Source organism: Pseudonocardia kongjuensis, assembly GCF_039526905.1.
Classification (GTDB): Bacteria; Actinomycetota; Actinomycetes; order Mycobacteriales; family Pseudonocardiaceae; genus Pseudonocardia; species Pseudonocardia kongjuensis.
Map to the genome: position 1 here is coordinate 18,052 of NZ_BAAAJK010000010.1, position 47,987 is coordinate 66,038.

41 protein-coding genes are annotated in these 47,987 nt (G+C 75.9%); 27 read left to right on the forward strand and 14 right to left on the reverse strand.

Annotated features, from left to right (window positions below; genetic code table 11):
* Positions 1–109 precede the first annotated feature (109 nt).
* The 4 genes from ABD160_RS14110 (at position 110) to ABD160_RS14125 (ending at position 5,376) form a co-directional block, all read left to right on the forward strand.
* On the forward strand, positions 110–937 hold the full coding sequence (locus tag ABD160_RS14110) for a TIGR02569 family protein (RefSeq protein ID WP_344022386.1): 828 nt from the start codon (positions 110–112) through the stop codon (positions 935–937).
* A 5-nt stretch (positions 938–942) separates the two neighbouring features.
* Positions 943–1,752: an NAD-dependent epimerase/dehydratase family protein gene (locus ABD160_RS14115; RefSeq protein ID WP_344022388.1), complete on the forward strand. Its 810-nt coding sequence runs from the start codon at positions 943–945 to the stop codon at positions 1,750–1,752.
* A 138-nt stretch (positions 1,753–1,890) separates the two neighbouring features.
* Entirely contained in the window at positions 1,891–3,258 is a 1,368-nt protein-coding gene (locus tag ABD160_RS14120; protein ID WP_344022390.1) for a nitrate/nitrite transporter, read from the forward strand.
* A 3-nt stretch (positions 3,259–3,261) separates the two neighbouring features.
* Positions 3,262–5,376 (forward strand): molybdopterin oxidoreductase family protein, encoded by a 2,115-nt coding sequence (locus ABD160_RS14125; protein WP_344022392.1) that lies wholly within the window; start codon positions 3,262–3,264, stop codon positions 5,374–5,376.
* A gap of 5 nt (positions 5,377–5,381) precedes the next feature.
* On the opposite strand, the gene ABD160_RS14130 is transcribed toward ABD160_RS14125, so the two are convergent.
* The 4 genes from ABD160_RS14130 to ABD160_RS14145 form a co-directional block, all read right to left on the reverse strand.
* Positions 5,382–5,819, reverse strand: coding sequence for a DUF222 domain-containing protein (locus ABD160_RS14130; protein ID WP_344022804.1), 438 nt, complete (start codon positions 5,817–5,819; stop codon positions 5,382–5,384).
* A gap of 81 nt (positions 5,820–5,900) precedes the next feature.
* Positions 5,901–6,962: an acyltransferase family protein gene (locus ABD160_RS14135; protein ID WP_344022395.1), complete on the reverse strand. Its 1,062-nt coding sequence runs from the start codon at positions 6,960–6,962 to the stop codon at positions 5,901–5,903.
* Positions 6,963–7,111: 149 nt separating this feature from the next.
* On the reverse strand, positions 7,112–7,777 hold the full coding sequence (locus tag ABD160_RS14140) for a response regulator transcription factor (protein ID WP_344022397.1): 666 nt from the start codon (positions 7,775–7,777) through the stop codon (positions 7,112–7,114).
* The gene (locus ABD160_RS14145) at positions 7,774–10,146 is read right to left on the reverse strand and encodes a histidine kinase (protein WP_344022399.1); all 2,373 of its coding nucleotides are present in this window, start codon (positions 10,144–10,146) and stop codon (positions 7,774–7,776) included. The genes ABD160_RS14140 and ABD160_RS14145 overlap by 4 nt, the downstream gene beginning before the upstream one ends.
* Before the next feature lie 190 nt (positions 10,147–10,336).
* Between ABD160_RS14145 and ABD160_RS14150 the strand changes: the two genes are divergently transcribed.
* The 8 genes from ABD160_RS14150 to ABD160_RS14185 all read left to right on the forward strand — a co-directional run bounded on the left by ABD160_RS14150 (position 10,337) and on the right by ABD160_RS14185 (position 18,775).
* Positions 10,337–10,951 carry a hypothetical protein gene (locus ABD160_RS14150; RefSeq protein WP_344022401.1) on the forward strand — a complete coding sequence of 205 codons (615 nt, stop codon included), beginning with the start codon at positions 10,337–10,339 and terminating at the stop codon, positions 10,949–10,951.
* A 151-nt stretch (positions 10,952–11,102) separates the two neighbouring features.
* Positions 11,103–11,480, forward strand: coding sequence for a hypothetical protein (locus tag ABD160_RS14155; protein WP_344022403.1), 378 nt, complete (start codon positions 11,103–11,105; stop codon positions 11,478–11,480).
* A gap of 164 nt (positions 11,481–11,644) precedes the next feature.
* Complete coding sequence (locus ABD160_RS14160) at positions 11,645–13,078, forward strand: FAD-dependent oxidoreductase (RefSeq protein ID WP_344022405.1); 1,434 nt, start codon at positions 11,645–11,647, stop codon at positions 13,076–13,078.
* Between the two features lie 14 nt (positions 13,079–13,092).
* Positions 13,093–15,636 (forward strand): nitrite reductase large subunit NirB, encoded by a 2,544-nt coding sequence (gene nirB / locus ABD160_RS14165; protein ID WP_344022407.1) that lies wholly within the window; start codon positions 13,093–13,095, stop codon positions 15,634–15,636.
* A complete protein-coding gene (gene nirD, locus ABD160_RS14170; protein ID WP_344022410.1) occupies positions 15,633–16,007 on the forward strand; it encodes a nitrite reductase small subunit NirD in 375 nt (124 codons plus the stop codon). Before nirB ends, nirD begins: the two co-directional genes overlap by 4 nt.
* Before the next feature lie 101 nt (positions 16,008–16,108).
* Entirely contained in the window at positions 16,109–17,299 is a 1,191-nt protein-coding gene (locus tag ABD160_RS14175; protein ID WP_344022412.1) for a uroporphyrinogen-III synthase, read from the forward strand.
* Complete coding sequence (locus tag ABD160_RS14180) at positions 17,296–18,006, forward strand: sirohydrochlorin chelatase (RefSeq protein ID WP_344022414.1); 711 nt, start codon at positions 17,296–17,298, stop codon at positions 18,004–18,006. The genes ABD160_RS14175 and ABD160_RS14180 overlap by 4 nt, the downstream gene beginning before the upstream one ends.
* 10 nt (positions 18,007–18,016) lie before the next feature.
* Complete coding sequence (locus tag ABD160_RS14185) at positions 18,017–18,775, forward strand: putative protein N(5)-glutamine methyltransferase (RefSeq protein WP_344022416.1); 759 nt, start codon at positions 18,017–18,019, stop codon at positions 18,773–18,775.
* Between the two features lie 79 nt (positions 18,776–18,854).
* Here ABD160_RS14185 and ABD160_RS14190 read toward each other — a convergent pair whose 3' ends face one another.
* Positions 18,855–19,136 (reverse strand): MGMT family protein, encoded by a 282-nt coding sequence (locus ABD160_RS14190; protein WP_344022418.1) that lies wholly within the window; start codon positions 19,134–19,136, stop codon positions 18,855–18,857.
* Positions 19,137–19,254: 118 nt separating this feature from the next.
* On the opposite strand from ABD160_RS14190, the gene ABD160_RS14195 reads away from it, so the two are divergent.
* Positions 19,255–22,857: an ATP-dependent helicase gene (locus ABD160_RS14195; RefSeq protein ID WP_344022420.1), complete on the forward strand. Its 3,603-nt coding sequence runs from the start codon at positions 19,255–19,257 to the stop codon at positions 22,855–22,857.
* Positions 22,858–22,966: 109 nt separating this feature from the next.
* On the opposite strand, the gene ABD160_RS14200 is transcribed toward ABD160_RS14195, so the two are convergent.
* Positions 22,967–23,629, reverse strand: a complete 663-nt coding sequence (locus ABD160_RS14200) for a phosphatase PAP2 family protein (protein ID WP_344022422.1) — start codon at positions 23,627–23,629, stop codon at positions 22,967–22,969.
* An 85-nt stretch (positions 23,630–23,714) separates the two neighbouring features.
* Complete coding sequence (locus ABD160_RS14205; protein ID WP_344022424.1) at positions 23,715–24,554, reverse strand: LLM class F420-dependent oxidoreductase; 840 nt, start codon at positions 24,552–24,554, stop codon at positions 23,715–23,717.
* Between the two features lie 80 nt (positions 24,555–24,634).
* Here ABD160_RS14205 and serS point away from each other — a divergent pair, with 80 nt between their 5' ends.
* Positions 24,635–25,885 carry a serine--tRNA ligase gene (serS, locus tag ABD160_RS14210; RefSeq protein WP_344022426.1) on the forward strand — a complete coding sequence of 417 codons (1,251 nt, stop codon included), beginning with the start codon at positions 24,635–24,637 and terminating at the stop codon, positions 25,883–25,885.
* Positions 25,886–25,944: 59 nt separating this feature from the next.
* Complete coding sequence (locus ABD160_RS14215) at positions 25,945–29,328, forward strand: ATP-dependent helicase (RefSeq protein ID WP_344022428.1); 3,384 nt, start codon at positions 25,945–25,947, stop codon at positions 29,326–29,328.
* A gap of 101 nt (positions 29,329–29,429) precedes the next feature.
* On the opposite strand, the gene ABD160_RS14220 is transcribed toward ABD160_RS14215, so the two are convergent.
* The 6 genes from ABD160_RS14220 to ABD160_RS14245 form a co-directional block, all read right to left on the reverse strand.
* Positions 29,430–31,073 carry a solute symporter family protein gene (locus ABD160_RS14220; RefSeq protein ID WP_344022806.1) on the reverse strand — a complete coding sequence of 548 codons (1,644 nt, stop codon included), beginning with the start codon at positions 31,071–31,073 and terminating at the stop codon, positions 29,430–29,432.
* 5 nt (positions 31,074–31,078) lie between these two features.
* Positions 31,079–31,432, reverse strand: a complete 354-nt coding sequence (locus ABD160_RS14225) for a DUF485 domain-containing protein (RefSeq protein ID WP_344022430.1) — start codon at positions 31,430–31,432, stop codon at positions 31,079–31,081.
* Between the two features lie 189 nt (positions 31,433–31,621).
* On the reverse strand, positions 31,622–33,289 hold the full coding sequence (locus ABD160_RS14230) for a sodium/solute symporter (protein WP_344022432.1): 1,668 nt from the start codon (positions 33,287–33,289) through the stop codon (positions 31,622–31,624).
* Entirely contained in the window at positions 33,286–34,005 is a 720-nt protein-coding gene (locus ABD160_RS14235; RefSeq protein WP_344022434.1) for a hypothetical protein, read from the reverse strand. Before ABD160_RS14235 ends, ABD160_RS14230 begins: the two co-directional genes overlap by 4 nt.
* Positions 34,002–34,847 (reverse strand): LytR/AlgR family response regulator transcription factor, encoded by an 846-nt coding sequence (locus tag ABD160_RS14240; RefSeq protein WP_344022436.1) that lies wholly within the window; start codon positions 34,845–34,847, stop codon positions 34,002–34,004. Before ABD160_RS14240 ends, ABD160_RS14235 begins: the two co-directional genes overlap by 4 nt.
* Entirely contained in the window at positions 34,844–35,917 is a 1,074-nt protein-coding gene (locus ABD160_RS14245) for a sensor histidine kinase (RefSeq protein ID WP_425563620.1), read from the reverse strand. Before ABD160_RS14245 ends, ABD160_RS14240 begins: the two co-directional genes overlap by 4 nt.
* Before the next feature lie 185 nt (positions 35,918–36,102).
* Here ABD160_RS14245 and ABD160_RS14250 point away from each other — a divergent pair, with 185 nt between their 5' ends.
* The 10 genes from ABD160_RS14250 (at position 36,103) to nudC (ending at position 46,680) form a co-directional block, all read left to right on the forward strand.
* On the forward strand, positions 36,103–37,098 hold the full coding sequence (locus ABD160_RS14250) for a potassium channel family protein (RefSeq protein ID WP_344022808.1): 996 nt from the start codon (positions 36,103–36,105) through the stop codon (positions 37,096–37,098).
* Positions 37,099–37,146: 48 nt separating this feature from the next.
* Entirely contained in the window at positions 37,147–37,854 is a 708-nt protein-coding gene (locus ABD160_RS14255; protein ID WP_344022440.1) for a transketolase, read from the forward strand.
* Positions 37,854–38,855, forward strand: a complete 1,002-nt coding sequence (locus ABD160_RS14260; RefSeq protein ID WP_344022443.1) for a transketolase family protein — start codon at positions 37,854–37,856, stop codon at positions 38,853–38,855. The genes ABD160_RS14255 and ABD160_RS14260 overlap by 1 nt, the downstream gene beginning before the upstream one ends.
* Before the next feature lie 9 nt (positions 38,856–38,864).
* On the forward strand, positions 38,865–39,728 hold the full coding sequence (locus ABD160_RS14265) for an exodeoxyribonuclease III (protein ID WP_344022446.1): 864 nt from the start codon (positions 38,865–38,867) through the stop codon (positions 39,726–39,728).
* Positions 39,729–39,831: 103 nt separating this feature from the next.
* Entirely contained in the window at positions 39,832–40,689 is an 858-nt protein-coding gene (locus tag ABD160_RS14270; protein ID WP_344022449.1) for a DUF4142 domain-containing protein, read from the forward strand.
* Positions 40,686–41,426: a class F sortase gene (locus tag ABD160_RS14275; RefSeq protein WP_344022452.1), complete on the forward strand. Its 741-nt coding sequence runs from the start codon at positions 40,686–40,688 to the stop codon at positions 41,424–41,426. The genes ABD160_RS14270 and ABD160_RS14275 overlap by 4 nt, the downstream gene beginning before the upstream one ends.
* 49 nt (positions 41,427–41,475) lie before the next feature.
* Positions 41,476–42,756, forward strand: a complete 1,281-nt coding sequence (locus ABD160_RS14280) for an aldehyde dehydrogenase family protein (protein WP_344022454.1) — start codon at positions 41,476–41,478, stop codon at positions 42,754–42,756.
* 39 nt (positions 42,757–42,795) lie between these two features.
* Positions 42,796–44,118 (forward strand): M16 family metallopeptidase, encoded by a 1,323-nt coding sequence (locus tag ABD160_RS14285; RefSeq protein ID WP_344022457.1) that lies wholly within the window; start codon positions 42,796–42,798, stop codon positions 44,116–44,118.
* A 130-nt stretch (positions 44,119–44,248) separates the two neighbouring features.
* On the forward strand, positions 44,249–45,634 hold the full coding sequence (locus ABD160_RS14290) for a M16 family metallopeptidase (RefSeq protein WP_344022459.1): 1,386 nt from the start codon (positions 44,249–44,251) through the stop codon (positions 45,632–45,634).
* Entirely contained in the window at positions 45,631–46,680 is a 1,050-nt protein-coding gene (nudC, locus tag ABD160_RS14295) for an NAD(+) diphosphatase (protein ID WP_344022461.1), read from the forward strand. Before ABD160_RS14290 ends, nudC begins: the two co-directional genes overlap by 4 nt.
* Positions 46,681–46,773: 93 nt before the next feature.
* Here nudC and ABD160_RS14300 read toward each other — a convergent pair whose 3' ends face one another.
* Positions 46,774–47,013, reverse strand: coding sequence for a mycoredoxin (locus tag ABD160_RS14300; protein WP_344022463.1), 240 nt, complete (start codon positions 47,011–47,013; stop codon positions 46,774–46,776).
* Between the two features lie 104 nt (positions 47,014–47,117).
* On the opposite strand from ABD160_RS14300, the gene ABD160_RS14305 reads away from it, so the two are divergent.
* Both ABD160_RS14305 and ABD160_RS14310 read left to right on the forward strand, forming a co-directional pair.
* Positions 47,118–47,558, forward strand: a complete 441-nt coding sequence (locus tag ABD160_RS14305) for a hypothetical protein (RefSeq protein WP_344022465.1) — start codon at positions 47,118–47,120, stop codon at positions 47,556–47,558.
* Positions 47,548–47,895, forward strand: coding sequence for a transcriptional regulator (locus ABD160_RS14310; protein ID WP_344022467.1), 348 nt, complete (start codon positions 47,548–47,550; stop codon positions 47,893–47,895). Before ABD160_RS14305 ends, ABD160_RS14310 begins: the two co-directional genes overlap by 11 nt.
* Positions 47,896–47,987: the final 92 nt, after the last annotated feature.

The window sequence follows — 47,987 nt, forward strand, 5'->3', positions numbered from 1 at the left end:
GCGGCCGGACCGGTCCGGCCGCGCCCGTCCACCGAACGTGGTGACGCGTTGCGGCTGTTCGGGCGTGGCGCGGTCCGGAGTATCCGGTGGCGCGGGTACCGTCGCGACCGTGACCGCTGCCCGCCCGCTCGCCACCGCGCCGGCCGCGAGCGCCCTGCCCGAGCACGTGCGCGTCGCCTTCGGCGTGCGTGACACCGCCCCACGTCCCGTCGTGTGGGCCGGCCAGCGGGCCTGGCAGTGCGGCGACACGCTGCTCCGCCCGGTCGCCGACCACGTCGTCGCCGCCTGGTCGGCGACCGTCCTGGAGAACCTCGAGGTCGAGGGCGTCCGGCTGGCCCGCCCGGTGCGGTCCAGCGACGGCCGCTGGGTGGTCGGCGGCTGGGCCGCGTCGCGCTACGTCCCCGGCGCGCCGGAGCCCCGGCACGACGAGGTCGTCGCCGCGTCCCTGCGGCTGCACGCCGCGACGTCCACGGTGCTGCGGCCCCGGCTGCTCGACGACCGCGACGACCTGCTGTCCCGATCGGCCGCTGCCGCGTTCGGCGAGCGCAGGCTGGACCTGCACCCGGAGACCGGTGGCCGGCTGTTCGCCGAGCTCGCCGCGCACCGGCGCACGATCCGGCTCACCCCGCAGGTCGTGCACGGCGAGCTGTTCGGCGCGATGCTGTTCGACCCGACCGGCCGCCCCGCCGTGCTCGATCTGGTTCCGTTCTGGCGCCCGGCCGAGTGGGCCGCCGCCGTCGTCGTGGTCGACGCCGTCGCCTGGGGCGGGGCCGACGAGGACCTGATCGAGCGCTGGTCGGAGCTGCAGGAGTGGCCGCAGTCGCTGCTGCGGGCCGTGCTCTACCGGCTCGCCCTGCACGCCCAGCACCCGGACGCCACCGCCGAGTCGCTGTCCGGGATCGAGCGGGTCGCCGGGCTGATCAGCCGCAGGCTCTGAGCCGGGTGACGACGGTGTCGCTCGTGCTGACCGGTGCCGCCGGCAACATGGGGACGCTGCTGCGGCCCCGGCTCGCCCGCGACGGCCGGGTGCTGCGCCTGCTCGACAGCGCGCCGCTCACCGCCGGACCGGGGGAGCAGGTGCACGCCGGATCGGTCACCGATCCCGTGGTGGTCGCTGCCGCCGTCGACGGGACCGACGCCGTCGTCCATCTGGCCGGCATCAGCGGCGAGGCCGGCTGGGACGAGATCGTCGAGGCGAACCTGACCGGCACCCGCACGGTGCTCGACGCCGCGGTCGCCGCCGGCGTCCGGACCGTCGTCCTGGCGTCCAGCAACCATGCCGCCGGGTTCCGCACCCGCGACGACGGCGTCCCGCTGCCCGCGACCACCGGGCACGCCCCGGACACGTTCTACGGCTGGTCCAAGGCCGCCGTCGAGGCGCTGGGCAGGCTGTACCACGAGCGCTACGGCCTGACCGTCGTCAGCCTGCGGATCGGGACGTGCTTCGACGAGCCGCGCAACGCCCGCGCGCTCGCCACCTGGCTGTCGCCGGACGACGCGGCCCGGCTGGTCGAGGCCGCCGTCGATCCCGGCACCCGCGGCCACCACGTGGTGTGGGGCGTGTCGGCGAACACCCGCCGCTGGTGGTCGCTGGAGGAGGGCGCGGCGATCGGCTTCCACCCGCGCGACGACGCCGAGGTGTTCGCCGCCGCGATCCTGGCCGGCGGCCCGGAGCCGGATCCGGCCGCGCCCGAGCACCACCGCGTCGGGGGCGGGTTCTGCGAGCTCCCGCTCGGCGTCCGGATGCGCTGACCTACCGCACTTCTCACAGGCGTGACAACGTGCATGTGAGATAAGCGTTTCCGGCGTGTCACAGGGGGCCACCCGTCGGAAACTGGGGCTCCTTAGCGTCGTCGACGACGTGAACGCCGGCGATCAGGAGTGCCATCCGTGACGACCTCAGCTTCCCCCGGCCGCCGTTTCGGCGGACGCTGGATCGAGCACTGGGACCCCGAGGACGAGGGGTTCTGGGAACGCACCGGTAAGAAGATCGCCTCCCGCAACCTCTGGCAGTCGATCTTCTCCGAGCACATCGGGTTCTCGGTGTGGACGATGTGGTCGGTCCTGGTGCTCTTCATGGGGCCGGAGTACGGCATCGACGCGGCCCAGAAGTTCTTCCTGGTCGCGGTGCCGACCCTGGTCGGGGCGATCCTGCGGCTGCCCTACACGTTCGCGGTGGCCCGTTTCGGCGGCCGGAACTGGACGATCTTCTCCGCGGCCCTGCTGATCGTGCCGCTGCTGCTGGCGCTGATCGTGATCGAGCCGGGCGTCTCGTACACGACGCTGCTGCTGGTCGCCGCGGTCGCCGGTGTCGGCGGCGGGAACTTCGCCTCGTCGATGGCGAACATCAACGCGTTCTACCCGGAGCGGAGCAAGGGCTGGGCGCTGGGCCTGAACGCGGGCGGCGGCAACCTGGGCGTGCCGGTGGTGCAGCTGCTCGGGCTGCTGGTCATCGCGACCATCGGGGCCGGGCAGCCCCGGGTGCTGATCGCGATCTACATCCCGCTGGTGATCGTGTCCGCGGTGCTGGCGTGGCTGCGGATGGACAACATCGCCGCCATGTCGAACGACACCGGCGCCTTCGCCGAGGCCTGCCGGGACCGGCAGACCTGGATCATGTCGTTCCTCTACATCGGCACCTTCGGCTCGTTCATCGGCTACTCGTTCGCCTTCGGCCTGGTGCTGCAGAACCAGTTCGACCGCACCCCGCTGCAGGCGGCGGCGGTCACCTTCATCGGGCCGCTGATCGGCTCGCTGATCCGCCCGATCGGCGGCCGGCTGGCCGACCGGTACGGCGGCGCCAACGTGACACTGTGGAACTTCGCCGGGATGGCGGTCGCCACGCTGATCATCATCGCCGCGTCCGGTGCGCAGTCCCTCGCGGTGTTCACGCTCGGCTTCATCCTGCTGTTCACGCTGTCCGGCATCGGGAACGGATCCACCTACAAGATGATCCCGGCGATCTTCACCGGGCGCGCCCGGGTCGCGATCGCCGCGGGTGGCGACCGGGAGACCGAGCTCGGCACCGCGCGCAGGCTGTCCGGTGCGGTGATCGGCATCGCCGGGGCGGTCGGTGCGCTCGGCGGCCTGTTCATCAACCTGGCGTTCCGGCAGTCGTTCCTGACCGTCGAGTCGGGTACGCCCGCGTTCTGGAGCTTCCTCGCGTTCTACGTGGTGTGCATCGGCGTCACCTGGGCGGTGTACCTGCGACCGAAGCAGGCGTCCGTGCCGGGCGGCGCCGAGCTCGCCCGGGTCTGACCGGTGGGTCCCGGCGAGAACCGGACCGCCACCCACTGCCCGTACTGCGCGCTGCAGTGCGGGCAGTGGGTCGGGCCGTCCGGCGAGGTCGACGCCCGCGACTTCCCGACCAACGCGGGCGGGATGTGCCAGAAGGGCTGGACCTCCTCTGCTCTGCTCACCCACCCGCAGCGGCTGACGAGGCCGCTGGTCAGGGACTCGCGGACGGCCGGTTTCCGGGAGACCGGCTGGGACGACGCGCTCGGCGGGATCGCCGGGCGGCTGGCCGCGCTGCGCGCCGAGCACGGGCCCGACTCGGTCGCCGTGTTCGGCGCCGGCGGCCTCACCAACGAGAAGGCGTACCTGCTCGGCAAGTTCGCCCGGGTCGCGCTGGGCACCTCCCAGATCGACTACAACGGCCGGTTCTGCATGTCGTCGGCGGCCGCCGCGGGCAACCGCGCGTTCGGGATCGACCGCGGACTGCCGTTCCCGGTGACCGATCTCGACGACGCCGAGCTCGTCGTGCTGGCCGGTGCGAACGTCGCCGAGACGATGCCGCCGCTGATGTCGCACCTGGGCACGGCACGGCTGGTCGTGATCGATCCCCGGCGCACGCCGACCGCCGAGCGGGCGATCGCGTCCGGCGGCCTGCACCTGGCGCCGCGCCCGGGCACCGACCTGGTGCTGGCGCTCGGGATGCTGCACGCCGCCGTCGTCGACGGGCACCTGGATCTCGGCTACGTCGACGACCGGACCAGCGGGTTCGACGACGTCTGGCGGATCGCGTCGCAGTGGTGGCCGGAGCGGGCCGAGCGGGTCTGCGGGGTCGCGGCCGCCGACATGCGCACCGTCGTCCGGTGGCTGGCGACGACGTCGCGCCGCTACGTGCTGACCGCCCGCGGTGCCGAGCAGCACGCGCACGGCGTCGACACGGTCACCGCATGGATCAACCTGTCGCTCGCGCTCGGCCTGCCCGGCCGGCCCGGATCCGGGTTCGGGACGATCACCGGCCAGGGCAACGGCCAGGGTGGCCGCGAGCACGGCCAGAAGTCCGACCAGCTGCCCGGCTACCGGCGGATCGACGATCCGGCCGCCCGCGCGCACGTCGCGTCGGTGTGGGGTGTCGATCCGGCCTCGCTGCCCGGGCCGGGCCGCAGCGCCGTCGAGCTGCTGGACTCGCTCGGACGGCCCGGCGGACCGAAGGCGCTGCTGGTGTTCGGTTCGAACGTGCTGGTGTCCGCGCCGGACGCCCGCGCCGTCGCCGACCGGCTGGACGCGCTGGACCTGCTGGTCGTCGCCGACGTCGTGCCCGGGGAGACGGCGATGCGCGCCGACGTGCTCCTCCCGGTGGCCCAGTGGGCCGAGGAGGAGGGCACCATGACCAACCTGGAGGGCCGGGTGCTGCGCCGCCGGCGGGCACTCGCCCCGCCGCCGGACGTCCGCACCGACCTGGAGGTGATCTCCGGGCTGGCCGCCGCGCTGGACGCGCCGGGGGCGTTCCCGGCGGACCCGGAGACGGTGTTCGACGAGCTGCGGCGCGCGTCGTCCGGCGGGATCGCCGACTACGCGGGTGTCTCGTACGCGCGGCTGGACGCGGGGGAGGCGCTGCACTGGCCGTGCCCCGCCGAGGACCATCCCGGGACGCCGCGGCTGTTCGCGGACCGGTTCGCGCACGCCGACGGCCGGGCCCGGATGGTGCCGGTCGAGCACCTCGAGCCGGACGAGGCCGTCGACACCGGATACCCGCTGCGGGCCACCACCGGGCGGGTGCTCGTGCACTACCAGTCCGGGGCGCAGACCCGGCGGGTCGACGAGCTCGCCGCGATCGATCCGGAGGTGTTCGTCGAGGTGCACCCGGACACCGCCGCCCGGCACGGGCTCGCCGACGGCGACCTCGCCGACGTGACCTCCCGGCGCGGCACCACGACGGCCCGGGTGCGCTGCGTGCCGACGCTGCGGCCGGACACCGTGTTCCTGCCGTTCCACTACGGCGGGGCGGGCGCGGCGAACAACGTCACGAACCCGGCGCTGGACCCGGTGAGCCGGATGCCGGAGTTCAAGGTCGCCGCGGTGCGGCTGGAGCCGGCGCGGCTCACCGTGGACGGGGGAACGCCGGTCGAGGCCGCCGCCCGGGCCTGAGCGGCTCATCGGCCGCCGATCCCGGCGGTCAGATCGTCGACATCGACCGGGCGACCGTCGCCGCCGAACACCACCGGCAGGACGGCGGCATCACAGGCGAGCATCCGCAGCGCTGCCGGACCCGGCTGCCCACCGAACTCCAGGGTCGCCGCCCGGGCGCGCCGTTCGAGGTCGTCGAGCTGCACGGTCACCACGAGCTGCGGGCGGCGCCCGCCGGACTCGGGCAGCACCCGGCCCGGGGCATGGGCGAGGGCGAACCCGCAGAGCTCGGCCAGGGCTTCGGCGGCGCGTTCCGGGTTGTCCCGCGTGTCGTCGGCGTCGGCGGGCCCGGACCGGGGACCGAGGGCGGCGGCGATCGCGGTAGCCGCGCCCGGTGTGGACGCCGCGCCGTTGTGCGTGGGCGTGTGCGGCGGCGATCTGTTCGTACATGTGTTCGAGTCCAGCGTCTCGAGTCCATGTTCGACAGTCCGTTGTCACAGCTCAGTGACCGTTCGCCGGTTTGCGATCGCGAACGTGGGACCGGGTCAGCCGATCCGTGGATGCACCGCCCAGCGTCCCGGCAGGTCGTAGAACCACCCGGCGCGGACGGCGACCAGGCCCCGGTACAGCGCGAGCGACAGCGCCACCGCCACCGCCGTGACCAGCGCGACGATCCCGTACTGCGCGGCGGCCGGCGGGTCGATGCCGGCCAGCAGCGCGGTGAGCAGGGCGACCAGCGGCACGTTCGCCAGGTAGATCGGCAGCGTCCGCCTGCCCAGCGCGGCGACGCCCCGCCCGATCCGCCACCGGGCGAGCTGCGCGGACGCCAGTACGCCGCCGGTGACGGCGACCAGGTTCAGCGCGAACGCGACGCCCGGGACGTCGTGCAGGCCGAGCAGTACCGAGGCCCCGGCGACCGCGACGGCCAGCACCGCCGCCGTCACCACCCACAGCGGCGACGACCGGGCGGCGACCCGCTCGACGAACCGGCGGCCGTGCCAGCCGAGCACGAAGAAGAACGCGTAGCGGGCGGTGAGCTCCCAGGCGTGCCAGCCGAACTCGACGATCCCGGCGCCGACCAGTGTGCTCAGCACGCCGGTCGCGGCGAGCAGCACCCAGCCCGGGACGCGGCGCAGCAGCCGGGCCGCGACCGAGTAGAGCGCCAGCGCGTAGAGGAACCACATCGACGGGTCCGGGTACAGCAGGACCAGCGGTAGTTCGGCGGCGCCGAGCACGGCGAAGTCGGGTGCGCTGCCCGCGGGCAGCGGGGTGACCACGGCGAACTGCACGAGCGTCCAGAGCAGGTAGAGCCAGCCGAACAGGGCGACCCGCCGGTGCAGCAGGGTCCGCCAGCCGCGTTCCAGGACCGGCGCCAGGAACAGGCCCGAGGCGAGCAGGAACAGCGGCATCCGCATCGAGGTCAGGGCGAGGTTCAGGGTGGCGAGCGGGCCGGGCACCAGGCCGTGCGGCTCCAGGAACATGACCGCGTGGTGCAGCACCACCAGGACGATGCTGATGCCCTTCGCGACGTCGACGCAGCCGAGCCGTCCGCCGGCGGACTGCCGGGTCGTCGTGGCCCTGTGCCTGCCGGTTCGCGTGCGAGTCAATCGACCCTCCGGGCGCCGTCGCGGGTGTGTACGTCACCCCGCGTGGCGGTTCGGGGCAGTGGAACGATGTCGCTGCGCAACTGCATAGCCCGTTCGGGGCAGCACGGCCAGGCCCCCGTGGTTCATCTCACGCTCTGCGAACGGGGTCGTCAGGCCGGCCCACCCGGTACGACGACGCCGGTCTCGTAGGCGTGCACCACCAGTCCGACCCGGGTCGTCGTGTCCAGCTTGGTCAGCAGACGGCTCACGTAGGACTTCACGGTGGCGACGCCGATGTGCAGGTCGCGGGCGATGTCGGCGTTGGACCGGCCGCGGGCGACCAGCACGAGCACGTCCCGCTCCCGGGCGGTGAGCGCCGGGCCGGTGCTCTGCGGCACCGGTGGCGGGGCGGCCGCGAACGCCTCGACCAGCCGGCGGGTGATCGCCGGGGAGAGCAGCGCGTCGCCGTCGGCGGCGACCCGGACGGCGCGCAGCAGCTCCTCCGGCGAGGTGTCCTTCACCAGGAACCCGACGGCGCCGGCCCGGAGCGCGCCGAACACGTACTCGTCGAGCCCGAACGTGGTGAGGATGACGACGCGGACCCCGCCGAGCGCGGGATCCGCGGTGATCGTGCGGGTGGCGCCGATCCCGTCGCCGCCCGGCATCCGGACGTCCATCAGGACGACGTCGGGGCGGGTCGCCCGCACCGCCCGCACGGCGTCGTCACCCCGGCCGGCCTCGCCGACGACGGTGAAGCCGTCGGTCCCGGTGAGCAGCGCGACGAAGCCGGCGCGGACCAGGTCCTGGTCGTCGGCCACGACCACCCGCAGCGTCATCCCGGCCCCGTACCGGTCCGCAGCGGGAGGGTGGCGTGCACCCGGAAGCCGCCGTCCGGCCGTCGTCCGGCCCGCAGGTCGCCCCCGAAGATCGTGACCCGCTCGCGCATGCCCAGCAGGCCCAGCCCGCCGTCGCCGCGGGGCGCCGCCGGGGCACCGCGGTCGTTGTCCACCCGCAGCGTCAGCAGCCGGCCCGTACATCCGATCCGGACGTGCACCGCCGCACCCGGTGCATGCACCGTCGCGTTCGTGACGGCCTCCTGGACCAGCCGGTACAGGGTGTGCCGGATGCTGCCGGGGAGCCCGTCGACGTCGGTGCCGGCGTCGACGTCGAGACGTCCCCGGGTCGCCCGGTCGAGCAGCGCGGCGAGCTCGGCCCGCCCCGGCGCCGGGCCGGGCGCGGCGGGTTCGCCGCCGGGGGCGAGCACGGAGAGCAGGTCGCGCAGGTCGTCCGACGCGGACCGGCCCACCTGTTCGATCACCGCCAGGGCCGGTGCGGCCTGCGCCGGCTGCGATCCGGCGAGGAACCGTGCGACACCGGACCGGACGGTGATCACCGACAGGGAGTGCCCGACGACGTCGTGCAGCTCGCGGGCGATCCGCAGCCGCTCGGCCAGCGCGGCCCGCTCGGCGTCGTCGTCCCGCTGACGTTCGGCGGCCAGCGCGGCCCGCCCGGCCAGCCGGGACGCGTGCCTGCGGCGCCGCGCGAGACGGCCGAGCGCCCACGCGGTGGTCAGCGCGAGGACGCTCACGAGCGCCAGTGGATGGTCGAAGTACGGGGCGCGCAGCAGCGCCAGGACGCCGAGCAGGGCGTACACCCCGAACAGGGCGGCCGTCGCGGGGAGCGTGCCGCGCCAGGCGCCGGCCGAGTAGAGCGCCACCGCCAGGCACAGCGGGAGCTCCGCGGCGTTCCCGCCGAGCAGGACGACGGCGGCGGTCGCCGACGCCGTCACGGCCAGCGCCGGGACCGGGCAGGTCCGGCGGCCGGCGAGTGCCAGCGCACCGGCCGCGGTGAGCCCGAGCAGCAGCGGGCCCGGCTCGCGGTAGACGTAGGCGTCGGTCGATCCGGCGAGCGCGCCGCTCACCGCGAGGACGGCCGCGATCACGCCGATCCCCAGATCGACCAGGCGGTCGCGGGGGCCGGGACGGTCGTCGGCGGTGTCCGGCCCGGCGGTGTCCGGCCCGGCGGTGTCCGGCACGGCGGTGTCCGGCACGGCGGTGTCCGGCACGCTGGTGGTCGGCACGCTGGTGTCCGGCACGCTGGTGGTCGGCACGCTGGTGTCCGGCACGGCGGGGCCGGCCGGTGGCGCGGGCCGGGCGCGCAGTGCGCCGAGCATCCGGCGCAGGTCCTCCAGCGCGGTGCGGCCCAGTCGCTCGATGTCGCCGAGCACGGCGGCCGGGGCGCCGGGGCCGGTCGTGCCGCTCCGGGCGTCCGCGGCCAGTCCGGTGATCGTGGTGAGCGTCCGGCTCACGACCTCGTGCAGCTCGCGGGCGATCCGCAGCCGTTCCGCGGTGACCGCCCGGTCGGCGGCCTCGGCCCGGGTCCGCTCGGCGGTGGTGATCCTGAGCTGCGCTTTGCTCTGCTCACCTGTCCAGCGACGGACCAGCGCGCCGACCCCCCAGGCCCCCGCGACGACGAGATGTTCGGGCAGCGACGCGCCGTCGTACCAGGGCGGGTTCTGCACCGCCCAGACGACCGCGCCCGCGGCGTAGACGGCCGCCAGGCACGGCACCGAGACCACCGGTGGCCGATGGACCGCGACGGTGAACAGGGCGACCAGCATGCAGACCGCGATGAGATCCGGTTCCCAGCCCAGCCACTCGGCGGTGGTGCTCGCGGCCGCCGTGACGGCGAGGACGGCGACCGGGGCCCGGCGCCGGAACGCCAGGGCGGCTCCCGCGACGAGTGCGGCGGCGACCAGCCGCGCGTCCGGGGGTGGTTCCACGTGGCCGAGTGACGGGTCCTCGGTCAGCGCGCTCGCCACGCTGACCGCGGTCAGGGCCAGCGCGAGCGCCGCGTCCAGCGCGGTCGTCCGGGAGCGGCCCGGGTCCGCCCCGGCGGGGGCCGGCGGGGCGCCCGGTCCACCGGGCGGCGGCGCGGCGGCGGGGTCACCCGGCGGTCCGGCACCGGGCGGTCCGGCACCGGCACCGGCACCGGCACCGGCACCGGTGGCCGGCGGGATGGCGCGACCGGACGGCGGTTCGGTGTGGCTGCCGCGGGGCGGTTCGGTGTGGCTGCCGCGGGGCGGTTCGGTGTGGCTGCCGCGGGGCGGCCTGGCGTCACTGCCGCGGGGCGGCCTGGCGTCACTGCCGCGGGGCGGCCCGGCGGCACGGTGCGGCGCCGCCACGGGGGACCGGTCCGCGTCCACGGCGAGCAGGGTACGGCGGATCGGCCGCCACCGGACCCGCCCACGGGGGGACCCCGCGAGCCCGTCCCGGGACGGAATCACCGGGCCGGGACGTCCCGGTGACGGTTGCCGCGATGGGCCCCGCCGGCCGCAGCGGCCGGTCCGCGGCGCGGCGCAGGCTGGCGCCGTCACCGAACACCGGGAGGAAACGATGACCGCTGTGAACCCGGGCCGGGCGCAGGCACCGGATCCCGCACCGTCCGGGCGCCGTCCGTCGTGGCCGGACACCGCCGTCGCCGCCGGGGGGCTGGTGACCGCGGTCGGGGCCGCGGCCTACGTCTCCGCCCACGTCCTGCTGGCCGGGATGAGCGGCCGGGAGGCGGTGGGCAGCCCGCTGTGCGTGACGGCGAACCTCGTCATGACGGCCGGTCTGGTCACCCTGGTGCTCGGGCTGCCGTCGTTCGGCGCGCGATCGGGACTGCCGCGGGTCGCGGTGGCCGTCGCGGTGGCGGCGTGCGTGTTCGCTGCCGCCAACGCGTGGTCGATGGGCACCGAGCTGGCGGGGCTCACCGGGCTCGTGACCGACGCCCAGTGGGAGGCGATGGACAACCCGATGGTGCTGCTGAGCCGGGTGCCGAAGATGGTGCTCGGGCTGGTCGGCTTCGGCGCACTGGCGGTGGCCGGCTGGCGGCGGCGCGCGTTCTCCCGCGGCGCGTGCGTGCTGCTGGCGCTGGGGGCCGTGGTCGGCCTGCTGCCGCCGCACCAGCCGGGGGCGCTGGTGGCCGGCGTGGCACTGGGCTGGGCCGCCCTGACCGTCCGGCGCTGAGCATCCGGCGGGCCGGGCACCCACCCGACGGTCGCCGACCGTCCGGCGGCGGGCGCGCGCGGCGGGCCGGGCACCCCGCCGACGGTCCGGCGGTGGGCGCCCGGTGGAAACGGGCTGCCCGTCGAGCACTGTCAGGGTTACCCTGACAACTATGACCATCAGCCTGGAGCACGTGCTCACCACCGACGTCGGCCCCGCCGCCCGGGCGGTCACCGCCGTCGCGGTCGCCGAGCTCGACCGGCACGCCGACGCCGTCGCCGGTGTCCCGCCGCTCCCCGGCACCCCCGAGTGGGAGGCGGAGCAGGGCACCGACCTCCCGGCCCGCCGGGAGACCGCCTGGCAGCTCGCCGCGTTCCGGATCGCGCTCGCGGCCGGCCTCGATCCGCTGCCGAACCTGCTGGGGCTGCGGGTGGCCGGGGTCAGCTGGGCGACGATCGGCCGGGCGGCCGGGATCACCCGGCAGTCGGCGCACGAGCGCTGGGCCGGCCGGATGGCCGCCGTCCACCAGGGGCAGTGGACCGGGATGTGACGCACCGCCGAGCCCGCCCGGCCGCGGCCATCCGCCGCACCGTCGGGCGGGCCCCGGCGCGGCCATCCGCCTCACGGTCCCCACCTGCGGAGAATGAGGACCTCGTAACTCCCGTGTCATCCCGGGCCGCCTGCGTGTAACCCCGCGTTCCTACCGTCGGGGCCATGAGCAGGCGCGTGGTGGTGGTCGGGCACGGGATGGTCGGTGCCCGGTTCGCCGAGGAGGTCCGCCGGCGCGACCCGGACGGCGAGCGGGTGTCGCTGACCGTCCTCGGCGCCGAGGCCCACCCCGCCTACAACCGGGTGCTGCTGTCCACCGTGCTGGCCGGCGGACTGACCGCGCCGATGGTGGCGCTCCCGGCCGCCGAGGGGGTGACCGTGCACCCCGGCGTCGCCGCGACCGCGCTGGACCGGTCGGCGCGCGTCGTGCACGACACCGCGGGCGCCGAGCACCCCTACGACGAGCTGGTCCTGGCCACCGGCTGCCGGGCCTGGCTTCCCCCGGTCGACGGCCTGGCCGGTGCCGACGGCGCCCCGGCGCCCGGGGTCAGCCTGTTCCGTGATCTCGACGACTGCGCGCGGATCCTCGACGTGGCCGAGCCGGGGGCGCGGATCGCCGTCGTCGGCGGCGGGCTGCTCGGCGTGGAGGCGGCCCGCGGGCTCGCCGGCCGTGGCGTCGCCGTCACCCTGGTGCATCCGCGCACCCACCTGATGGAACGCCAGCTCGACGCCGGCGCCGGCGAGGTGCTCGCCGGGGCGCTGCGCGGGCTCGGCGTCGACGTGCGCTGCGGGGTCGGCGCCAAGGCGTGGGCCCCGGAGACCGGCCTGGACTGCGACGACGGCACCCGGATCGCCGCGGACGCGGTCGTCGTCGCCGCCGGGGTGCGGGCCGAGACCGGGCTCGCCGCCGGCGCCGGGCTCGCCGTCGACCGGGGGATCCTGGTGAACGACCGGCTCGCCACCGACGACGGCCGGGTGCACGCCATCGGCGACTGCGCCCAGCATCCCGCGGCCGCCGCCGGGCTGGTGCAGTCCGGCTGGGAGCAGGCCGCGGTGCTCGCCGACCTGCTCACCGGCGCCGATCCGGCCGCCCGCTACCGCGGCACCCGTCCGGTCACCCGGCTGAAGGCGGCCGGGATCGATCTCGCCGCGCTCGGTGACGTCGCCGACGGCGACGAGCAGCTGCACGTCTCCGATCCGCGCCGCGGCCGGTACGGGCTGCTGGCGCTGCGCGACGACCGGGTGGTCGGCGCGATCATGATGGGCCTCCCGGACGCCGCCGCGGCGGTGATCGGGCTCTTCGATTCCGGCGCGCCCGCCCCGTCCGACCGGCTCGCGCTGCTGCTCGGGCGCGCGCTGCCCGGTGAGCCGGCCGCCGCGGGGGACCCGGGCCGGCTGCCGGGCACCGCCGTCGTCTGCCGTTGCAACACCGTCACCAAGAACGCGCTGGTCGCCGCGTGGCGCGAGGGCGCCCGCGAGCTGGACGCGCTGTCCCGCCGGACCCGTGCCGCGACCGGCTGCGGCAGCTGCCGGGACGCCGTCTGCGGGATCCGCGACTGGCTCGAACACGCCGATCCGTCGCGGGAGAGCGCGGCATGAAGGGGGAACGCACCGTGAGTCGTCTGGTGGTCGTCGGGAACGGCATGGTCGGGCATCGGCTCGTCGCCGCGATGCGCGACCGGGACACCGCGGGGGACTGGGAGATCACCGTCCTCGGCGAGGAGTCCCGCCGCGCCTACGACCGGGTCGCGCTGTCGTCCTACGTGGACGGGAGCTCCGAGGAGGATCTCCGGCTCGACGACGACGCCCTGCGCGGTGATCCGCTCGTCACCTACCACCTGGGTGACGCCGTCGCGACCCTCGACCGGGACGCCCGCCGGGTCACCACCGCCTCCGGCCGGGTCCTCGGCTACGACGCGCTGGTGCTGGCCACCGGCTCGTACCCGTTCGTCCCGCCGGTGCCCGGCCGGGACCTGCCCGGCTGCTTCGTCTACCGCACCCTCGACGACCTGGACGCGATCACCGAGGCCGCCGCGGCCGCCTCGGCGGATCCGGAGCGGAAGGGCCGGCCGTCGGCGATCGTCGTCGGCGGTGGGCTGCTCGGGCTGGAGGCGGCCCGCGCGATGCGGCTGCTCGGGCTGTCCCCGCAGGTCGTGGAGATCGCGCCGCGGCTGATGCCGGTGCAGGTCGACGAGGGCGGGGGAGCGCTGCTGCGCTCGCTGGTCGAGTCGCAGGGCATCGCGGTCCGCACCGGGGTGTCGCTGACCGGGATCGCCGCCGACCGCGGCCGGCTGGTCGGGACGCTGTCCGACGGCGTCGAGCTGGACGCCGACCTGGTCGTCTTCTCCGCCGGGATCCGGGCGTCCGACCAGCTGGCCCGCGACTGCGACCTGCCGGTCGGGGAGCGCGGCGGGGTGCTGGTCGACGACCGCTGCCGCACCGGCGACGACGCCGTGTGGGCGATCGGCGAGTGTGCCGCCCTGGACGGCCGGACCTACGGCCTGGTCGCGCCCGGGTACGCGATGGCCGAGGTGGTCGCCGACCGGCTGCTCGGCGGCGGCGCCCGGATGACGCCCGAGGAGCTGGACATGTCCACCCAGCTCAAGCTGCTGGGCGTCGACGTGGCCAGCTTCGGCGACGCGCACGCCGAGACCGACGGCGCGCTGGAGATCGTCGTCAACGACCCGGTCGCCGGGACGTACTCGAAGCTGGTGGTGTCCGACGACGCGTCCACCCTGCTCGGCGGGGTGCTGGTCGGCGACGCGTCCCGCTACGGCTCGCTGCGCCCGCTGGTCGGCTCGGCGCTGCCGGACGACCCGGTCACGCTGATCTCCAAGGGCGGGGCCGAGCCGGACGCGTCCGCGCTGCCGGACTCGGCGCAGATCTGCTCCTGCAACGCCGTGACCAAGGGCGCGCTGTGCGCGGCGATCGACGACGGCGCGCACGACGTGCCGGCGCTCAAGGCGTGCACCCGGGCCGGCACCACCTGCGGGTCCTGCGTGCCGACGCTCAAGAAGATCCTGGAGCAGCAGGGCGTCGAGGTGTCGAAGGCGCTGTGCGAGCACTTCGACCGGTCGCGGGCCGAGCTGTTCCAGATCGTCGCCGGGGCCGGGATCACCTCGTTCTCCGAGCTGATCGCGACGCACGGCCGCGGCGCCGGCTGCGACATCTGCAAGCCGGTCGTCGCGTCGATCCTGGCGACCCTCTACAACGAGCACGTCCTCGACGGCGAGCGGGCCACCCTGCAGGACACCAACGACCACTTCCTGGCGAACATGCAGCGCAACGGGACCTACTCGGTGGTACCGCGGATCGCCGGCGGCGAGGTGACCCCGGAGGGGCTGATCGTGATCGGTGAGGTGGCCCGCGACTTCGGGCTCTACACCAAGATCACCGGCGGGCAGCGGATCGACATGTTCGGCGCCCGGGTCGACGACCTGCCGGCCATCTGGCGTCGGCTGGTCGACGCCGGGTTCGAGTCCGGGCACGCCTACGGCAAGTCGCTGCGGACGGTGAAGTCCTGCGTCGGCACCACCTGGTGCCGCTACGGCGTGCAGGACTCGGTCGGGATGGCCGTCGAGCTGGAGCTGCGCTACCGCGGGCTGCGGTCCCCGCACAAGATCAAGTCCGGGGTCTCGGGCTGTGCCCGGGAGTGCGCCGAGGCGCGCTCCAAGGACTTCGGGGTGATCGCCACCGAGACCGGCTGGAACCTCTACGTCGGCGGCAACGGCGGGTTCACCCCGCGGCACGCCGAGCTGCTCGTCTCCGACGTCGACTCGGCGACCCTGATCCGGACCATCGACCGGTTCCTGATGTTCTACGTCCGCACCGCGGACCGGTTGCAGCGCACCGCACCGTGGATCGAGTCGATGGAGGGCGGGCTCGACCACCTGCGGTCGGTGATCGTCGACGACTCGCTGGGCATCTGCGCGGAGCTCGACGCCGCGATGGCCCGGCACGTCGACTCCTACGCCGACGAGTGGGCCGGTGTGCTCGACGACCCGGAGAAGCTGGCCCGCTTCGTGTCCTTCGTCAACGCGCCCGATGCGCCCGACCCGACCATCCGGTTCGTGCAGGAGCGGGGCCAGAACGTGCCCGCTCCCGGGCGGCCGGACGAACCCGTCCTGATCGGCCTCCCGGAGGTGTCCCCGCGATGACTGCCGTGCACGCGTCCCCGGTCCCCGCAGGTGTCGACGACGAGCCGTCCGGCTGGATCGAGGTCTGCGCCGTGCACCGGCTGCTCCCCGGCCGCGGGGTCGCGGCGCTGGTCGGCGACGTCCAGGTGGCGTTGTTCCGGCTCGCCGACGGCGCGCTGTACGCGGTCGGCAACGTCGACCCGTTCAGCGGGGCCGGGGTGATGTCCCGGGGCATCACCGGCGACCGGGCGGGCGAGCCGACCGTCGCCTCACCGATCCTGAAGCAGGTCTTCGCGCTGCGCGACGGCCGCTGCCTGGACGACGACACTGTGAGTCTGCCCGCCTTCGCCGCGCGCGTCGTGGGCGGCTCGGTACAGGTCGGGATACGGTGAGACTCCCGACCCGAGCAGCCGCGACCACCACCACCCGCGACATTCCCGGGGTCCCCGCCGCACGTCGGCCGTTGGCGACCGGCCGGAGGAACGGAGGACCGGTGACCCGATCCGCCGCACGAGACACCGCACCCGCGCCCGACGCGGGGCCGGTGCCGCCGCTCGCCGGGTTCACCGTCGGGATCACCGCGGCCCGGCGGGCCGAGGAACTCGCCACGATGCTGGAACGGCGCGGGGCGACCATCCAGCACGGCCCGGCGCTGCGGATCGTCGCGCTCGCCGACGACGACCGGCTGGAGCACCGCACCCGGGAGCTGGTCGCCGCGCCGCCGGACATCACGGTGGCGACCACCGGGATCGGCTACCGCGGCTGGATCGAGGCGGCCGACGGCTGGGGCATCGGCGAGGACCTGCTCGCCGCGCTCGGCCGCTCCGAGATGCTGGCCCGTGGCCCGAAGGCGCGCGGCGCGATCCGGGCGTCCGGGCTGGTCGACGCCTGGTCGCCGGAGTCCGAGTCGACCGCCGAGGTCCTGGAGCACCTGCTCGAACGCGGTGTGGAGGGCTGCCGGATCGCCGTCCAGCTGCACGGCGAGCCGCTGCCCGACGTCGTCGACGCCCTGGAGATGGCCGGCGCCGACGTGGTGACCGTCCCGGTGTACCGGTGGGCACCGCCGCTGGACATCGGCCCGCTGGACCGGCTGATCGACAGCACCCTCTCCGGCGCGATCGACGTGCTGGCCTTCACCAGCGCACCGGCCGCCGCCGGGATCCTGGCCCGGGCCGGGGAACGCGGCCTGCGCGAGGAGCTGCTGACCGCACTGCGCGGCCCGGTGCTGGCGCTGTGCGTCGGCCCGGTCACGGCGGCGCCGCTGGAGGCGCTCGACGTGCCCACCGCGCAGCCGCAGCGGTCCCGGCTCGGCGCGATGGTGCGGACCTGCGAGTCGGTCGCACCCGGCCGGGCCCGCACGCTGCCGGTCGCCGGGCACCTGCTGGAGCTGCGCGGGCACGCGGTCCTGGTGGACGGGCGGCTGTGCCCGCTGCCGCCGACCCCGATGGCGCTGCTGCGGCTGCTCGCCCGCCGGCCGGGCCGGGTGGTGTCGCGTGCCGACCTGCTCGCCGCCCAGCCCGGCGGGGCCGGTGACGAGCACGCCGTGGAGAACGCGATCGCCCGGCTGCGCGCCGCGCTCGGCGTCCCCGGTCTGGTGCAGACCGTGGTCCGCCGCGGCTACCGGCTGGCGCTCGAGCCCGGGCACGGCGGGCACTGCGCGGACGTCCCGGGGGTCGAGCGGTGAACGGGCCGCCGCTGCTGCTGGTCGCGCACGGTTCGCGGTCCGACGCCGCCGACGCGGTGATCCGCTCGCTGGCCGACGCCGTCGCCGCACGGGGCCCGCGGGTGGAGATCTGCTACGTCGACGTCCGCGGGCCGAAGGTGGTCGACGCGGTGATCGCGCTGCGCGACGCCGGTGAACCGGGTGCGGTGGTGGTGCCGGCGTTCCTGGCCGCCGGGTACCACGTGCGGATCGACCTGCCCGCCCAGCTCGCCGACGCCGGGGCCGATCCGGCCCGGTTCCGCACGACGCCGTCGATGGGCCCGGATCCGCTGCTCGCGGCGGCCGCGCTGGACCGGCTGCGGGCCGCCGGGTACCGCGACGGCGACGCCGTCGTGCTGGCCGCGGCGGGATCGTCGGACCCGGCGGCCGTCGCCCAGGTCCGGCTGGCGGCCGGGATGCTGTCCCGGCTGGTCGGGCGGCGGGTCCGGGTCGGGTTCGCCGCGACCGGGACGCCGACGGTGTCCGCGCTGGTCGAGGGCCTGCGGCAGGCGGGGGAGCGGCGGGTCGCGGTGGCGTCCTGGCTGCTGGCGCCCGGGGTGTTCCAGGACCGGCTGCTCGGCTCCGGCGCGGACGTCGTCGCCGATCCGCTGGGCGTGCACGACGACGTGGTCCGCGCGGTGCTCGACCGCTACACGGCCGGCGCCGCCGAGATCGGGCGCGCCGCCTGATCCGGGCCGGATGAGCGCGCCACTGACCGCCCGGCTGCGGGCCGCCGGCTGCGTGTTCGCGGAGGAGGAGGCGGCACTGCTGGAGGCCGCCGCGTCCGGCGCGGAGCTCGAGCGGCTGGTCCGGCGCCGGATCGCCGGGGAACCGCTGGAACCGCTGCTCGGGCACGTCCTGTTCGACGGCGGGCGGATCCGGGTGGTGCCCGGCGTGTTCGTCCCGCGCCGCCGGTCCGAGGCGCTGGTGCACGCCGCCGTCCGCGGGCTCCGGCCCGGCGCCGTCGTCGTCGACCTGTGCTGCGGGTGCGGCGCGATCGGGCTGGCCATCGCCCGCCGGGTCCCGGTCGAGCTGCACGCCGCCGACGTCGACCCGGTCGCGACCGCCTGCGCCGCGGACAATCTCGCCGGTGCCGGGACGGTGCACACCGGGGACCTGTTCGACGCGCTGCCGCAGACGCTGCGCGGCCGGGTCGACGTCGTGGTGGCGAACACCCCCTACGTGCCGGCCGCCGGGATCGCCGGGATGCCGCCGGAGGCCCGTGAGCACGAGCCCCGCATCGCGCTGGACGGCGGCACCGACGGTCTCGATCCGGCCCGCCGGGTGGCCGCGGAGGTGACCCGCTGGCTCGCCCCCGGCGGCCGGGTGCTGATCGAGACCTCGGCGGCCCAGGCCCCGGCCCTGGCGGCGGAGTTCGAGCGGGCCGGCCTGGCCCCGCACCCCGGCCGCGACCCCGCCCGCGACGCCACCTGGGTCGAGGGCACCCTCCTCTCCTGAGATACCCCCTGACGTGCGCCTTTGCTCTGCTCACCTACCGGGGCCGCCCGCTCGAACGGCGGCGGCAGAGGGACGTCGCTCAGCGGCGGCGGTGCTCGCGGGGCAGCCGGCCGTCCACCATGAGCACGCCCTCGGCGCGCAGCCGGGCCGCCTGCTCGACGGCGAGGTGCGGGGCCGCCCGGCCGTCCGAGCGCAGCACCCGGTGCCAGGGCAGGTCGGCGCCGTCCTCGGCGAGGATCCGGCCGACCAGCCGGGCCGAGCGCAGCCCGGCCAGCTCGGCGACCTCGCCGTAGCTCAGCGTCCGGCCGGCCGGGATCGCCGCGACGACGTCCCGGACCCGCTCCACGGTCTGCTCGTCCACACCGGGATCCTCCCCGGTCGCCGGGCCCGGGTGCCACCGGCGTCGCCCGGGCCGCCTGCGGGCCCTGCCGCCCGCGGGCCCTGTCGTCGGTGTCGGTGCGGCGTGGTCGAATCGGCGCATGACCCGAGCGACCGCGGAGCAGGCGTCCCCCCGCCTGGTGCGCTCCGGGCCGATCGCCGAGCCGGTCCGGGAGTGGTCCGGCGCCGCGGCCCGGGTGCTCGAGCACGACCGCGGCCCGCTGCGGGTGCTCGGCGGGCCCGGCACCGGGAAGACCAGCCTGCTGCTGGACGCGGTGGTCCGGCGGATCCGCGCGGGTGCACCGCCCGGGTCGGTGCTGCTGCTGGTCGGCAGCCGGCGGGCCGCGGAGGAGCTGCGGGGGCGGCTGACCGCGCTGCTCACCGCCGGTGCGGGCGGACCGGCCGGTGACTTCGGCGCCCGCACCACCCGGGAGCTGCTGGTGCGGACGGTGCACTCCTACGCGTTCGGCGTGCTGCGGCTGCACGCCGCGCGGCACGAGGACCCGCCGCCCCGGCTGCTGGCGTCCGCCGAACAGGATGTCGTGGTCCGCGAGCTGCTCGCCGGGGAGATCGAGAACTGGAACGGCAGCGTCCCCGGCTCCGGCTGGCCGGAGCGCCTCGATCCGGCGCTGGGGCTGCCCGGGTTCGCCGCGGAGCTGCGCGAGCTGCTGCTGCGGGCCGCCGAGCGCGGGCTCGGCCCGCAGGAGCTGGCCGAGCTGGGCCGGGCGTACGGCCGCGACGAGTGGGTGGCGGCCGCCCGGTTCTTCCGCACCTACGAGGAGGTCACCCTGCTCCGCGGCGCCGCGGGCCGGGGCGCCCCGCAGGCCACCGCCCCCGCGCTGGACTCCGCCGAGCTGGTCGCCGCCGCGCTGGACGCGCTGGCCGCCGATCCGGGACTGCGCGAGCAGGAGCGGCAGCGGATCCGGCACCTGCTGGTCGACGACGCGCAGGATCTGGACCCGCAGCAGATGGAGCTCGTCGCGACCCTCGCCGCGGACGCCGGGTCCACCCTGGTCGCCGGCGACCCGGACCAGGCGGTGCTGACCTTCCGCGGCGCCGACGCCCGCGGGCTGGACGCGATCGCCGCCCCGACCGAGCTGCTCACCGCCGACCACCGGCAGACCGCGGAGGTACGGGCCGCCGGGCTCCGGCTGGCCGAGAAGCTGCCGGGTGCAGGCCGCACCAGGACCCGGCGCGGGCCGGCCGCCACGCCGGGCGACCCCGGCGCGCCCGCCACCCGGCCCGGTGAGCCCGCGACCCGGCCCGGTGAGTCCGCGACCCGGCCCGGCGTGCCCGCCACCCCGCCCGGCGACCCCGCGACCCGGCCCGGCGCGCCCGCCACCCGGCCCGGTGAGCCCGCGATCCGGCCCGGCGAGCCCGGCCCGGCGGGCGCCGGGGCGGGCGAGGCGGTGCAGGTGCGGGTCTTCGGCTCCCCGTCGGCGGAGGCCGGCTGGATCGCCGACCGGCTCCGCCGCGCACACCTGGTCGACGGCGTGCCCTGGTCGGAGATGGCGGTGCTGTCCCGGTCAGCGCGCCGCACCCTGCCCGCGCTGCGCCGTGCGCTCGCCGCGGCGGGCGTCCCGATCGTCGCGCCGCCGGACGAGGTGCCGCTGCCCCGCCAGCCCGCCGTCGTCCCGTTGCTGCTGGTGCTGCGCGCGGCGGTGCGGCCCGCGTCGATCGACGCCGACCTGGCGATCTCGCTGCTGACCTCGCCGTTCGGCGGCGGCGACCCGATGCGGATGCGGCGGTTGCGGCGCGGGCTGCTGCGGCTGCACGCCGCCGCGGGCAACGACGTGCGGCTGTTCCCCGACGACGAGGATCCCGAGCCCGGCGAGACCGACCCGGCCACCGCGAGCAGCGACCCGCTGCTGGTCGCGATGCTCCGCGAGGCGGTCGGGGGCCGCCCCGATCCGCTGGCGATGCTGTCCCCGGCGGAGGCGGCGCCGATGCGCGACGTCGGCCGCCTGCTCGACACCGCCGCCCGGTCCATCGCCGCGGGCGACCCGGTCGAGGAGACCCTGTGGCGGGTGTGGCGCCGGACCGGGCTGGCCCGCCGCTGGAGCGAGGCGAGCGCCCGCGGCGGCCCCGGTGGCGCCGCCGCCGATCGCGATCTCGACGCCGTGCTGGCGCTGTTCGACGCGGCCGCCCGCTACACCGACCGGCTGCCCGGCGCCGACGTCGGCGGCTTCCTGGAGTACCTGGCCGACCAGCAGCTGCCCGGGGAGACGCTGGCCCCGCAGGCGCCGCGCGGCGACGCCGTCGAGCTGCTCACCGCGCACGCGGCGCGCGGCCGGGAGTGGACGGTCGTCGCCGTCCCCGGCGTGCAGGAGGGCCTGTGGCCGGACCTGCGGCTGCGCGGCAGCCTGCTCGGGCACGAGCAGCTCGTCGACCTGGTCGCCGGGGTCGCCGAGCCGGGCGCCGCGGTCTCCCGGACGGCGCCGCTGCTAGCCGAGGAACGCAGGCTGTTCTACGTCGCCTGCACCCGGGCCCGCTCGATGCTGCTGGTCAGCGCGGTGCAGGGGGAGGACGAGCAGCCGTCCCGGTTCCTCGACGAGCTCGATCCGCGCCCCGCCGACGCCGCCGAGGCCCGGCCGGTGCACCGCCCGGGCCGCTCCCTGGTGCTGCCCGAGCTGGTCGGTGAGCTGCGCCGCGCGGTGACCGCGCCGGACCGCGGCGACCCGGCCCGCGCGGCCCGCAGGCGCCGGGCGGCGACCCAGCTCGCCCGGCTCGCCGCGGACGGCGTCCCCGGCGCGCACCCGGACGACTGGTACGGCCTGGCCGACCTGTCCGATCTCGCCCCGCTGCGCGCCGACGGCGAGCTGGTGCCGATCTCGCCGTCCGACGTGGAGACGATCGCCGGCTGCCCGCTGCGCTGGGTGCTGTCCCGGCACGGCGGCGACGAGTCCGGTGCGCTGTCCGCGGTCACCGGTTCCCTGGTGCACGCGCTGGTGCAGGCCCGGGCGGCCGGGGCCGACCCGGCCGAGCTGGAGCAGGCCCTGCAGTCGGCGTGGCGGCGGCTCGACGCGGGCGCCCCCTGGTTCGGCCGGCGCGAGCTGACCCGGGTCCGGGAGATGCTGGCCGCGTTCGACGACTGGGTCCGGCGCAGCCGGGCCGAGGGGCTGGAGCTGGTCGCCGTCGAGCAGTCGATGCAGCTCGATCTCGAGGGCGAGCCGCCGCCGGCGGGCCCCGGGACCGAGGGTGAGCCGCCGCCGGCCGCGGATCCGGTGCTCGACGAGGAACCGGCCGCGGGCGGGGGAGCGGCGCGGGCCGCGCGCCGGGTGCGGCTGCGCGGCCGGGTGGACCGGCTCGAACGCGACGACCGGGGCCGTCCGGTGGTGGTCGACGTGAAGACCGGGAAGACGGCCACCTCGGCCCGGGCCACCGCCGAGCACCACCAGCTGGCCGTCTACCAGCTCGCGGCGTCGCTCGGCGCGTTCGACGAGGTCGTCGGCCGCGGCGCCGAACCGGGTGGGGCGCGGTTGCTGTTCCTCGCCGACCGGAAGGCGAGCGGGGAGGCGAAGGAGCCCCGGCAGGACCCGCTCCGGCCCGAGGAGATGGGGCACTGGCGGGACGTGCTGATGCGCTGCGCCGACGACTCGGCGGGCGCGGTGTTCGTGGCCAGGGCGGGGCCGGACTGCGACCGCTGCCCGGTGCGGACCAGCTGCCCGGCGGTCGAGACCGGGCGGACCGTCGTCGACGGCTGACCGGCACCCGCCCCGAGCTGCCGCCGCCGCTGCCGTGCCGCCGCTGCCGTGCCGCCACAGCCGTGCCGCCACAGCCGTGCCGCCGCCGGGGTGGCAGGCGGGGTCCGGGCTACCGGGCCGGCCCGGTGCCGCCGATCCGCCGGTCGGCGATCCGGTCGATCGCCATCGCGGCACCGAGCCCGAGCGCGAGCGCTGCGCAGAAGCCACCGATCGTGTCGGTCGCGTAGTGCGCGCCGATCCGCACCATCCCGGCTCCGACGACGCCGCCGGCGAGCAGCACGGTCCCGGCGAGCACGGACAGCGCAGCCAGCGGCCGGACCACGGGCACCGCACCGATCAGCAGCACCGCCGCGACCAGGCCGATCGAGACGGCGCCTCCGGTGTGGCCGCTGGGGAACGCGAAGCCGTCGCCGTCGATGGTCCGGCCGATCAGCGGTTTCAGGGCGGTCGTCGCGACACCGGTCAGTCCCGGCCCGACGACCGCGAGCACCGCCACCCGGGGCCTGCGCAGCAGCAGTGCGAGCCCGGCCAGCGATGCCGCCGCGACCACCACGAAGCCCGGCGAACCCAGGCCGATCGCCCGCGCGAGCCCGGCCCGGGGCAGGGCGTCGACCGCGGACCAGGCACCCTCGTCGACCCGGCCGGCGACCGCGTCACCGGCGTATCGCCAGGTCAGGACGAGGAACACGATCGCCGCCGCGGCGGTGACCGGCGGCGCGGCGCGGTGCAGGGGACCGAGCAGGGAGGTGGTCCTGCCCGCGGTGTCACGCACCGGATCGACAGTAGCGGCCCGGCCGGACGCACCGGGACGCCCGAGGACGGTGACCCGGCCCGCGGTCCCGGCCCGCGGGCCCGGCTCAGCCGATCCCGAGCGCCGACGCGAGCCGGCCCAGGTCCGGCTCCGGGTCGCGCATCCCGCGGGTGAGCACCTGCGCGCACACGTGATCGGCCCCGGCGGCGAGGTGCTCGTCCAGCCGGGCCGCGACCTGCTCGGGGGTGCCGTGCGCGACCAGCGCGTCGATCAGCGCGTCGGTGCCGCCGTCGTCGAGATCGGACTCGGCCCAGCCGAGCCGCAGCAGGTTGGCCCGGTAGTTGCGCAGTCCGAGGTAGGGCCGCTGGACGACGGGCCTGCCGAGCGCGCGGGCGGACTCCGGGTCGTCGTCGAGGACGACCTTGTGCTCCGGTGCCAGCAGCACCCCGTCGCCGAGCTGCTCGCGTGCGGACCGGGTGTGCTCGGGCGTCGTCAGATAGGGGTGGGCGCCCGCGGTCCGGTCCCGGGACACGTCGAGCACCTTCGGGCCGAGCGCGGCGAGCGCGCGGCCCGCGACCGGGACGTCCAGCGCGTCCAGCCGGTCCAGGTACTCGACGATCGTCGCGTACGGGCGGCTGTAGTCGCCGGTCGCCTCCGGGTGCCCGATCCCGACGCCGAGCAGGAACCGGTCCGGATGCCGCTCGGCGATCCGGTGGTAGGACGGCGCGACCTCGTCCGCCGGCGTCGTCCACATGTTGACGATCCCGGTCGCGACCACCAGCGAGGTGGTGGCGTCGAGCAGGTCCTCGGCGAGCTTCAGGTCCCCGGGTGGGGAGCCGCCGATCCAGACCGCGCCGAACCCGAGGGACTCGATCTCGCGGGCGAGCTGCGGTGAGAGACCCGTCGCGTGCCGCCATACGCCGTACCGGCCGGGGGAGACTGTCATGTCCCAGGTCTACCACCGCGCGGGCCCGATCATTCCCCGCTCTACGATGGCGACTCCCCACTCGAGAGGCTGGACGTGCAGTGATCGACCTGAAGGCGGCCCGACAGGACCCGGACCGGTTCCGCGCGGCACTGTCCCGTCGCGGTGCGTCCGCGGACTTCGACGCCCTCATCGCGGTCGACGTCCGCTGGCGGGAGCTGACCGACCACGTCGGCGGCCTGCGTGCCGCCCAGAAGCAGCGGCCGAAGGGGAAGCCGACCCCGGAGCAGGTCGAGCAGTTCAAGAAGGAGAAGGAGGAGCTGCGCGGCGCCGAGGAGGACCTCGCCGCGGCCGACGCGGAGCGCTCCGCGCTGCTCGCCCGGATCCCGAACCTGCCGGACCCGACGGCCGCCGACGGGATGGCCGAGGAGGACGCGGTCACCGTCCGCACCTGGGGCGAGCCGCCGTCGTTCGACTTCGAGCCGCGCGACCACCTCGACCTGGCCTCGACGACCGGCCGGGTCGACATGGCCCGCGGCGCCCGGCTGTCCGGCTCCCGCTTCGCCTACCGGTTCGGTGACGTCGCCCGGCTGGAGATGGCGCTGTTCCGGTACGTCATGGACAAGATCGTCGGCGAGGGCTTCGTGCCGGTGCTCGGCCCGGTGCTGGCGAACGAGCGGGCGATGTACGGCACCGGGTTCCTGCCCACCGAGGAGTCGAACCTCTACCGGCTGGAGCGCGACGACCTCTACCTGACCGGCACCTCCGAGGTGGCGCTGGCCGGCATCCACATGGACGAGATCGTCGATCTCGACGAGCTGCCGGCCCGCTACGTCGCGTTCTCGACGAACTTCCGGCGCGAGGCGGGCGCCGCGGGCAAGGACACCAAGGGCATGTTCCGGGTGCACCAGTTCGACAAGGTCGAGATGTACGTCTACTGCCTGCCCGAGCAGTCCCAGGACGTCCACGAGCAGCTCCTCGCGCACGAGGAGTCGATCGTGCAGGAGCTGGGCCTGCCCTACCGGGTGCAGAACATCTCGGTCGGCGACCTCGGCAACCCGGCCGCCAAGAAGTACGACATCGAGGCGTGGTTCCCGGTGCAGCAGCGCTACCGGGAGATCACGTCCTGCTCGAACACCACCGACTACCAGGCACGACGGCTGAACGTCCGGTTCCGCCGCGAGCCCGGTGCGCCGACCGAGACGCTGCACACCCTCAACGGCACCGGGGCGACCGCCCGGGCGATGCTGGCGATCATGGAGAACTTCCAGGACGCGAACGGCACCGTCGCCGTCCCGGAGGTGCTGCAGCGGCACGGCGCGCCCGCCACCGTCGGGACGCCGGCCGGCTGATCCGGGCCGCCCGCCGGACTCCCCGCGGAACCGTCGGGGGTGGCGGGTAGAACACCGGTATGGATCCGTCACCGGCCGAGCTGGCCGCCGCGCTCGGTCTGCACCCGCCGACCGAGGAGCAGGCCGCGGTGATCGCCGCCCCGGCCGGGCCGGCGCTGGTGGTGGCCGGCGCGGGCGCCGGGAAGACCGAGACGATGGCGGCCCGGGTGGTGTGGCTGGTCGCCACCGGCCGGGTGCTGCCCGAGCAGGTGCTGGGGCTCACCTTCACCCGCAAGGCGGCGCAGCAGCTGGGCACCCGGGTCCGGTCCCGGCTGCGCCGGCTCGCCGGCTCCCGCCTGCTCGACGACCTGGATCCGGGTGGCTCCCGGCGGGCCGCGCTGCTGGCCGGCGAGCCGACCGTCTCCACCTACCACGCCTACGCCGGGCGGCTGGTCGGCGAGCACGCCCTGCGGCTGCCGGCCGAACCGGCGAACCGGCTGCTCGGCCCGACCGCGACCTGGCAGCTCGCGCACCGGGTCGTCTCCACCTGGGCGGCCGACCTGGAGATCGACCGGGTCCCGGCGACCGTCACCGGCTACCTGCTCGCGCTGGCCGGCGAGCTCGGCGAGCACCTCGTCGAGCCGGCCGAGGTGGAGCGGCTCGCCCGGCGGATCCTGCCGGTGCTGGAGCACGCCCCGCCCGGCAAGCGGCAGCGCGCCGAGCCGTCCGCCGGGTACAAGGCACGGATCGCCGGTCAGCGGATGCGCTGCGAGCTGCTGCCGCTGGTCGAGGAGTTCGCCCGCCGCAAGCAGGCCGAGCAGGCGATGGACTTCTCCGACCAGATGGCGCTCGCCGCGCGGATCGCCGAGGCGGACCCGGAGGTCGGCCGGATCGAGCGCGACCAGTTCCGGGCCGTCCTGCTTGACGAGTACCAGGACACCGGGCACGCCCAGCGGGTGCTGCTGCGGGCCCTGTTCGGCGTGCCGCCCGGGCTCGCCCCGGATCCGGTCGCCGACCGGCACCGGTCGGTCACCGCCGTCGGCGACCCCTGCCAGTCGATCTACGGCTGGCGCGGGGCCAGCGCCGGCAACCTCAACCGGTTCCGCACCGACTTCCCGGCCGCCGTCGGCGATCCGGCGCCGGTGCACGGCCTGCTCACCAGCTTCCGCAACCCGGCCGAGGTGCTGGTGCTGGCGAACCGGGTCTCCGAGCCGCTCCGCGGGGCGCCGGGCGCCGTCCGGGTCGGCGAGCTGCGCCCGCTCGAGCGCGCCGACCCCGGCGACGTGCGGGCCGCGCTGCTGCCCGACGTCGCCGCCGAGATCGCCTGGGTCGCCGACGGCGTGGCCACGCGCTGGCACGCCGCGGCCGGGGAGGAGGGCACCGGCACCCCGCCGACCGCGGCGGTGCTGGTCCGCCGCCGCTCCGACATGGACGCGCTCGCCGCCGCGCTGCGCGACCGGCGGGTCCCGGTCGAGGTCGTCGGCCTCGGCGGGCTGCTGTCCACCCCGGAGGTGCGGGACCTGGTCTCCGCGCTGCGGGTGGTCTCCGATCCGCTGGCCGGCCCGTCGGCGGTCCGGCTGCTCACCGGTCCGCGCTGGCGGCTGGGCATCGCCGACCTGGCCGCGCTGTGGCAGCGCGCCCGCGAGCTCGTCCCCGGCCGCCCGGGCCGTCCCGGTCCGCTCAGCGCGGCCGAGCTGGCCCTCGGGGCGCTGCCCGGCGACCAGGCCGAGCAGGCCGGCCTGGTCGACGCGCTCGACGACCCGGGCGGGCCGGAGCGCTACTCGCCCGCCGGGTTCGACCGGATCCGCCGGATCGGCCGCGAGCTGTCGCACCTGCGGGCGCGGGCCGCCGCCCCGCTCACCGACCTGGTCGCCGACGTCGAGCGGACCCTGCTGCTCGACGTGGAGACGACGTCGCGGCCGGGGCCGACCGGCCGGGCCCATCTCGACGCGTTCGCCGACGTGGTCGCCGACTTCGCGGCCGGCGCCGACGTGCCGTCGCTGGACGCGCTGCTCGACTACCTCGACACCGCCGAGCAGGCCGAGGAGGGGCTCACCCCCGGCGAGGTCGAGGTGGCGCCGGACCGGGTGCAGATCCTCACCGTGCACGCCGCGAAGGGCCTGGAGTGGGAGATCGTCGCCGTCCCGCACCTGGTGGCGCAGGTCTTCCCCGGCCGCAAGATGTCCGGCAGCTGGCTGAAGGACCCGTCCGACCTGCCGGTCCCGCTGCGCGGCGACGCCGACGACCTGCCCGGCTTCGAGCTGCCCCCGCCGGGCGCCGACCGCAAGCAGGTCGAGCAGGCGCTCGACGCGCACGACGCGGCGCTCGACGACCGGCGGCTCGCCGAGGAGCGCCGGCTGTTCTACGTCGCGCTGACCCGCGCCGAGCGCACCCTGCTCGTCTCCGGGCACCGCTGGCCGGCCGCCGGGGAGCGGCCCAAGGAGCCGTCGGTGTTCCTCACCGAGGTGGCCGAGATCCTGGAGGGGCCCGGCGGGTCCGAGGTCGGCGTGCTGGAGAGCTGGGCGCCGCCGCCGGAGGCCGACACCGGCAATCCGGCGCTCGGTGTGGAGCGGACCGCGCAGTGGCCGCCGGACCCGTTCGGGGACCGCAGCGACGACGTCCGGTCCGGCGCGGACCTCGTGCGGGAGGCGCTGCGGGCCCGCTCCCGCCGGGCCCGGCGGCCCCGCCGCACCCCCGCCGACCAGCTCACCCTGCTCGACCTGCCGCCCGCGGAGGAGGCCGTGCCGGATCCCGGTCCGGCGGTCGCCGACGCCGAGGGCGATCCGGAGGGCTGGGCCGCCGACGTCGACGTGCTGCTCGCCGAGCGCGCCGCGGCCGCCGACCGGCCCTCGGTCGCGCTGCCCGGGCGGCTCTCGGTGAGCCGGCTGGTCGAGCTGGCCGACGACCCGGATGCGCTCGCCGTCCGGCTGCGCCGCCCCGTCCCGCTGCCGCCCAACCCGTACGCCCGGCGCGGGACCGCGTTCCACGCCTGGCTGGAGCAGCGGTTCGGCGCGGAGCGGCTGCTCGACATCGACGAGCTGCCCGGCGCCGCCGACGAGAGCGCCGGCTCCGAGGCCGACGCGGCGGAGCTGGAGGAGCTGCAGGCCGCGTTCGAGGCGTCCGAGTGGGCCGACCGCAAGCCGGTCGACGTCGAGGTGGCCTTCGAGACGGTGCTGGCCGGGGTCGCGGTGCGCGGCCGGATGGACGCGGTGTTCGCCGACCCGGACGGCGGCTGGACGGTCGTCGACTGGAAGACCGGCAGCCCGCCCGGGCCGGACCGGGAGCACGCGGTCGGGGTGCAGCTGGCCGCGTACCGGCTGGCCTGGGCGGCGCTGCAGGGCGTGCCGGCGGACCGGGTGCGGGCGGCCTTCCACTACGTCCGGGACGGGGTGACGCTGCGCCCCGCCGACCTGCTCGACGCCGAGCGCCTGCACGCACTGGTGGCCGGGGTGCCCGCGGCCTGACCGGCCGGGAGCCGGCCGGACCGGCCGGGAACGGCGGCGAGCCCGCGCCCCGGGGATGCCGGGACGCGGGCTCGCGTGCTGCGCGCGGGGGGATCGTCCCGCTAGTGCGCGCTCGCCTTCGCGATGCCGACACCGGTCAGCGACCGGACCTCCATCTCGGCGTACTTGCTGCCGTCGTGCCGCTTCTGCCCGACGTAGGTACCGATGGCACCCAGCAGGAACGACGCCGGGATCGACACCAGGCCCGGGTTGGACAGCGGGAACAGCATGAAGTCCGCGTTCGGGAAGATGGACGGGGTCGGTGCGTCCGGCCCGCGTCCGGAGACCACCGGCGAGAACACGATCAGCAGCAGCGTCACGGACAGACCGCCGTAGATCGAGAACAGCGCACCGGTGGTGTTGAAGCGCTTCCAGAACAGCGAGTAGAGGATCGTCGGCAGGTTCGCCGACGCCGCCACCGCGAACGCCAGCGCCACCAGGAACGCCACGTTCTGGTTGCGGGCGAGGATGCCGCCCAGGATCGCGACGACACCGATCACCATCGCGGTCCGGCGGGCCACCTTGACCTGGGTGGCCTCGGTGTCCTCGACGTTGCCGCGCTTGATGACGTTGATGTACACGTCGTGCGCGAACGACGCCGACGCGGTGATCGTCAGCCCGGCGACGACCGCGAGGATCGTCGCGAAGGCGACGGCCGCGATCACGCCCAGCAGGATCGGGCCACCGAGCTCGAACGCCAGCAGCGGGGCGGCGGAGTTGACCCGGCCCGGTGCCTCGAGGATCGTCTGCGGGCCCACCAGCGCACCGGCGGCGTAGCCGATGACCAGGGTGAACAGGTAGAACAGGCCGATCAGCCAGATCGCCCACTCGACCGACTTGCGGGCCTCCTTGGCCGTCGGCACCGTGTAGAAGCGCATCAGCACGTGCGGCAGACCCGCGGTGCCGAGCACCAGGGCGAGGCCGAGCGAGATGAAGTCGATCTTCGACAGGGTGGTCGCGCCGTACTGCAGGCCCGGCGAGAGCAGGCCGGCGCCGTCCTCGGGGTTGGCCTCGACGGCCGCGCCGAGCAGGGCGGAGAAGTTGAAGCCGAACAGGGCCAGCGCCCAGATCGTCATCACCAGGGTGCCTGCGATCAGCAGCACGGCCTTGATCATCTGGACCCAGGTGGTGCCGCGCATGCCGCCGATGAGCACGTAGGCGATCATCACGACACCGACGACGGCGATCACCGCGCCCTGCGCGAACGCACCGGACACGCCGAGCAGCAGCGAGACCAGCGCACCGGCACCGGCCATCTGCGCCAGCAGGTAGAAGAACGACACGGCCAGCGTCGAGGTGGCGGCGGCCGCGCGTACCGGGCGCTGACGCATCCGGAACGCCAGCACGTCACCCATCGTGAACCGGCCGGTGTTGCGCAGCAGCTCGGCGACCAGCAGCAGCGCCACCAGCCAGGCGACCAGGAAGCCGACCGAGTAGAGGAACCCGTCGTAACCGTTGATGGCGATCGCGCCCGCGATGCCGAGGAACGACGCCGCGGACAGGTAGTCACCCGCGATCGCGAAGCCGTTCTGGGTTCCGGAGAACCCGCCACCGGCGGTGTAGAAGTCGGCCGCCGTCTTCTTGGCGTGCCGGCTGTTGACGTAGAAGACGATCGCCAGCGTCCCCACCACGAAGACGAGGAAGATGGAGATGTTGAGGATCGGGCTGGCCGCGGCCCCCGCGTCCTGTGCCAGTACCGCGTTCACGCCGCTCACTTCGCCCCCTCGATCTCGTCACGGATCTTCGACGACAGCGGGTCGAGCTTGCGGTCCGCGAAGCGGATGTAGACCACGGTGATCGCGAACGTCGACACGAACTGCAGCAGGCCGAGGATCAGGCCCAGGTTGATGTTTCCGGCCACCGGAATCGCCATGAAGTCGGGCGCGAAGCTGGCCAGCAGGACGTACAGCAGGTACCAGGCCAGGAACCCGGCGGTGACCGGGAAGACGAAGCCTCGGAGCCGCTTGCGCAGCTCCTGGAAGTCGGGGCTGGCCTGCACGGCCGCCCAGTCGGGAGTCGGCGGTGGTGTCCCGCCGGACTGCTCGTCGGACTCGGTCGTACTCACGTATGCCTCCTTGCATAAATCCGCGCGCGGCCACGGACTGCGCACTAGGAAAGGGCTTTGCGGGCGGGGGCGGAACCCCGGATGTCGCTCTCACCCGGACCGTGATGCAAACGGCCGACGACCGGACGATCGGGCGCGGGAGAACTCGACCAGCGGTCTTGACAGTGATGGGGAGGTTGTGCGGTCGGCCTACTCGCGATCGGCCAGATGGAGCCGCAACATCGTATCCTCCGCCCACGCGGGGACAGCGTTCGTCCATGAAATCGTGATCATGACGACGAACGCGAGCGGTACCGAGAGCAGCGCGGGCTGGGCGAGCAGCATGCCCACCGTGCCGTCCAGGCCGAGCAGGGCGCCGAGCGCCATCGCGCCCACCGACGACGCCAGCCCGGTGACCATTCCGGCGTACGCCCCGCGCGCCGTCAACCCCTTCCACCACAGCCCGAGCACGAGCAGCGGGCAGAAGGTGGACGCGGCGACGGTGAAGGCCGAGGTCACGGCGGCGCTGACGTCGATCCGGACCATCAGCAGCGCGGCCGGGACGACAGCTGCCGAAGCGGCCAGGGCGGTCAGCCGCAGCCGGCGCAGCCCGGACGGCATGAGGTCGTGGGCGAGCGCGCCGGACAGGGCGAGCAGCAGCCCCAGCGAGGTGGCCAGGAAGGCGGCGAACGCGCCGGCGGTGAGCAGTGCGGTGAGCACCGCGGCGGTGCCGCCGTCGGTGACCCGGCCGGGCAGCGTGACGATCGCGGTGTCGGTGCCCTGGGAGAGGTACAGCTCCGGGGTGAGGACCGTCCCGAGCAGGCCGTAGACGATCGGGAACAGGTAGAACGCGCCCAGCATGGCGACCGTGATGGCGGCCGTGCGGCGGGCACCGCGGCCGTCCGGGCTGGTGTGGAAGCGGACGATGATGTGCGGCAGCCCCATCGTCCCGAGCGCGGTGGCGACCAGCACCGACCAGGTCGCGAGCAGCGGCGCCGCGTCCCCGGTGCCGAGCAGCGGCAGCGCCCAGTCCTCCCCGCCGGGCACCGGCAGTGACGCCCGGTCGCCGCCGAGCTCGGGCACCGCCGCGCCGGCCGGGAAGGTCCAGACCTGGTCGGCGAGCGCCTCGTGCGGCCCGGGGGCGAGCGGGGTGGGCACGCCGTCCACGGTGACCGTCGTCGGTTCGGTGACGACGAGATCGGTGTCCAGCCGGAAGTCGACCGGCGTCTGCTGGGTGAAGTGGGTGAACTCGGGCGGCGCGGCCATGTCGGCGCGCAGCTGCGGTCCGGCGAGCAGCAGCAGCCAGATCGCCGGACCGGCGAACAGCAGCAGCTTCAGCGCGAACTGGAACGCCTGCACGTAGGTGGCGGCCCGCATCCCGCCCAGCGCGAGCGTGACGCCCACGGCCAGCCCGGACACCACGACGCCCACCCAGTAGTCGACGCCGGACACCAGCGTGAGCAGCTGGCCCGCGGCGACGATCTGCGGGACGAGGTACAGCACCCCGATCACCACGACGACGACCGCGCAGAACCGGCGCAGCGACCGCGAGCCCAGCCGGGCCTCGGCGAACCCGGGCACGGTGAGCGCCCCGGTCCGTCGCATCGGGGCCGCGACGAGGGCGAGCATCAGCAGGTAGCCGGCGGTGAACCCGACCGGGTACCAGAGCGCGCCGGTGCCCTCCTTGATGACGAGCCCGGCGACCCCGAGGAACGACGCCGCCGACAGGTACTCGCCGGACACGGCGGCCGCGTTGAGCATCGGCGAGGTGCGCCGGGAGGCGACCAGGAAGTCCGACGTGGTCCGCATCGCGGCGACCCCGCGGGCGCCGATCAGGACCGTGACGAGCAGCAGCGTGACGACGGCGGCGACGGTCACGGGGAGGGGGCCCGGTGGTCGGCGGTGGGCTGGGGCGCGGCGCCGGGGGAGCCCGCGGGGGTGCTGTCCGGGTCGCTGTCCGGCAGCGTGCCGCCGGGAGCAGCGCCGCCCGGAGCAGCGCTGCCGGGGGCCGCGCTGCCGGGGTCTGCGCTGCCGGGGTCTGCGCTGCCGGGAGCTGCGCTCCCGGGGGCTGCGCTTCTGCGGGCCGCGCTTCCGCGAGCCGTGCCGCCGGGTGCCGTGCCGCCGGTGCCGGTCCGGCCCACGACCGAGCCGTCGGCGATCGTGCGGCCGGAGCCGGGGTCACCTGCGACGGCGTCACCGGCGGGCTCGGTCCCGTCCGGCTGGTCCGGCCCGGCCCGCCCGGCCCGCTCGGCCCGCTCGGCCCGCTCGGCGCCGCGCAGGTGCCACCACGCGAGCAGCGCCAGCAGCGGATAGGGCAGCCAGGCGACGACGATCCAGCCGAGCGGCAGCCCGGCCACCCGCCACTCCGACAGGCCGGGGGCGACCCGCAGCAGCACCGGAACGCCGAGCAGCAGCAGCGCGCCGCACACCAGCGTCAGCGCGGCCCGCCGCACCTGGGCGCGGCGGGTGCGCCGGGCCAGCTCGGCGCGGGCCGGATCGAGGAGCGTCTCCGGCACCGGCCGGGACGGCACCGGGCGGGACCGCACGCCGGGTTCCGGCGGCGCGGTCACGGCGACCCGGCGCGGGCGGTTCATCGCGGTCCCCGGCCCTCGCCGCCGTCGTCCGCGGCACCGGTGGCGTGCGGGTCGAGCGCCCCGGAGGTGGCCGCCGCCATCAGCTGGTCGCGCAGCTCGCGGGCGTGCCGGCGGCTGACCGGCACGTCCCCGGCGTCGGTGTGCGCGAGCAGCCCGCCGCCGGCGTCGCTGCGCAGCTCCAGCACCGCCGGCAGGTAGAGCAGGAAGCTGCGGTGCACCCGGACGAAGCGGTGCGCGTCCCAGTGCTCCTCCAGCCGGGACAGCGGGATCCGGACCAGGTGCGAGCCGCCGGGGGTGTGCAGCCGCACGTAGTCGCCGTGCGCCTCGACGAACCGGACGTCCTCCCGGCGCACGTACCGGGTGCGCCCGGCCAGTTCGACCGGGAGCACGGCCAGCTCGTCGACCCGGGGGAGCGGTGGCCCGGCCGCGCCGTCCGGCGGGGCGGGCGCCGAGCTGCTCGCGGTCCGCCCGGCGCGGGCCCGGTGCACCCGTTCCAGCGCGTCCGCGAGCCGGTCCGCGCCGACCGGCTTGAGCAGGTAGTCGACCGCGCCGAGGCCGTAGGCGGCGACCGCGTGCTCCTCGAACGCCGTCACGAACACGATCTCCGGCGGGTTCGCCATCGCGGCCAGCACACCGCCCAGCTCCAGGCCGTCCATCCCGGGCATCGTGATGTCCAGCAGCACCGCGTCGAACGACCCGGCCGGAATCATGCGCAGCGCCTCGACGGCGTCCCCGGCCCGGGCGACGTGCCCGACGTCCGGGGCGTCGGCCAGCAGCGCGCAGATCTCGTCGAGTGCCGGGGCCACGTCGTCGACGGCGAGTACCCGGAGCCGATCGGTCACGCGACCACCCCCGGCTGGAACCGCGGGACGCGCAGCACGATCCGGGTGCCCGCGCCGGGCGCGGTCTCGATCACCAGGCCGTGCTCCGGCCCGTAGACGGCGCGCAGCCGCCGGTCGACGTTGACCAGCGCGAGCCCGGCCCCCTCGGCCGTGCCGGCGAGCACCGCGCGGGCGTGCTCCGGGTTCATGCCCGGGCCGTCGTCCTCGACCGCGATCACGCAGACATCGCCCTCCGCCTCGCCGCTGACCTGCACCAGTCCTCCGTCCGGGGTCCGCTCGACGCCGTGCTGCACGGCGTTCTCCACCAGCGGCTGCAGCGCCAGTACCGGGATCGGCACCGGCAGCACCTCCGGTGCCACGCGTACCTGTACCCGCAGGCGTTCACCGAGCACCGCGCGGGCCAGCGTCAGGTACGCCTCGACGGAACGGAACTCGTCGGCCAGCGGGGTGTAGTCGCCGCGTGCGGCGAGCGAGTGCCGGATGAACTCGGCGAAGGTCTCCAGCAGGTCCCGGGCCCGGGACGGGTCCGAGCGGACGAACGACGCGATCGTGGTCAGCGCGTTGTAGACGAAGTGCGGCGAGATCTGCGCGCGCAGCTCCCGCAGCCGGGCCGCCTCGGCGTCGGCGGCGCCCGCCTCCAGCGCCGCGCGCTCCAGGGCGTCGGCGACGAAGCCGGCCGCGCGCCGGGCGGCCGGCAGCCCGACGGCGCCACCGAGCACCAGCACCGGGTCCAGGGCGGCCGAGTCCGGGTCGACCGGCACCGGCAGCGCGAGCAGGTCGCCCTCGGCGAGTCGCCGGCCGCCGGTGCGCGCCCGCAGGCCGAGCGCGAGACCGTCGTCGCGGCCCGGGCCCCACCAGGACTCGCCGCGGCCGGGCACCAGCAGCCCGGCGGCGTCGGCACCGCAGAGCCCGGCGAGCCGGCGCAGCGCGTCGACGGCGGCCGGGGAACCGGCCGGCGCACGCAGCCCGGTGGCCACGGTGACGCCGGTCTCCAGCACCTCGGTGAGGTCCGGCTGCGCGGTCTCGCGGGGCGGCGCGGTGCGGAACCGGTCGGCGAACCGGGGCCGCAGACCGGTGCGGCCGCCGGACGCGCGTCCGCCGCGTTCGGAGTCCCCCTCGGCCGGCACCCGGTCAGAATAGGGTGCGGCGCGCCCCCGCGCGGCGCCCGTCACCGCCCCCGGGCGCTAGCCTGCGCCACGTGATCGGCTCATCCCGCCTCGCCACCCTCGATCCGCAGGTCGAGGGTGCGCTGCGGATGCCGGACGCCCGGTCGGGCCCGGTCCGCTCGCTGGTCACCCGGCTGCTGATCGCGCTGTTCGCGCTCGGTGCGACGACACTGATCGTGTACTTCGGGCGGGACGGGTACCTCGACAACAACGGCGCCGGTGACATCTCGCTGATGGACGCGCTGTACTACGCCACGGTGTCGCTGTCGACGACCGGCTACGGCGACATCGTCCCGGTCACCCCGAGCGCCCGCGCCGTGAACATCGCGGTGATCACCCCGCTGCGGGTGCTGTTCCTGATCGTCCTCGTCGGGACGACCGTCGAGCTGCTCACCGAGCGGTCCCGGCAGTCCTTCCGGATCCAGCGCTGGAGGTCCCGCGTGCGCGACCACACCGTCGTCGTCGGCTATGGAACGAAGGGCCGGGCCGCGGTCGAGACGCTGCTGGGCGACGGCGTCGAGCCGGAGAAGATCGTGGTGGTGGACACCGACCGGGCCCGGCTCGACGTCGCGTCCGGGCTGGGCCTGGTGACCGTGTCGGGCAACGCGACCCGGTCGGCGGTGCTGCGGATCGCCGGGGTGCAGCTGGCGACGACGCTGGTGGTCGCGCTGGACCGGGACGACACCGCGGTGCTGGTCACGCTGACCGCCCGCGAACTGTCCCGGTCGATCTCGATCGTGGCGGCCGTCCGGGAGGCGGAGAACGTGCACCTGCTGCGCCAGTCCGGGGCCAGCTCGGTGATCGTGTCGGACGAGACGGCGGGCCGGCTGCTGGGCGTCGCGACCCGGTCCCCGGCCGTCGTCGAGGTGGTGGAGGACCTGCTGACCCCGGACGCCGGGTTCGCCATCACCCAGCGGCAGGTGGAGCCGGCCGAGGTCGGCGGCTCGCCGCGGCACCTGCCCGACATCGTGCTGGGCGTGGTGCGCGGCGAGCAGCTCTACCGGGTCGACGCGCCCGCCGTCGACGCCCTGGAACGCGGCGACCAGCTGCTCTACGTGCGCAAGGCGACGCTCCCGGACGACTGACCGGGAAAGCTTGACCTGAACTGAACTTCAGATAGCACGGTGGTCGGCATGAGCCCTCCACCGACCACTCCCACCGCGTTCCGCTACGACGACCTGCCCGGGCTGCTGGCCCGGATGACCGGCGACGAGAAACACGATCCCGCCGCCCTGTCCACCCTCGACGTGCTGTGGGTGCTGTACGACCGGGTGCTGCGCGTCGGGCCCGGCCGCGCCGACGACCCGGGCCGCGACCGGTTCCTGCTGTCGAAGGGGCACGGACCGATGGCGCTGTACGCCGTCCTCGCCGCGCAGGGCTTCCTGGACCCGGACGAGCTGTCCGGCTTCGCCCGGTTCGGCTCCCCGCTCGGGCACCATCCCGACCGCACCCTGGTGCCGGGGGTCGAGATCTCCTCCGGCTCGCTCGGGCACGGCCTCGGCCTGGCCGTCGGGACGGCGCTCGGGCTGCGGCTGTCCGGCCGCGCCGCGCGCACCGTCGTGCTGGTCGGCGACGCCGAGCTCGACGAGGGCTCGAACGCCGAGGCCGTCCAGTACGCCGGCCGGGCCGGTCTGGACGGGCTGACCACGGTCGTCGTCGACAACTCGTCGGCGACCCACGGCTGGCCGGGCGGGATCGCCGCCCGGTTCGCCGTCGAGGGCTGGGCGACCGTCGACGTCGACGGCCGCGACCACGACGCGCTGCACCGCGCCCTCACCGTCCCGCACGCCGGCCGGCCGCTGGCCGTCGTCGCCCACGTCGAACCGAAGGAGGCCCGCTGATGGCCGCCGCTGTGCCCACCCCCGCGCCCACCCCTGCGCCCACCCCTGCCCCCGCCGCTGTGCCCGCCCCTGTACCTGTCCCTGTTCCGTCCTTTGCTCTGCTTACCGGCCCGCAGCGGTCCGCCGACCAGCGGGAACGCTTCTACCACCTGCTGCCCGAGCTGCTCGCCGCCGATCCGCGGGCGGTCGCCCTGCTCGCCGACATCGGCGCCGGATACGTCGACCTGCCGCCGTCGGTCGCGGACCGGATGGTGAACCTCGGGATCCGCGAGCAGCTGCTCGTCTCGGCCGCCGGCGGGCTCGCCCTGACCGGGATGCGGCCGATCGTGCACACCTTCGCGCCGTTCCTCGTCGAGCGCCCCTACGAGCAGCTCAAGCTGGACCTCGGGCACCAGGGGGTCGGCGCGCTGCTGGTCTCGGCCGGCGCGTCCTACGACATGGCGGGCGCCGGCGAGACCCACTTCGGGTCCCGGGACGTGCCGCTGCTCGACACCCTGGACGGCTGGACGGTGCACGTCCCCGGGCACGCCGACGAGGCCGAGACGCTGATCCGGGCCGCACTGCCCGGCGACGACCGGGTCTACGTCCGGCTCTCCGGCACGTCGAACGCGCGCCCGCTGGGCACCGGTCCGGGCCCGTCGGTGCTGCGCCGGGGGAGCCGGGGCACGGTGGTCGCGGTCGGGCCGCTCGCCGACCGGACCCTGGCCGCCGTCGCCGATCTCGACGTCACGGTGCTGTACGCGGCGACCGTCCGCCCGTTCGACGCCGGCCCGCTGGTCGCGACCCTGTCCGAGCCGGACGTCGTGCTCGTCGAGCCCTACCTGGCCGGCACCTCGGTCCGGCAGGTGTCCGGCGCGCTGGCCGGGATCCGGCACCGGGTGCTCGGGCTCGGCGTCGGGCCCGCCGAGCTGCGCCGCTACGGCACCCCGGCCGAGCACGACGCCGCGCACGGGCTGGACGCCGCGGGCCTCCGCCGGTCGGTCACCGCGTTCCTCTCGTAGGGTCGCGGGGTGCGCCTCGCCACCTGGAACGTGAACTCGGCGAAGTCCCGGCTGCCCCGCCTGCTGCCCTGGCTGGACGAGCGGCAGCCGGACGTCGTCTGCCTGCAGGAGACCAAGCTGTCCGACGACGACTTCGCCGCCACCTTCGACGACGAGCTCGCCGCCCGCGGCTACGCCGTCGCCCACCACGGCGAGGGCCGGTGGAACGGGGTGGCGGTGCTGTCCCGGGCCGGGCTCGACGACGTCGTGCGCGGCCTGCCCGACGAGCCGGTATTCGCCGAGGGCGGGCGCACCGGGCCGGACGCCCGGGCCGTCACCGCGACCTGCGGCGGGCTGCGGGTGACCTCGGTGTACGTCCCGAACGGGCGCACCCCGGACGACCCGCACTACGCCTACAAGCTGCGCTGGCTGGACGCGCTGCGGGCGCTGGTCGCGGCCGGCGATCCGGCGACGACGGTGGTCGCCGGGGACATGAACATCGCCCCCACCGACGACGACGTGTGGGACCGCCCGGCGTTCGACGGCGCCACCCACGTCACCCCGGACGAGCGGGCCGCGCTGGCCGCGCTGACCGCCACCGGGCTGCACGACGTGGTGCGGGACCGCTGGCCCGCCGAGCGCGTCTTCAGCTACTGGGACTACCGGGCCGGCCGGTTCCACCAGGACCAGGGCATGCGGATCGACCTGGTGCTGGCCGGCGACGGTCCGGCGGCCCGCCGCGCGGCGGCCTGGGTGGACCGCAAGGCCCGTAAGGGCAAGCTGCCCAGCGACCACGCGCCGGTGCTGTTCGACCTCGACGAGGCCCCGGACGGCGACATCGGCCCGATGGTGCCGCCGCCGTCGTCCCCGGCACCACTGGTCCGGAAGAAGTAGCCACTCACCGAGCCCCCTTGCGAGAGGGTGTGATTCGTGTTGCAACGTTCGGAGCAACGCTGGTAGCCCACCGCATGTGGATCGCTACTCTCGGGGGAAGACCATGAACCAGAACCGCATCGGCCGCACCGTCGGGGCGTCCGTCGCCGCGTTCGCGCTCGTCGGACTCACCGCCTGTGGCGGCGAGACCCCGTCGATCCCGACCGACCTGCCGGAGGTGCCCGGCATCGGGGACCCGCGGCAGGCGTTCGGCGACGCGCACCAGAAGGCACTCGGGCTCGCCGCGCTCGGCGGCATCGGTCTGGAGCAGGGCGTCGGCGAGCAGGTGCAGAACCTCGCGCCGCAGGTCCAGCAGGAGGGCCAGCAGCTCACCGAGCGGCTGCGCGGGCTCGCGTCCGGCATCGGCGTCTCGCTCCCGGACCAGGTCTCGCCCGAGATCCAGGCCCAGGTGGACGACCTGGCGGCCCGGACCGGCGAGCAGTTCGACCAGGGCTGGCTGCAGGCCGCGCAGGAGCAGGTCGGGCAGCTGAACGAGCAGGCGCAGGGGTTGCTGAACGTGCCCGGCCTGCCGCAGGAGCAGATCGACCAGGCCCGCGCCCAGCTGACCAACCTGGGTGAGCTGAAGACGCAGCTGGACGAGGCCGCGGCGGCCGCGGGCGCGGCGACCCCCGGCGGCGACGGCGCGGGCGCTGACGGTTCGGGTGGCACTGACGGTTCCGGTGGCACTGACGGTTCCGGTGGCGCCGACGGCGGCTCCGGCGGGGACGGCCAGGCCGCCGGACCGGACGCCGGTGGGCAGGCCGGTGACGGCTCCGGTTCCGCCGGCGCTCCCGCGGTCGACGCGGGCACCGGTGGCCAGGCCGCGTCGCCGTCCGACGTCGCGCTGCCGGTGGCGCTCGGCGGCGCCGGGCTCGCACTGCTGGTCGCCGGCGCGGTCCGGCTGCGCCGCTCGCGCGCGTGAGCCCGCGGCGCCGGCGCCCGCGCGAGGGTGCCCGGGGGGCGGCGGTCCTGCTGCTCCTGGGCACCGCGCTGCTGGGCACCGGCGCCGGGCTCGCCGCGGGCGGTGACGGCCCGCGGATCACCGCCGAGGCACTCGGCGAGGTGCCCGCCGGTGCGGCGGCGCCGCTGCGGCCGGTCCCGGCCGCCGCGGCCCTGCCGGTGTTCGCCCCGCCGCCCCCGCCGCCCGCATCCCCGGCGCCGCCGCCGTGGCTGGTCTCGGCGGTGCACCCGCTTCCCGCGTCGGCCACGTCCCGACCGGTGCTGCCGGCGACCCTGGAGCTCCCGGATCGCGGGATCACCGCCCCCGTCGAACCGGTCGGCACCGGGCCGGACGGCGGGATGGTCGTCCCCGAACAGGTCCGGCACGTCGGCTGGTGGGCGCCGGGCGTCCTGCCCGGCGGCGCGGCCGGCAGCGCGGTCCTCGCCGGACACGTCGACTCGCGCACCCAGGGCGTCGGCGTGCTGGCGGTGCTGCCCGAGCTCGCCGACGGCGAGCCGGTCGTCGTCCGCGGCCCGGACGGCCGGTCCGCGACGTTCCGGGTCGTCGCCCGCCGGGAGTACGGCAAGTACGACCTGCCCCGCGACGTGTTCCGCCGCGACGGCGCCCCGCAGCTCGTCCTGATCACCTGTGGCGGCACGTTCGATCCGGTGGCCGGCGGCTACGACTCGAACATCGTGGTCTACGCCGTCCCCGCGTGACCGGGTGTCCGGGTCCGGGGCCCGGCCGGGAGCGCCTACCCTGACCTGCGTGAGCACCTCCACCGCGACCGACACCGCCCTGTCCGGAGACTCCGAGGCCCCGGAGCTCGCCGCCGTCCGGGACGCCGCGCAGCGCGCCCGGGCCGCCGCCCCGGCGGTGCGGGCCGCGGGGGAGGGCCGGATCGACGACGCGCTGCGGGCGGCCGCCGCGCTGATCCGCGGCCGCGCCGTCGAGCTGCTCGACGTCAACGCCGCCGAGGTCGCCGCCGCGGAGCGCAACGGGATGGCGGCCGGTCTGCTCGACCGGCTCCGGCTGGACGAGGAGCGCCTCGCCGGCATCGCCACCCAGCTGGAGGTACTCGCCGCGACCCCCGAGCCGCCGACCGAGTGGCCGGTCCGCACCCTGGAGACCGGGGAGCGGGTGTTCGAGCGGCGGATCCCGGTCGGCGTCATCGGCGCCGTCTTCGAGGCCCGCCCGAACGTCACCGTCGACGTCGCCTCGCAGGTGCTCAAGGCGCGCAGCGCCGCCGTGCTGCGGACCGGCTCGGCCGCGCTGGCCAGTGCCACCGCGCTCGTCGAGCAGGTGCTGCGCCCCGCGCTGACCGAGGCCGGACTGCCCGCCGAGGCGGTCCAGCTGGTGCCGCTGCCCGGGCACGCCGGCGCCGAGGCGCTGGTCGGGCTGCCCGACCTGGTCCCGCTGGTCGTCGTGCGCGGCTCCGGCGAGGTCACCCGCAGGCTGACGCTGCTCGGCGCGACCGCGGGCACCCGCGTCCTCGCGCACGCCGACGGCGGCGGCGTGCTCTACCTGGACTCGTCCGCGACCCCGGACGACGTCACCCGGCTGGTCACCGACTCGACCGACCGGCTCGGCGTGTGCAACCGGCTGAACCTGCTGCTGGTCGACCGGCCCGTCTACGACACCCTGCTGCCGGTCGCGAGGGCCGCCCTGGACGCCCGCGGCATCACGCTGTCCGAGCCGCCGCACAGTCACCGGCTCGGCCACGAGTGGGCGCTGGACTCCGGCGCCGAGGCGCACGTGACCGTCGCCGCCGTCGACGGCCCGGACGACGCCGCCGACACCGCCGCCCGGGAGACCTCCGGGCTGGCGGCGACGATCTGCGCGTCCGACGCCGACGTCGCGCAGCGGTTCATCGACCGCTACACCGGCACCGGGGTGTTCTGGAACACCACCTCCCGGCTGCTCGACGGCTACAAGCTGCTCGGCCTGCCGGAGACCGGGATCAACGTCGACCACACCCCCGGCCCGCGCGGCCCGGTCACCTACCGTGACCTGGGTCTGCGCCAGTTCGTGGTGCTGCCGCCCGCCTGAGCGCGGCACTCTGTCGGTGCCGCGGGTTAGCCTCGCCGTGTGTCCGTGACTGATCAGCCCGCTGCCACGCTCCCGCTGCACCGGGCGACGCTCCCGAACGGTCTGCGCGTGCTCGTCGTGCCGGACCCGGCGACCCCGGCGGTCGGCGTCGCGGTGCACGTCGACGTCGGGTTCCGCTCCGAGCCGGAGGGGCGCACCGGATTCGCGCACCTGTTCGAGCACCTGATGTTCCAGGGCAGCGAGAGCCTGGAGAAGCTGGAGCACTTCCGCCAGGTGCAGTCCGCGGGCGGCATCTTCAACGGCTCCACCCACCAGGACTACACCGACTACTTCGAGGTGCTGCCCGGCGCCGCGCTGGACCGGGCGCTGTTCCTGGAGGCCGACCGGCTGCGCGCGCCGAAGCTGACCGAGGAGAACCTGCGCAACCAGGTCGACGTCGTCAAGGAGGAGATCCGGCTCAACGTCCACAACCGCCCCTACGGCGGCTTCCCGTGGATCCTGCTGCCGCCGGTCCTCTACGACTCCTTCCCCAACGCGCACAACGGCTACGGCGACTTCTCCGAGCTCGAACAGGCGAGCCTAGACGACGCGGCGGCCTTCTTCGACACCTTCTACGCCCCGGGGAACGCGCTGGTCACCGTGCACGGTGACCTCGGCGGGCACGGGGTGGACGGCACGCTCGCACTCGTCGAGCGGCACTTCGGCGACATCCCGGCCCGCCCGGTGCCGCAGCGGCCGTCGTTCGCCGAGCCGGTGCCGGGCACCGAGCGGCGGCAGAGCGTGACCGACGCGCACGCCCCGCTGCCCGCGCTCGCCCTCGGCTACCGGGTGCCGGATCCGACCACCGATCCCGACGGCTACCTCGCGCACGCGATGCTGGCCTCCGTCCTGACCGACGGCGAGGCCGCCCGGCTGCAGCGCCGCCTGGTGCACCGGGACGGCTCGGTGACCGACGTGTCGGCGTCCAACGGGCTGATGGGCGGCCCGTTCGACGCCCGCGACCCGGACACGTTCACGATCACCGCGGTGCACCCGGCCGAGGTCACCCCGGACCGGGTGACGGCCGCCGTCGACGAGGAGCTCGACCGGCTCGCCGAGCAGGGCCCGGACACCGCCGAGCTGGCCCGCCAGTCCGCCCGCTGGACGGCGGCGCTGCACCGGGAGGACGACCGGGTGATGTACCGGATGCTCGGGCTCGGCTCCCGGGAGCTGCTCTACGGCCGGGCCGAGCTCGCCCTGGAGCTGCCCGCCCGGCTGGCCGCGCTCGGCACCGCCGACGTCGCGGCCGCGGCCGCGCGGCTGCGCAGCGCGGGCCGTGCGGTGCTGACCGTCGAACCGGCCTCGCCCGGGGTCGCCGAGTGAACCGGGCGAGGCACCGCGCCGCCGCCCGGCCGCCCCGGGGAGCCCGCGCCGTCCACCGCACCCGTCCACCCGGCGCCGCCCGCCCCGCCGGGGGCCACGGCACCGCCCATCACCGAGAGGGAGCCGCCGCGTGACCGCCGTCCGTACCCACCGCAGTGCCGAGGAGATCGGCCGCACCGAGCGGGGCCCGCGCGAGCTGCCCGCGCTGGGCCGCACCAGGCCGGTGCCGCTGCCCGAGGTCGTGACCGGGACACTCCCGAACGGGCTGACCGTGATCGCCGCCCGCCGGCCGGGGGTGCCGCTGGTCGAGACCGTGCTGCGGATCCCGGCGGCGTCCCCCGCCGACTCGGCGGACGCCGGATGGACCGCCGGGATGGAGCTCGTCGCCGAGACGATGCTGACCGGCACCGCCTCCCGGGACCGGGTCGGTATCGACGACGAGCTGGCCGGCGTGGGCGGCGAGCTGGGCGTCGGCGTCGATCCGGAGTGGCTGCAGATCGGCGGCTCCGCGCTGGCGTCCGGGCTGCCGGTCGTGCTCGACGTGCTGGCCGACGTGCTCACCGGCGCCACCCACCCCGACGACGAGGTGCTCCGCGAGCGTTCCCGGCTCGCCGAGCGGATCGCGGTGGCCCGGGCGCAGCCGCGCACGGTCGCCCGCGAGGCGCTGATGCGCAAGCGCTTCGGCGACCATCCGATCGTCTCCGAGATGCCCACCGCGGCCGCGGTCGCCGAGATCACGCCGGACCGGGTGCGGGAGCTGCACGCCGGCACCGTCGTGCCCGGCGGGGCCCGGCTGGTGCTGGTCGGCGACATCGATCCGGAGGCCGCGATCGCCGAGGTCACCGCGCGCCTCGGCGACTGGTCCGGCGCGCACCCGGCCCGCCGGCTGTCGCCGCCGCCCGCGCCCGCCGCCGGCGATCTCGAGCTGGTGCACCGGCCCGGGTCGGTGCAGTCCCAGATCCGGCTCACCGCGCCCGGCCTGGACCGCACCGACGAGCGCTACACCGCGTTCCAGCTCGCCAACCTGGTGTTCGGCGGCTACTTCTCCTCGCGCTGGATGGAGAACGTGCGCGAGGACAAGGGCTACACCTACGGCGCGCACTCCGGCCAGGAGTTCGTGCCCGGCGGGGCGGTGCTGGGGCTCGACGTCGACGTCGCGTCCGACGTCACCGCGGCCGCGCTCCTCGAGACCCGCTACGAGCTGGGCCGGATGATCGCCGTCCCGCCCACCGAGCAGGAGGTCGAGTCGGCCCGCCGGTACGCGATCGGGTCGCTGCTGATCTCGCTGGACAGCCAGTCCGCGCTGGCCGGGACGCTGTCCGCACTCGACGCCGTCGGGCTCGGCGTCGAGTGGCTCCGGGACCGCCCGCAACGACTGGAGGCGGTCACCGTCGACGAGGTCGCCGAGGCGGCCGCGCAGCTGTTCGCGCCGGCCCGGTTCACCGGCGTGGTCGTCGGCGACGCCGAGGCGATCGGCTCCCGGCTCGCGGCGCTCGGCGGGGTGAGCCTCCGGTGAGCGGCGACGCCTCCCGCCGGGGTGACTTCACCCTGCTCGAGCAGCCCGTGCTCTCCCGCAACGCGCTGGTCCGCGACGAGAACCTGCGGCTCGACCCGGACTACGTGCGCGACTCCTGGCCGAAGGCCCGGGTGGTCGTCATCGACGAGTCCGGGCGCACCCCGGTGGACTGGCAGGTCGACCCGGCCCGCGAGTTCCGCGAGGGCGACGCCGCCGCCTGGGACGCCGCCGCCGGCCGCAACGGCCGGGTCCGCACCCGCACCGGCTCCGACATCGCCCCGGAGCCCCCCGAGGAGGCCGTCCTGCTCGGGGAGGCCGACGGCGTCCCGTACTGGGCGGTGCGGATCGGCTCCGCGAAGACCGCCGACAGCGACGTGTTCGCGGGCGGGCCGGGGGAGTGGACCGACCTGCGGGCGGCCGGGGCGTTCCTCGACCCGCTCGGCTCCGGGCTCCTGACCGGCGCGGTCGCCACCCTGAACTGGCACGACCGGTCCCGGTTCTGCGCCGTCGACGGCACCCGCACCCGGCCGCAGAGCGCCGGCTGGGCCCGCCGCTGCGAGAACGGGCACGAGGAGTACCCGCGCACCGACCCGGCGATCATCTGCCTGGTGCACGACGGCGCCGACCGGGTCCTGCTCGCCCGGCAGCCGGTCTGGCCGGTCGGCCGCTACTCGGTGCTCGCCGGCTTCGTCGAGTCCGGCGAGTCGCTGGAGGCGTGCGTGCAGCGGGAGATCGCCGAGGAGGTCGGGATCGAGGTCACCGACGTCCGCTACCTGGGCAGTCAGGCGTGGCCGTTCCCGCGGTCGCTGATGGTCGGCTTCCACGCCATCGGCGACCCGGACGCCCCGCTGCAGCCGGCCGAGGGCGAGATCGCCGAGGCACTCTGGATCACCCGCGCGCACCTGCGGTCCGCGCTCGCCCGCGGGGACTGGGGCAGCCGCGACGACGACGCGGCCGGCCCCGACACCGACCCGGTCGTCATGCTGCCGGGCACGGTCTCGATCGCCCGCACCATGCTGGAGTCCTGGGCGGCCGCCGGGGACTGACCCGCCGACGCACGACGGCGGCCCGGGCAGTGCCCGGGCCGCCGTGCCCTCGCCGGCGTGTCTTCTCCGCCGTGCCCTCCCCGGTGACCGGGATCAGACGCCGAGGCGCTGCCTGACCTCGGCGAAGCTCGGGTTGGTCGCCACCGACTCGTCGGGGAACACGACGGTCGGGACGGTGCGGTTCCCGCCGTTGGCCTGCTCGACGAACGCGACGGCATCCGGCTCGCGCTCGATGTCGATCTCGCGGTAGCCGATGCCGGCCTCGTCGAGCTGGAGCTTCAGCCGGCGGCAGAAGCCGCACCAGCTGGTCGTGTACATGGTCAGGTCCACCATGACCGGTGCAACGGCACGCGACCCGCGGATCTTCCCGGCGTCATCGCTTTCCGATCCGGCAACACACTTGACTTGCCGGCATGGCACATGATTTGGTTGCCGCTATGGAAAACGAATCGGTCGCCCGTGACGCGTTGCGGGATCTGGAGTCCGACCGTGCCGCGCTCGCCGGCCGGATCGCCGCGCCGGCCTGGTTGCACGCCGCGTTCGCGCTGGCCGCGGCGTGGTACGTGCTGGTGCCCGCGTTCGGTGAGTCCGTCCGCGCGCCGGCGGTGTGGGTCCTGGCGCTCGTGCTCCTGGTGCTGCTGTGGCTGCACCGGCGGATCACCGGCATCCGCCCGCGCTCCGTGGGCGGCCGGGGATGGGCCGTGTTCGCCGTCGCCTGCGTGGCGGTGCTGGCGCTCCTCGTCGTCTCGCTGGGGCTGGTGGCGTCGCTGTCACCGTGGTGGGCGCTGGTCCCGGCGGTCGTCTGCTTCGGCGTCGTGTACTGGGCCAACGTCGCGTTCGAGCGTCTGACCAGGGAGAACCTGCGCCGTGCAGCCTGATCGGGACGAATCGGCCGAGCTCGGTTTCGACGACACCATCCACGCCCCCGTGCGGCTCCGGATCAGCGGGCTGCTGCGGCACGTCGAGCAGATCGACTTCGCGGTGCTCCGGGACACCCTCGGGATCACCGACGCCACGCTGTCCAAGCATCTGCGGATCCTGGTCGAGGCGGGCTACGCGACCACCACGAAGTCCCGCTCGGCGACCCGGTCCGACGCCCGCCGGATCACCTGGATCGCGCAGACCCGCAGCGGGCGGGCCGCCTTCGACGCGCACGTCGAGGAGCTGCGCCGGATCGCGGCCGGCACGATCAGCGAGTCCGCCCCGCCGCCCTGACCGAGTCCGCGGGCTCACTCGGCACCGGCCTCCGGCTCCGCGACCGCCCGCCACCATCCGCACGGGGTCATGTCGTTCGCACGGGATCCGAT

Excerpts from the sequence above, each read along its gene's own strand:
- ABD160_RS14140 (WP_344022397.1), bottom strand. The coding sequence starts at position 7,777 with ATGACGCTGCGGGTGGTCGTGGCCGACGACCAGGACCTGGTCCGCGCC.
- ABD160_RS14150 (WP_344022401.1), top strand. The coding sequence starts at position 10,337 with ATGACCGCTGTGAACCCGGGCCGGGCGCAGGCACCGGATCCCGCACCG.
- ABD160_RS14155 (WP_344022403.1), top strand. The coding sequence starts at position 11,103 with ATGACCATCAGCCTGGAGCACGTGCTCACCACCGACGTCGGCCCCGCC.
- ABD160_RS14160 (WP_344022405.1), top strand. The coding sequence starts at position 11,645 with ATGAGCAGGCGCGTGGTGGTGGTCGGGCACGGGATGGTCGGTGCCCGG.
- nirD (WP_344022410.1), top strand. The coding sequence starts at position 15,633 with ATGACTGCCGTGCACGCGTCCCCGGTCCCCGCAGGTGTCGACGACGAG.
- ABD160_RS14185 (WP_344022416.1), top strand. The coding sequence starts at position 18,017 with ATGAGCGCGCCACTGACCGCCCGGCTGCGGGCCGCCGGCTGCGTGTTC.
- ABD160_RS14195 (WP_344022420.1), top strand. The coding sequence starts at position 19,255 with ATGACCCGAGCGACCGCGGAGCAGGCGTCCCCCCGCCTGGTGCGCTCC.
- ABD160_RS14205 (WP_344022424.1), bottom strand. The coding sequence starts at position 24,554 with ATGACAGTCTCCCCCGGCCGGTACGGCGTATGGCGGCACGCGACGGGT.
- ABD160_RS14215 (WP_344022428.1), top strand. The coding sequence starts at position 25,945 with ATGGATCCGTCACCGGCCGAGCTGGCCGCCGCGCTCGGTCTGCACCCG.
- ABD160_RS14235 (WP_344022434.1), bottom strand. The coding sequence starts at position 34,005 with ATGAACCGCCCGCGCCGGGTCGCCGTGACCGCGCCGCCGGAACCCGGC.
- ABD160_RS14250 (WP_344022808.1), top strand. The coding sequence starts at position 36,103 with ATGCCGGACGCCCGGTCGGGCCCGGTCCGCTCGCTGGTCACCCGGCTG.
- ABD160_RS14255 (WP_344022440.1), top strand. The coding sequence starts at position 37,147 with ATGAGCCCTCCACCGACCACTCCCACCGCGTTCCGCTACGACGACCTG.
- ABD160_RS14260 (WP_344022443.1), top strand. The coding sequence starts at position 37,854 with ATGGCCGCCGCTGTGCCCACCCCCGCGCCCACCCCTGCGCCCACCCCT.
- ABD160_RS14270 (WP_344022449.1), top strand. The coding sequence starts at position 39,832 with ATGAACCAGAACCGCATCGGCCGCACCGTCGGGGCGTCCGTCGCCGCG.
- ABD160_RS14300 (WP_344022463.1), bottom strand. The coding sequence starts at position 47,013 with ATGGTGGACCTGACCATGTACACGACCAGCTGGTGCGGCTTCTGCCGC.
- ABD160_RS14305 (WP_344022465.1), top strand. The coding sequence starts at position 47,118 with ATGGAAAACGAATCGGTCGCCCGTGACGCGTTGCGGGATCTGGAGTCC.